A 57,671-nucleotide genomic window follows, 5' to 3' on the forward strand; every position below is an offset into this window, starting at 1 on the left:
GTCACTCTGTCTTCTGGCTGCAAGTGCTCGTATCTCGTTCCCATTTGCGTACATTACCCTCGGTGAGGGTGTTGCACTTCAGATTTGAGACCGCCCGTTTATAAAATGTGCGCAATAGCCCGATTTGATTCAAAAATAGTTCGGGGCATCCAGCGGCCGGAGCCCCCATCAATCCGTCGAAATCACCCGCTGCCCATCGGCTTGGGCGGACTGGCGCCGCACATACTTGAACGTGCCCGTGGCCTGGCTGCAGACACGGCCTTCGGCGTCGAACACCGTGCCTTCGACAAAAGCGATGCTGGCGGTACGGTGGATCAGCCGCCCCTTGGCCACCAGCGGCCCACGCGCGGGTTGCATGAAGCTGGTCTTCATCTCGATGGTGACCACGCCAAAGTCGGGCGTATCACTGCGCGCCGCCGTGGCCAGGGCCACATCCAGCAAGGCCATCGTCGCGCCGCCGTGGGTCACGCCAAATGAGTTCAGGTGCTCGGAGAGCGCTTCGTAATGCAACTCGGATTCGCCCCCCGCCATGCGGTGCAGTCTGAAACCGAGATGGCTGACAAAGGGGATATCGGCACCAAAATTCAACACAGGCAACTCCAGGGTTTAAGAAAAGACACAAAGAATAGCCCTTGTGCCGCAGCGGCAACATGGGCGGCCAGCATGGGCACATGGCCCCTGGGGCCGTCCACCGCAGCACGGCACCGGTCCAGCCAGCAAGGCCGTCTGCACCGAACACGCCACCCTCGAAAAGGCAGCGCCCGCAGGCTCAGCCACCGGTGACCACGCTCACCCCGCCATCCACCGCCAGCCACTGGCCGGTGATGTGCTTGCCCGCGTCCGAGGCATACAGGGCGCACAGGCCCTTGAGGTCTTCGTCGTCCCCCAGGCGGCCCAGCGGTGCATGGGCAGCCAGCGCCTCTTCGCCCATGGCCTTCAGGGTGCCCACCGTCATCCGGCTGGGGAAAAACCCCGGGCAGATGGCGTTGACGCGGATGTTGTACTTGCCCCATTCGGCGGCCAGCGCCCGCGTGAAATTGATGACCGCGCCCTTGGACGTGTTGTAGGCAATGGTGTTCATGCCGCTCGGGTTGCCACCCAGGCCCGCGATGGATGCCACGTTGATGATGCTGCCGCTGCGCCGCGCAATCATGTTGTGCTTGGCAATGTGCTGGCTCAGGATGAAGTAGCCGCGCACGTTGAGGTTCATCACCTTGTCCCAGGCATCGACCGGGTGGTCTTCGGCGGGCGCACCCCAGGCAGCGCCGGCATTGTTGACCAGGATGTCCACATCGCCCATGCGCTGCAGGGTTTCGTCGGCCAGGCGGCGGATGTCGGCCTCTTGCGCGCAGTCTGCGGCGATCCAGCGCGCATCGATGCCGGCGGCCTGCAGTTCAGCCGTGGCCTCTTCCAGGTCCGACGCCTTGCGCGAACTCAGCATGATCCGGGCACCGGCTTCCCCCAGCGCGTGCGCCAGCTGCAGGCCCAGCCCGCGCGACCCCCCGGTGACAAGGGCCGTCTTGCCGGTAAGGTCAAACAATTGTTGGATGGTGCGGGTCATGTCTTGTCTCCTGTTTTGAAAGGGGTCTCTGCCAGCAAGCGGTCCGGCAATGCACAGCGCTGCATTGTGCGTGGGCAAGGCAACAGAATCTGTCGCCTGGGCGATTGGCAACCACCCCACCGAGCCCAACCATGTGCCGGTGCCAGGCTCGCGGGCCCTGCGAGGTGCAGCACTGGCGGGGCTCGCCTCGATTCGTCGCCACAGGCAAGGCTGACCGGTTGAATGGGCCGCCCGGCGCGCCATGCGTTGCCGGGCCATTCATCAGGGCAAAAATAGCGTGCAGGGCGCTACTGCAAAGCGCCTGAAGCCCTTCATTGCGAAGCCCAAAAACCCGGCAAAACCTGCGTTACAGCCAACCACACGGTGTTGTATGGTGTGGGTCGGATTCAGTGACCCGAGGCGCCCATGAACTCTGTCGATGACCACCCGCGCAGCCTTGCGGTTGCCGTGGGCCTGGTGGTATTGCTTGTCGTGTATGGCTCGCTGTACCCCTTCCAATGGAACCTCTCCAGCCCGCAGGCCTTTATCTGGCGTGGCCGCGTCGGCCTGGTGGATCTGGTCGAGAACATCGTCTTGTTTCTGCCGCTGGGTGCGCTGCTGGGTTGGGCCGCGCAGGGCCGCCCGCGCAGGTTGTTCATTTTTGCCACCTGGTGGGTGGTGGCGCTGGTGCTGGCAAGCGTGCTGCAATGGCTGCAGAAATACCTGCCTCGCACCCCGGCCCTGTCAGATGTGATCTTCAACATGGCGGGCTACACGCTGGGCTGGGTCGCCGGGTTTGCCGCGCGATGGCGCGTGGGGCACTTGTTGCGCCGGCACCAGGGCTGGGCCGATGCAGACCGGTACACGCTGGTGCTGATCGCCCTGTGGTGGGTGGCCGAGCTGTATCCGCTGATTCCCACACTGGATGTCTCGTCGGTGGCGCATAACATCAAGTCCCTGTGGCAGCAGGACATGTGGCAGCCACGGCGCATGCTGTTGCATGTGGGCATGGCGGTGATGGGCTTGTCGGCCGTGGCACACCTGGCCCGCAGCGCCCACCTGGCGCACCGCGCGCGGGCATCGGCCCTGGCGGCGGCGATGGCGCTACTGGCCGGCAAGTTCGTGGTCGTGGGCCAGTCACCCGGCCTGGCCGTGGTGCTGGGCATCGGGGGCGGCTGGTTGCTGTGGCGCTGGATAGACACCTGGGCGCCCGGGAGGCGCTGGGCCGCAGCGGCATGGGCATCCCTGGCCACCTATCTGCTCGACGCCCTCTGGCCTTGGGCGTGGCGCACGCCACCGGACGACATGGCCTGGATGCCTTTTGCATCGTCGCTCTCGACCTGGGTGCAATCTGCCATCACGGCGCGCGCGTTGGAATGCCTGTGCTTTGGCGCCATGCTCTGGAGCACGGTGCGCAACGGGGCCTTGCTGACAGGCATGACCCTCTGCACGGCAGTGCTCGCTTTGGCTTGCGAATGGACGCAGCGCTACTTGCCCACCCGCACGGCCGAAATCACGTCGGTGCTGCTGGCCGTGGGCATGGGTTGGCTGCTATCGGCTTGCACCCCGGCGCGCGGTACGCGCAGGGCCGCGGTGTGAGCGTTGCCCTAAAACGCTTCTTCGCTGAGCGCGGCGCAGGTGGCATCGCGGCGGTTCACCACATTGAGCCAGGCACCAATCTTCGGCAGTTCGTAATGGTAGAAATAGCGTGCAGCGCCCATTCTCCCTGCGCTAGAAGCTACTGAAAGCGCAGCATCCGCACGCAGCGTGGCCATTGCCACATCCAGCCAGGTCCAGGCCAGCACCGTATGGCCAAAGGCCTGCATGTAGGGCACGGCGTTGGCCAGGGCCTCCGCCGGGTTGCCGGTGGCCCAGGCGGCCTGCGTGGCAGCCGCCACCTGCTGCAGGGCATCACCCAGCTGCGCCGCATAAGGCGCCAGTGCGGGCACGGCGACGGCCTGCGCCATGGTGGCCTGCATGCGCGCGGCCAGCACCTGCAGGCCCCGGCCGTTTTCCATCAGCACCTTGCGGCCCAGCAGGTCGGCGGCCTGGATGCCGTGCGTGCCCTCGTGGATCATGTTCAGGCGGTTGTCGCGCCAGTACTGCTCCACCGGGAAGTCGCGCGTGTAGCCGTAGCCGCCGTGGATCTGGATGGCCAGCGAGTTGGCCTCCAGGCAGAACTCGCTGGGCCAGCTCTTGGCGATGGGGGTGAGCACTTCCAGCAGCAGGCGCGCCTCGTCGGCGGCCTCGGCAGCGCCGGTGTGCTGCTCGTCCACCAGGCGGGCGCAGAACAGGTTGAGCGCCAGCGCGCCCTCGCCATAGCTCTTTTGCGCCAGCAGCATGCGCTTGACGTCGGCATGCTCGATGATGCGTACCTGGGGCTGGGCGGCGTCCTTGCCGCTGGCACCCATCAGACGGCCCTGCGGGCGGCTCTTGGCGTAGTCCAGGCTGGCGTAGTAGCCCGCCAGGCCCAGCATGGTGGCGGCCATGCCGATGCCAATGCGCGCCTCGTTCATCATGTGGAACATGCACGCCAGGCCCTTTCCAGGCTGGCCCACAAGGTAGCCCACCGCTCCCGCCCTGCCCTGCACCGGGTACTTGCCTTCGCCAAAGTTGAGCAGCGTGTTGGTGGTGCCGCGCCAGCCCAGCTTGTGGTTCAGGCCCGCCAGCGCCACGTCGTTGCGCACGCCGGTCAGCTGGCCTGCGGTATCGACCAGCTTCTTGGGCACGATGAACAGCGAAATGCCGCGCGTGCCCGGCACCAGCTTGCCATCGGGCCCCGGAATCTTGGCCAGCACGAGGTGGACGATGTTCTCCGACAGTTCATGCTCGCCCGACGAGATCCACATCTTGTGGCCCGTGAGGCGGTAGCGTGCGCCGAGCGGGTCGGCCTCGAAGCCCTCACCGTCCGGCACAGCACGTGTAGCCACATCGCTCAAGGATGAGCCCGCCTGCGGCTCGCTCAGGCACATGGTGCCCGAGAAGCGCCCCGAGAATTCATTGAGCGCAAACACCTGCTTCTGCAGCGGCGTACCGTGCACCATGAGCAGGTTGGCATTGCCCACGCTCAGCAGACTGGAGCTGATGCTGATCGAGGCCACGGCAAAGAAGGCATTGGCCGCCGCATCCACCGTGTAGGGCAACTGCATGCCGCCAATGTCGTAATCCTGCGCCGCGCTGAGCATGCCCGAGGCGGCATAGGCGTCGTAGGCATCCTTGGTGGCCTGCGGCAGCGTGACGCGCTCGCCGTCGAAATGCGGCTCCTGCATGTCCACCGTGCGGTTGAATGGTGCGTACTTCTCGCGCGCGATGCGCTCGCAGGTGTCGAGCACGGCATCAAACGTTTCGCGCGAATGGTCGGCAAAGCGCTCGCACGTGTTGAGCGACTCGGCCTGGAGCCAGTCGTAGAGCAGGAAATCGAGGGTGGAGCGCAGGGAGGTCGTCATGCGGGAAATTATGGGAGCCGCATCGGGTTATCGCGTGTCCGGTGGGTGACGCGGACCGGCGGCACCTCGGGTGGAATGACCGGTTGAATCGGCCATCCATGGCAAGCGTTCACTGCTTTGGTGAAGCGGACGTTCCGAATCCAATCGAAGCCGCACGTGGTTGCTTCATGCGAGACGCCTCCTATGTCCTGCGGCACACCATACACGCAGGCGTCACCAGCGATTCGGCTGGGTCGCTGCCTGGTCACTCGTGTTGCCCCAGGACTTTTCTAGGCGACGCGGTCCTTCAATCGCGCCATCGTCAGTTGCTCCAACCCTTGTTGATAGCGCACAGTGCCGCCGCCCAACGCGGATGTGGCATCACGCGCGGTTTCAAGGACCTGGCGGCAGGCGGCCAGCATTGCGTCCGACGGTTCCAGTCGCGCTCGTGGGCCGGACACCGTCAGCGCGCCTTGCAACTCACCGTTGACCCCAAAGACTGGTGCCGCAGCAGAAGCAGTTTCGGGGTCGCGCTCGCCGTACGAAACGGCCCACAACTGCTCGCGAATCTCCTCGTAGCCCCGAGGTGGCGATGCGGAGAACGCGAGCAGGACCTTGCCCGATGCACCTTGGGCAACGGCGTATTCCTGCCCGATCTGCACGGACGCACGAACCGACCTTGCCGGCTCGGCGCGAAACAGCGCAATGCGCTTGTCGTCTTGCCTTACGTAGAAGGAAGCCGTCTCGCCAGTGGCCGCGCTCAACTGCTTGAGCAAGGGCTCAATGACATGCCCCACCTGGAAAGAGCGTTGGTAAATCGAAGCGAGCCGCAGTGGCTGCGGGCCAATGGAGTATTGGCCGTCCGGCAGTTTGCGAATGAAGCCGCCGTGCTCCAAGGCACCGAGTAGACGCAGCACAGTGCTTTTGTAAAGCCCGGTCCTCCTCGACAGCTCGGTCAACGTGAGCCGGCCCTCGTCGGGTCCAAAAGCGGCGAGCAGAGAAAACGCTTTATCCAGGACAGCAATGCCACTTGATTCGGCGGTGTTGGCGGGCGGTGGAGCGGTAGTCGATTCAGTCATGGAGGCATAGGACGGACGAAATGGCGCGCTGTCTTCAGGCAGCCAAGTCGAAGTGTGACACGCCGCCGCGGACGCACCGACACATGTCCAAAAGAAGGGTTAACCCGCATTCAAAAGGTCATTTTTTGTTCGTATAGTTCCATCCAACAGTTCTTTGTTCCATCCAATAGAACATCAACACACACTCCAGAGACGCAAGCATGTCCACCAGCAACTATCTGCCCGTTCGTGACGACTGGCTCGCGATGCGCCAGGAGGCCGTCCTGGAGCCTGAGTTGCCCATCGTCGACGCGCACCACCATTTCTACGACCGGCCGGGTTGGACCTACCTCGATGGCGAGTACCTGGCCGATGCACGCTCCGGCCACAACGTGGTCGCGTCCATCTACATGCAGGCGCTAACGCGGTACAGGCAGGAGGGGCCTTCGGCGCTCAAGCCCGTTGGAGAAACAGAGTGTGTCAATGCCATGGCACAGAAACAGGCCGAGGGCATCCCGCAAATCGCCAAGGGCATCGTGGGCCACGCCGACCTCCGGCTGGGCGCGGAAGTACGGGAAGTGCTGGAGGCGCACGTGCAAGCCGGCGCGGGTCGCTTCAAGGGCGTGAGGCACCTCACGACTTGGGACGCGGATTCGTCGCTGGTCAATCCCCTGTCCGCAGTCCCTCGCGGCCTTCTTCTGGACAAGGCCTACGGCCGCGGGGTTGCCCAGTTGGCTTCGCTACAGCTCTCCTACGACGCATGGCTGTTCTTCCATCAGTTGCCAGAACTCTTCGAATTGGCCAAGTCGGCGCCGGACACCCCCGTCGTCATCAATCACTGCGGCGGCATCGTCCGAGTCGGTGCCTACGAATCACGTCGCCAGCCAGTCTTCGAGACCTGGCTGCATTCCATGCGGCAGCTCGCCCAGTTACCCAACGTCTACGTGAAGCTGGGTGGACTGGGGATGCGCATCAACGGATTCGACTTTGAGAAGGGCGAGCTTCCTCCGAGTTCTGAGCAGTTGGCCGAGGCGTGGAAGCCGTGGATGGAGCCGTGCATCGAGGCCTTCGGGGCAGAGCGCTGCATGTTCGAAAGCAATTTCCCGGTCGACAAGGGTTCGTACAGCTACGTCACGTGCTGGAACGCCTTCAAGCGACTGACTTCCCGCGCCACTGCCCACGAACGCGCAGCACTTTTCCAAGGGACGGCGACTCGGGTCTATCGCCTCGCCCAGTCCTAAGCCACCCCGCCTGCCCCCAGTTCGTCAGGAGACTTCCTTGAACATTTCCAAGTTCGCCACCGCCCGCGTGGCCCTATCTGTCGCTCTTGTCGTCTGCAGCGTTGCAACCGCTGCGCAAAGCGCCTACCCCAACCAGCCCATCAAGCTTGTCGTACCGTTCCCGCCAGCCGGTGGCACCGATGTGCTCACGCGCCTGGTGGCCAACGAGGTGACATTGAAGGACAGCAAGTGGAACTTCATCGTCGACAACAAGCCGGGCGCGGGTGGGAACATCGGCATGGACGCCGTCGCAAAAAGCAAGAAGGACGGCTACACCGTCGGAACGGGGCAGACCGCCAACCTGGCCATCAATCCAACGCTGTACACAAAGATGCCTTTCGATGCTTCGAAGGACTTTGCGCCGGTCGTGCTCCTGGCCTCGCAGCCACTTGTCTTGGTCGTCCGAGCAGACTCTCCCATCAAGAACCTGGAAGACCTGAAAACACAGGGCCAGAGCAGGCAGCTGACGATGGCTTCCGCCGGCACCGGCACCGTGGGCCATGTGGGCGGCGAAATGTTCGCCCGCCGTGCGGGCATCAAGGTCATGCACGTCCCGTACAAGGGCGCCGGCCCCGCCACCACCGACCTGTTGGGCGGTCAAACGGACATCTACTTCGCCACCCCGCCCAGCATCGTCTCCATGGTCAAGGCTGGCAAATTGCGCGCCGTCGCCGTCACTTCGCTCAAGCGGATTGAAGTGCTTCCCGATGTTCCCACCGTCGCCGAGTCCGGCTACCAGGGTTTCGTCGTGGAGGACTGGAAGGCGCTCGTTGCTCCGGCCGGCACGCCGCCTGAAGCCATCACCAAGGTGAATGAGGCCGTGAACGCGGCCCTGAAGCGGCCAGAGATCATGGCCCGCCTGCGCGACGAAGGCAGCGTTGCACGCGGTGGCTCGCCGGCGGAGCTCGGCGCCTTCATGAAGAGCGAACAGACGCGCTGGGGCACCGCTGTCCGTGAATCGGGCGCGAAGCTCGATTGAGTGCCCCTCTCTCAACAACTTCCGGAGACTTTCATGCCATTCAACACCTTGCGCCGAGCCATCGTCCTTGCAAGCGCCGCATCCCTCTTCAGTGCTGGCGCGTTCGCTCAGAAGCCCGTCACCATCATTGTTCCCTATGCGCCTGGCGGCAGCGCCGACTTGGTGACGCGTGTCATCGCGCAGTTCGCCGCACCCGGCGTCGGCGCACCGATGATTGTCGACAACCGCACCGGTGGCGGCGGCGTCGTCGGCTGGGGTGCAGCCGCCCGGTCTGCCCCCGACGGCAATACCTTGCTCACCGTCGAGCTCTCCTACACCATCGCCGCTGGCCTGATTACGACACTTCCATTCGACCCCAAGAAAGCCTTCACACAGGTCGCAACGGCGGTCAAGGTCCCGCATGTTCTGGTCATCAATCCGGCCGTGCCTGCGAAGACAGTGCAGGAGTTCATCGCCCTGGCCAAGGCACAGCCGGGCAAGCTGAACTATGGCTCTGGCGGCAACGGCACCAACACGCATCTGGCGGGCGAACTTTTCAAAAGCACCACGGGTGTCGACATCGTGCACGTCCCCTACAAAGGCGCCGGCGCCGTCCTGACCGACCTCATGGGCAACCAGGTTCAGGCCCTCATCACCTCCGTACCCACCGCGCTTCCGCACATCAAGAGCGGCAAGCTCCGCGCCCTCATGGTGACCGGGGCAGAGCGCAACGCCATGCTGCCCGACGTGCCGTCCGCCAAGGAAGCAGGCATTCCCAGGATGGACATGGACTACTGGATTGGCATCGGCGCCCCGGCCGGCACACCGCAAGTCGTCGTGGACAGGCTGAACAAGGAGTTCAACGCATCCCTTGCCCAACCGGAGGCCAAAAAGAAGATTGCCGAGATGGGCCTGACGGTGGTGGCGAATACACCCGCCCAGGCAACGCAACTGGTCAACAGCGAGATCCAGCGCTGGAGCGCCGTCATCCAGCAGGCCGGCATCAAGGCCGACTGAGGAGAGCGTCATGTCCAATGCGCTTCGCGGCGTCCGCGTCCTTGACCTCACCAACGTGCTGGCAGGGCCCTTCGCCTGCCACCAGCTGGCCCACATGGGCGCCGACGTCATCAAGGTGGAGACCCGCAACGGCGGCGACCTGGCGCGCCAGCTCGGCGCCGACCCCGAGCTGAACAAGCGCTACATGGGCGTCTCGTTTCTGGCGCAGAACCCGGGCAAGCGCTCCATCACCATCGACTTCAAGCACCCGACCGGAAAAGACGTATTCAGGAAACTGGTGCGCACGGCCGACGTCGTGGTAGAGAACTTCCGCCCCGGCGTCATGCAGCGCCTGGGACTTGGCTACGACGAACTCCTGAAGGAGAACCCCAAGCTCATCTACTGCGCCATCTCGGGATTTGGCCAGGATGGGCCGCTTCGCGACCTGCCGGCGTACGACCAAATCATCCAGGGCATGTCAGGCGTCATGAGCATCACCGGTGCGCCAGAGAACGCGCCTTACCGCGTCGGCTATCCGGTCGCCGACACGATTGGGGGCATCACCGCGGCATTCGCGGTCGCGGCAGCCTTGGCGGACCGGGAGCGCAGCGGCGGAACCTTCATCGATGTCTCGATGCTCGAAGCCGTCATGGCGACCATGGGATGGGCGGTCTCGAACCACCTGATTGCAGGTCGCGAGCCCAAGCCCATGGGCAACGAGAACGTGACCGCCAGCCCGTCCGGAACTTTCCGTACCGGTGACGGACTTCTGAACATCGCCGCCAACAAGCAAGAGCAGTTCGAGGCCGTGTGCCAGGTCGTGGGACGCCCCGAACTCATCACCGACGCGCGCTTCAGCGAACGACAGGCTCGCCTGCAGCACCGGTTCGAACTCAAGGCAGCTTTAGAGGAAGCCATGGCCATGAAGTCGACGGACGAGTGGTGGACACTTTTCAATCAGGCTGGCGTGCCTGCAGGCCCTGTCTACTCGGTTCCCCAGGCCCTTGAACACCCCCAGGTGGCTGAACGCGGCATGGTGGGTCGCTTTGACAATGTGCCCGGTGTCGGTCGCGACATTCGCCTGGTACGCACAGGCTTCAAGGTGAATGGCCAAGCACCTCGGGTCGACTCAGCGCCACCCACGCTGGGGCAGCACTCTGATGAAATTCTGGCGGAACTGGGCTATTCGCCTCTGGAAATTGAGGCACTGAAAGAGGAGAAGGCAGTATGACGGACACGACACCCGATGCACGCAAGGCCACCGAGGACTGGTGGCGCACAAGCATCATCGACATGTCGCCTGGCGTCATCCGCTACCGCGGGTACCCCATCGAAGACTTGATTCGCGAGCGAGTCAGCCTGGCGCAGATGATCTGGCTGATGACGCGTGGTGAACTTCCCACCCGCGTCCAGGGCGAACTGCTGGAGTCCGCTCTGATGTCCGCGGTCGACCATGGTCCGCAAGCTCCGAGCATTGCCATTGCACGCATGGCCGCTACGTGTGGCGTTGGCCTCAACAGCGCCATGGCCTCGGCAGTCAATGTCCTGGGCGATGTTCACGGGGGCGCGGGCGAACAAGCCGTGGAGCTTTATGAAGACATCGCTGCGCGGATGGACGCGGGCGCAACCGAGGACGACGCAGTTGCGGCGGGGCTTCGGGCGTTTGTGGAAGTCCATGGCAAGGTCATCTCGGGTTTTGGGCATCGCTTTCACCCTGTAGACCCTAGAAGTGCTCCTTTGCTGGAGCTCGTCGATGAAGCAGCCAAGAAGGGTGAGGTGAGCGGCAGGTTTGCGCGCATCGGGCGAGCCGTTGAAGCAACGCTGAGCGCGAGCAAAGGCAAGCCAATCCCCATGAACATCGATGGGGCCACCGCGGTGATCTACGCTGAGCTTGGTTTTCCAGCGCCATTGGCGCGGGGGCTCTTCTGTCTATCGAGGTCGGTCGGCGTGCTTGCCCACGCGTGGGAACAAACACAGCAAGGCGGCCGCATCAAGGGGCCGATACCCCGCCAGTTCATTCCCACATACCAGGGGCAGCCAAAGAGGAAGGTGCCGGTTCAACGTTAACAGGAGCTGGCCAAGTCGCGTCCCACGCCGCAGAGGTTCACTCAGCAGACGATTTCGCACAGGCGGCCAATGTCTGCTGGGGGCCGACTGCCGTCCGCCCCCCAAGCTGCGCGGCAACGCAACCAAGGCATCTCAAGCCCTCCAGGCACCCAGCACCCATTCATCAATCACCAGCAGCAAATAAATAGCAAACGCCCCACGCAAACCTTGCGGCCTGCGCGGGGCGTTGCGTTCTAACCGGCCGTCAGCGCTTACAGCACTTCAAACACGCCCGCCGCACCCATGCCGCCGCCGATGCACATGGTCACGCACACGCGCTTGGCGCCACGGCGTTTGCCTTCGATAAGGGCGTGGCCCGTGAGGCGCTGGCCGCTCATGCCATAGGGGTGGCCCACAGCGATGGCACCACCGTTGACATTGAGCTTGTCGGCAGGGATGCCCAGCTTGTCGCGGCAGTAGAGCACCTGCACGGCGAAGGCTTCGTTCAGCTCCCACAGGTCGATGTCGTTCATCGACAGGCCCAGGCGCTTGAGCACCTTGGGGATGGCGAACACGGGGCCGATCCCCATTTCGTCGGGTTCGCAACCGGCCACCGCGAAGCCCAGGAAACGGCCCAGGGGCTTGAGGCCTTTCTTCGCGACCAGGTCTTCGTGCATGACGACCACGGCACCGGCCCCATCCGAGAGCTGGCTCGAATTGCCAGCCGACATCAGGCCGCCCGGCAGGGCCGAGCGCAGGCCCTTGATGCCGTCGTAGGAGGTGCCGGCGCGGATGCCTTCGTCCACGCTCACCGTCACCTGCCTGGTGGTCAGGCCCATGGCCTTGTCGGCCACACCCATGGTCACGGTGATGGGTGCGATTTCGTCGGTGAACAGGCCCGCCTCCAACGCAGCGGCAGCCTTCTGCTGGCTGGCGGCGCCGTATTCGTCCATGGCCTGGCGGCTGATGTTGTAGCGCTTGGCGACCTGCTCGGCCGTCTGCAGCATGGGCCAGTAGACCTCGGGCTTGTTCTTCATGAGCCAGGTCTCCTGCAGCATGTGCTGATTCATTTCCTGCGCGGTGCAGGAGATGGTTTCCAGGCCGCCGGCCACATAGATGTCGCCTTCGTTGGCGATGATGCGCTGGGCGGCGGTGGCGATGGTCTGCAGGCCCGACGAGCAGAAGCGGTTGATGGTCATACCCGACACGGTGACGGGGCAGCCGGCGCGCAGGGCGGCCTGGCGGGCAATATTGGCGCCGCTGGCACCTTCGGGGGTGCCGCAGCCCATGATGACGTCGTCCACTTCGGCGGCTTCAATGCCGGCGCGCTGGATGGCGTGCTCGATCACGTGGCCGCCCAGCGTGGCGCCGTGGGTCATGTTGAAGGCGCCCTTCCAGCTCTTCGTCAAGGGGGTGCGTGCGGTCGATACGATTACTGCGGAAGTCATGTTGGTTCCTTGTTCGGTGGTGTAGCTGGGCGCTCAGTTGAAGGCCTTGCCTTCGGCGGCCAGCTTGGCCAGCAGCGGCGCGGGCTTCCAGAACGCGGCGTCGTCCAGCGGGTTCTTGGCAAAGCGGTTCATGGCCTGGACCACGTTGAACAGGCCGACTTCGTTGGCGTAGTTCAGCGGGCCGCCACGGTGCACCGGGAAGCCGTAGCCAAAGATGTAGACCACGTCGATGTCACTGGCCTTGTTGGCAATGCCTTCTTCGAGGATGTGGGCGGCTTCGTTGACCAGGCTGAACACCAGGCGCTGCACGATTTCCTCGTCGGAGATCTTGCGCGGGGTGATGCCGAGCGACGCGCGGTGGTCCTCGATCATCTTCACCACTTCGGCGTTCGGGATCGCGTCGCGCTTGCCAGGCACGTAGTCGTACCAGCCGGCGCCAGTCTTCTGGCCGAAGCGGCCCTTCTCGCACAGCAAGTCGGCGGTCTTGCTGTACTTCATGTCGGGCTTTTCGGTGTAGCGGCGCTTGCGGATGGCCCAGCCGATGTCGTTGCCGGCCAGGTCGCCCATGCGGAACGGCCCCATGGCCATGCCGAATTTTTCCATCGCCTTGTCCACCTGCTCGGGCGTGCAGCCTTCGTCGAGCAGGAAGCCGCCCTGGCGGCCGTATTGCTCGATCATGCGGTTGCCGATGAAACCATCGCACACGCCGGAGACCACGGCGGTCTTCCTGATCTTCTTGGCCATGGCCATCACGGTGGCCAGCACGTCCTTGGCGGTGGCGTCGCCACGCACCACTTCGAGCAGCTTCATCACGTTGGCCGGGCTGAAGAAGTGCAGGCCCACCACGTCCTGCGGCCGCTGGGTGAAATTGGCGATCTTGTTGACGTCGAGCGTGGAGGTGTTGGAGGCCAGGATGGCGCCGGGCTTCATCACGGCGTCGAGCTGCTTGAACACGGCTTCCTTCACGCCCAGTTCCTCAAACACCGCCTCGATCACGAGGTCGGCATCCTTGAGGTCGTCATAGCTCAGCGTGGTGGACAGCAGGGCCATGCGCTGCTCGTACTTGTCCTGCTTGAGCTTGCCCTTCTTGACCTGGGCTTCGTAGTTCTTTCGGATGGTGGCGATGCCACGGTCCAGCGCCTCCTGCTTCATCTCCAGCATCTTCACGGGGATGCCGGCGTTGAGGAAGTTCATGGCAATGCCACCGCCCATGGTGCCGGCACCGATCACGGCCACGGCCTGGATGTCGCGCTTGGGGGTGTCGGAAGGCACGTCGGGAATCTTGCTCGCAGCACGCTCGGCCAGGAACAGGTGGCGCAGCGAGCGCGATTCGGGTGTCCACATCAGGTTGATGAACAGCTCGCGCTCGAACAGCAGGCCATCGGCAAACTTCTTCTTGGTGGCGGCCTCGACGGCGTCCACGCACTTGGCGGGCGCCGGGAAGTTCTTGCTCATGCCCTTGACCATGTTGCGCGCGAACTGGAAGTACGCGTCGCCCTGCGGGTGCTTGCAGGGCAGATTGCGCACCAGGGGCATGGGGCGCACGTCGGCCACGCTCTGCGCGAAAGCCAGGGCCTCGGCGGCCAATGCCTCAGGCGATGCCGCCATCTTGTCGAACAGCTTCTGGCCGGGCATGGAGCCGAGCAGCTCGCTCTTGACGGGCTCGCCGCTCACGATCATGTTCAGGGCTGCCTCCACACCGACCACGCGCGGCAGGCGCTGGGTGCCGCCAGCGCCGGGCAGGATGCCCAGCTTCACTTCGGGCAGGGCCACGCTGCAACCAGGGGCTGCAATACGGTAATGGCAGCCCAGGGCCAGCTCCAGTCCACCGCCCATGCAGACCGAGTGGATCGCGGCCACCACGGGCTTGGGCGAATTCTCCACGGCAGCAATCACGGAGTGCAGGTTGGGCTCTTGCAGTGATTTGTCGGTGCCGAATTCCTTGATGTCGGCGCCGCCGGAAAACGCACCGCCCGCACCGGTGATGACGATGGACGTCACCGCGGCATCGTCATTGGCACGGGTCAGGCCGTCCACAATGCCCTGGCGGGTCGACAGGCCGAGCCCGTTGACGGGAGGATTGGCCAGCGTGATCACGGCAACGGAGCCGTGGACTTTGTATTCAGCGGTCATGCTGTTGTTCCTTGAAAATTATAAAAGAACGATCGTGCGATTTTTATTGTAGAGAGTTCTGCCAGCGTTGACTGTGCCGATTTGTCTCGCCCGGGACAAACGACGAACAGCCACTCAGATGGGAGCAAATGCGGCCCATGGAACAAGGCAGTGAGCACCTCGCCGGCGCCAGCAGGCCTGAGCCCCCTGCATCGCCGGCCCGCGTGGTCAGACCTCCAACCACTCTTTGCGGACATAGCTGTCGGCCCGCAAGGTTTCGGGGGTTCCCTGGAAAACGATGCTGCCATGGCCCATGACCAGCGTCCGGTCGGAGATGGTCATGGCGATGGTGAGCTTTTGCTCGATCAGCAGAACCGAGATGCCGCGCGATTGGATGGTCTGCAAGTATTGCCCCACCAGTTCAACGATCTTGGGAGCCAGGCCCTCGGTGGGTTCGTCGATGATGATGAGGTCGGGGTCGCCCATCAGGGTACGGCACAGGGTGAGCATCTGCTGCTCGCCGCCCGACATCACGCCCGCCTCGATGTTGCGGCGCTCCTTGAGGCGGGGGAACATGTCGTACATGTCATCAAACGACCACCGGCTGCCCTTGCCCTTGCCTTTTTGCCCCAGCAGCAGGTTCTGGTGCACCGTGAGGTTGGGAAAGACATCGCGGCTTTCGGGCACATAACCAATGCCCAGATGGGCAATCTCGTAGGCCTTTTTTCCCTTGAGGGCCTGCCCCTTCCATTGCACCGAGCCTTCCCAGTCCACCAGGCCCATCACGGCCTTGGCCGTGGTGGAGCGGCCCGATCCATTGCGCCCCAGCAAGGCCACGATTTCACCGGGCTGGATATCGAAGGAAACACCATGGAGCACATGGCTTTTGCCGTAGTAGGCGTGGAGGTTGTCGATTTTCAGCATGTCAATGTCCCCCCGCCTGTGCATCGGCCACGGCGGAGCCCAGGTAGGCTTCTTGCACGCGCGCATTGGCGCGCACCTTGTCGGGGGTGTCAAAGGCGATGACCTCGCCATACACCACCACGGCAATCTTGTCGGCCAGGCCGAACACCACGCCCATGTCGTGCTCCACCGTGAGCAGGGTGCGGCCTTCGGTCACCTCCTTGATGAGGTGGATGAAGCGCGTGGTTTCGCTGCGGCTCATGCCGGCGGTGGGCTCGTCGAGCAAGATCACATTGGCGCCGCCGGCAATGGTGACGCCGATCTCCAGGGCGCGCTGCTCGGCGTAGGTCAGGTTCACGGCCAGGGTGTCACGCTTCTTGTCGAGCTTGATCATCTCCATGAGCTGCCTGGCGCGCTCGTTGGCGTCGTCCAGCTTCGAGAGAAATCGCAGGAAGGTGTACTTGTAGCCCATGCTCCAGAGCACGCCGCAGCGCAGGTTTTCAAACACACTCAGCTTGGGAAAGATGTTGGTGATCTGAAAGCTGCGCGACAAGCCCATGCGGTTGATTTCGTAGGGTGCCTTGCCGTCGATGCGCTGGCCATTGAGCAGCACCTCGCCGCTGGTGGGGCCAAAGCGCCCGCTGATCAGGTTGAACAGCGTGGACTTGCCCGCGCCATTCGGGCCGATGATGGCCACCCGCTCGCCGGGCTTCACGGCCAGGTTCACGCCACGGATGATTTCTGTCTTGCCAAAGCTCTTGCGCAGGTCACGCAGTTCGAGCGCACACGGTGCGTTTGTCGCCATGGTCACAGCGCCTCCCCCCGCTTGATTTCGTGTTCGATCTCTTCCTGGATAGTGCCCCACTGGCGCACAAACTGGCGCCGGCACAGCTCAAACAAGCCGAGCCCCGTCAGCAGCACAAACCCTGCGCCAAACCAGCTGCCCACCGAGTTGGCATGCAAGGTGGCACCCAGAAAATCAAGCTCCGGCCCCAAGGCGGCATTGAGCTGCAGGTGATAGGTCATCTCCACCATGGCTGCGGCCCCCAGCACGGCCACCAGTGCGGTGCCGCCCAGCGCCAGGTACGAGGGCCACAGGCCGCGCAGCTTGCCAAACTTGGCCAGGCGCAGATTCATCATGACCAGACTGGCAATGCCGCCGGGCGCATACATCACCATGAACAGGAAGACGAGCCCCAGGTACAGCAGCCAGGCCTTGGACAACTCCGACAGCAGCACCGACGCCAGCACCAGCAAGACCGCACCGATGATGGGCCCGAAGAAGAAAGTGGCCCCCCCCAGGAAGGTGAACAGCAGATACCCGCCCGAGCGCAGCACATTCACGCTGTCGGCCCCCGTGACGATCTCGAAATTGATCGCCGTGAGCCCCCCCCCGATGCCGGCAAAGAAGCCCGCGATGATGAAGGCGAAGTAGCGCACGCGCTGGGTGTTGTAGCCGATGAATTCGACGCGCTCGGGGTTGTCGCGCACGGCATTGAGGATGCGCCCCAGCGGCGTGCCCGTGAAGGCGAACATGGCGGCGGTGCAGACAAAGCAATACGCAGCGATCAGGTAATACACCTGGATGGCGGGGCCGAACGTGATGCCAAAGAACGACTGGCCATACACACGGTCGGTGGTGATACCGCCCTCACCGCCAAAAAACTCGGGAAACATCAGCGCCATCGAGGCCACCAGCTCGCCGATACCCAGCGTGATCATGGCGAACGTGGTGCCCGATTTCTTGGTCGTCACGAACCCGAGCAGGATGGCGAAGAACATGCCGGCCAGGCCGCCCACCAGGGGAATCAGCACCAGCGGCACCGGCATTGCACCCTTGCCCGCGAGGTTCATCACATGGATGGCGATGAACGAGCCCAGGCCGGTGTACACCGCATGCCCGAAGCTCAGCATGCCGCCCTGCCCCAGCAGCATGTTGTAGGACAGGCAGATGATGATGAGGTAGCCGATCTGCGAGAGCATGGTCAGCGCCAGGCTGCTGCGAAACAGCATGGGCGCGACGATGAGCACAAGCGCAAACAGGCTCCAGATGACCAGGCGGCCCACGTTCCATGGCTTGAACCGGTGGTATTGCGTGGCCGGAGAAACAGTTGTAGTGGTGGACTTCATAGCCTCAGTCTTCCCGGGTACCCAGCAGGCCCTTGGGGCGGAAGATCAAAATCAGAACCAGAAAAAGATACGGCAGGATGGGTGCCACCTGTGAGACCGTGAGCTTGAGCAAGGGCCAGCCAAAGGTCGCTTCCGACACTGCCACACCCATGCCCTGCAGCGCCGATGCCAGCGAGTAATCGATGGCCACGGCAAAGGTCTGCACCAGGCCAATCAGCAGCGAGGCCAGAAAGGCCCCGGCCAGCGAGCCCATGCCGCCCACCACCACCACCACAAAGATGATGGAGCCGACCGAGGCCGCCATCGCGGGCTCGGTGACATAGGTATTGCCGCCAATCACACCGGCCAGCCCCGCCAGGGCCGCACCACCGCCAAACACCAGCATGAACACGCGGGGCACGTTGTGGCCCAGGGCCTCCACCATCTCGGGGTGCTTGAGGGCCGCCTGTATCACCAGACCAATGCGGGTGCGGGTGAGCAGCAGCCACACCGACACCAGCATCAGCAATGCCACCAGCATCACGAAGGAACGTGACCTGGGAAACTGCGTTCCATACAGCGTGAACAAGGGCCCCTGCAACTGCGTGGGCAGCCCATAGGGGACCGTGGAACGCCCCCACACCAGCTGCACCAGCTCCAGGATCAGATAAGACAACCCGAACGTCACCAGCAACTCTGGCACATGGCCAAACTTGTGCACGCGGCGCAGGCTGTAGCGTTCAAACAGGGCACCCATGGCCCCCACCAGCAGGGGGGCCAGCACCAGCGCGGGCCAGAAGCCCACCACGCTCGAAATCGTGTAGGCGATGTAGGCCCCCAGCATGTAAAAGCTGGTGTGCGCGAAATTGAGGACCCCCATCATGCTGAAGATGAGGGTGAGGCCGGAGCTGAGCATGAACAGCAGCAGGCCGTAGCTCACGCCATTGAGCGTGGAGATCACGAAAAACTCAGGATTCATTGGAATTTTTCATTGCTGGGTAAAAAAAAGGCCCGAGTAGGTCGGGCCTCGAAGCGATGGAGCCGAATTTACGGACGCTTCATCTGGCACGAGGTGGGCGTGCTGGCCACATAGGGCTCGTAGTACTTCACCGGAACGAACGTGTAGCCGGTGCCCTCGGAGTCGAGCGGGTACTTGCCCCCGGCCTTCTCCCACTTGGAGATGAACAGGCCCTGCTGCAGCTGGTGGTCGGCCTTGCGCATTTCGACCTCGCCATTGAAGCTCTTGAACTTCATGCCTTCGAGCACGGCAGCCACCTTGACGGGATCGGTCGACTTTGCCTTGGCAAAACCTTCGGACAGCATGGAGAAGGCGTGGTACACGGCGCCGGTGTACATGTCGTCATTGAACTTCTTCTTGTAGTCCAGCACGATCTGGTTCAGCGGGCCCGGCAAATTCATGTGGGCGTAAGCCGCCATGTACACACGGCCCGCTGCTGCGGCACCCATGGCAGTGGGGCTGCCGGTCACGGAACCGTAGTAGGTGTAGAAGTTGACATTGTTCAGGCCGGCGTCGTTGGCCGCCTTGATGAGCAGCGCCAGGTCGGAACCCCAGTTGCCGGTGATCACACTGTCGGCGCCCGAAGCCTTGATCTTGGCGATGTAGGGCGAGAAGTCCCGCACCTGGGCCAGCGGGTGCAGGTCGTCACCGACGAACTGCACATCGGGGCGCTTGCGCTTCATCATGTCCTTGGCGAACTTGGAAACCTGGTGGCCGTGCGAGTAGTTCTGGTTGATCAGGTAGACCTTCTTGACTTCTGGAAGATCCTTCATGTAGGTGGTCAGCGCTTCCATCTTCATGGAGGTGTCGGCATCCAGACGGAAGTGCCAGTAGCTGCACTTGCTGTTGGTGAGGTCGGGGTCCACGGCCGCGTAGTTGAGGAACAGGACTTCCTTGCCGGGATTGCGGGCGTTGTGCTTTTCGAGCGCGTCGATGATGGCCAGCGCGGGGCCGGAACCATTGCCCTGCACTACGTAGCGTGCACCCTGGTCCATGGCCGAGCGCAGGGCGCTGGTGGTTTCCTGCGGGCTCAGCTTGTTGTCGATGCCGATGATTTCAAATTTGACGCCGGCTGCATTCTTCTTGTTGAACTCTTCCGCCAGAAACTGGAAGCTCTTGAGCTGGTTCGTACCCACCGCAGCCATGAGACCCGAGAGTGGATCCAGCCAGGCGATCTTGACCGTTTCACCCTTTTGGGCGAACGCGCCGCCAGCGCTTACCAGAATGACGGATGCAGCTACTGCTTTGATAGCAAATTTCATGGTCTTGTCTCCTGTTGAATCAACCGAACGCAGCGTACCGCGTTGCACCAAACCACCCCTCAGGGATTGCCCCTAGCAGCTATCGCGCAGGCGACTGGCCCGCCGAAAGCCAACGACATGCCGCAAGCGACCGGCATGTCAGCGGGCAGCGCGCTCCCCCGAGCGCCACGCCCACTGCGGTTCACAAGCCGGGCAAACGGTAGTCCTTGAGCTGTTCGCGCAGCTTGGCCTTGAGCATCTTTCCGGTGGCACCGATCGGAATGGCGTCCACAAACACCACGTCATCGGGCACCTGCCACTTGGCGGTCTTGCCCTCGAAGAAGGCCAGCAGTTCCTCGCGACTCGCTTCGGCACCGGGCTTCAGGGCCACGGCGATGATCGGGCGCTCATCCCACTTGGGGTGCGGCATACCGATGCACGCCGCCATGGCGATGGCCGGGTGCGCCATGGCGATGTTCTCGATGTCGATGGAGCTGATCCACTCGCCGCCGGACTTGATCACATCCTTGCTGCGGTCGGTGATCTGCATGAAGCCATCGGCGTCGATGGTGGCCACATCGCCTGTGGGGAACCAACCGCGTCCCTGTGCGTCGGGTACCAGCGGGCTGCCGCCTTCGCTGCGGTAATAGTCGGCCACGATCCATGGCCCCTTCACCAGCAGGTCGCCATAGCTCTTGCCGTCCCAGGGCAGTTCATTGCCCGCGCTGTCGACGATCTTCATGTCCACGCCGTAGATGGCGCGCCCCTGCTTTTGCAGGATCTTCATCTGCCCATCGCGCGGCAGTGCGAGGTGCTTGTTCTTGAGCGTGCACAGCGTGCCCAGGGGGCTCATCTCGGTCATGCCCCAGGCATGCAGCACCGACACACCGAATTCATCCTGGAAGGCATGGATCATGGCGGGCGGGCAGGCAGAGCCGCCAATCACCGTGCGGTTGAGCGTGCTGAACTTCAGGCCCCCAGCCTTGACATGGTTCAGCAGCATCTGCCAGACCGTGGGCACGCCGGCGGCGAAGGTCACCCCTTCCGCCTCGATCAGCTCGTACACCGATTTGCCATCCAGTGCCGGCCCGGGAAACACCAGCTTGCAGCCGGTCAGCGGTGCCGAATAGGGGATGCCCCAGGCATTGACGTGGAACATCGGCACTACAGGCAATACAGAGTCACGCGCCGAGAGGCCCATCACATCGGGCAGTGCCGCCGCATAGGCATGCAGCGTGGTGGAGCGATGGCTGTAGAGCGCCGCCTTGGGATTGCCGGTGGTGCCGCTCGTGTAGCACATGCTGGAGGCCGAGTTTTCGTCGAACACCGGCCAGGCGTAATCGCTCGATGCACCGCCTATCCACGCCTCGTAGCTCACCAGGCCCGGAATGCCCGAATCGGCGGGCAGCTTGTCGGCATCGCACAGCGCCACCCACTTCCTCACCGAAGGGCAGCGCGCATGCACGGCCTGCACCAGCGGCAGGAAGGTGGTGTCAAAGCACAGCACCTGGTCTTGCGCATGGTTGACTATCCATGCGATCTGGTCAGGATGCAGGCGTGGGTTGACGGTGTGCAGCACACGGCCGGATCCGCTCACGCCAAAGTACATCTCCATGTGGCGATAGCCGTTCCATGCCAGCGAAGCCACGCGGTCGCTGAACTCCAGGCCCATGCCATCCAGCACGTTGGCCAGTTGCTTGGAGCGCAATGCGAGGTCGCGATAGGTGTAGCGATGGATGTCTCCCTCGACCCGGCGTGAAACGATTTCTGCATCGCCGTGGTGCCGTTCGGCAAACTCGATCAGCGACGAAATCAGCAGTGGTTGGCTCTGCATCAGGCCCAGCATGTGCGCTCCTTGAAAGTCATGTGATTTGGAATCCTTATCCTACCGTGGCAAGGTCGCGCAAACGCTTACGCCGCGCGCCCTGCAGGCCGACGCCGCTGCTGCTCAGCCGCCGTTGCAAACGCACGTGGATGCAAGGCGCCAAGCCGCTCTCGGCCCGTGCGACAGTCTGCAGCGTTTCGCGTCCGGCGCCAACACATGTCGCGCGGCTGACAGGTGGCGCGGGTTTTCCCGCCCCTGCGGCCGGTAGGTTCCCATTCATTTGTTCACTCCCCCCTTTCGTCGGCAGCGCCGACCGCGGCGGAGCCAGCCACCAGCGCCGCGCGGCACAATGCAAGCAATGTTTTCCGCTCCCTCTGCCCAGCGATTCATCGCCACCCAACCGTGGTTCCACAGCCTTTCGCCGGGACGGCAGGAAGAAGTGCGCGATGCCGTGCAGACACTGCAGGGCGGCAAGGGCGAAACCATGCTGGCCGCGGGCACCGCGGTTCAGGGCTGGCATGCCGTGCTCAGCGGCCTGGTGATGCTGCACAGCCCTGAAGCGCGCGGGCGGCACTCCGCGTTTCTGGGCGTGCCTGATGGCGAGTGGTTCGGAGAAGGCTCGGCCATGAAGCCCGAACCCCGCCGCTACCACGTCGTCGCGCTGCGCGAGACACGGCTGCTGTGTCTGCCGCTGCCGCTGTTCTCGGCACTGCGCGACACCAGCCTTGCTTTCAACCAGTACCTGGCCAACCACCTCAACATGCGGCTCGGCCAGGCCATGGCCATCATCGAAGCCGGCCGCATGCGCTCGCCCGAGCACCGCGTGGCGCTGTACCTGAGCCCCCTGTTCTGGCGCAGCACGCGGCGCATCCTGCTCACCCAGGAAGAACTGGGGCACCTGGCAGGACTGTCGCGCCAAACGGTCAACCGCGTGCTGCGCACATTGGAGGCCCTGCGCATCGTCACGCTGGACCTGGGGCGCGTGGCCGTGGTGGACGACGACGCACTGCGCGCCTACCTGGCAGCCACCATCGACAACTGAACAGCCGCGCGCAGCGGGCCAACGCACGCAAGGCCCTGCGGGCGCCGGGGCATCCCGACTACGAGACAATGCCCCCATGAACCCCCATGCCGACTGCCCCCCCGCCCCACCGTTGGACCTGACGGACGACTGCGGCGGTTTTGCGAGCCTGGGACCGGCATTCTTTACCCACCTGAATCCCACGCCTTTGCCCCAGCCATACTGGGTGGGCACCAGCGGCGGCGTGGCGGATCTGCTGGGCCTGGACGCCGCCTGGCTGGCGTCCGACGAAGCCCTGCGGGTGTTCACGGGCAATGCCTGCCCTCCCGGCAGCCGCCCGCTGGCCAGTGTCTACAGCGGCCACCAATTTGGCGTCTGGGCAGGACAACTGGGCGACGGGCGCGCGATCCTGCTGGGCGAAACCACCGGTGGGCTGGAAGTGCAGCTCAAGGGCAGCGGCCGCACCCCATACTCGCGCATGGGCGATGGGCGCGCGGTGCTGCGCTCCAGCATCCGCGAGTTTCTGTGCAGCGAAGCCATGCATGCACTGGGCATACCGAGCTCGCGGGCTCTGTGCGTCACCGGATCACCCGCCCCCGTGCACCGCGAGGAGACAGAGACCGCCGCCGTAGTGACCCGGGTGGCACAGAGCTTCATCCGCTTCGGCCATTTCGAGCATTTCGCCGCGCGCGACATGGAAAAAGAACTGCGCACGCTGGCCGACTATGTGATCGACCGCTATTACCCGGCCTGCCGCACTGCACCGCAGCCGGGTGGCAACGCCTATGCAGCCTTGCTGCAGGCCGTGAGCGAGCGCACGGCAACGATGGTGGCGCAATGGCAGGCCGTGGGTTTTTGCCACGGCGTGATGAACACCGACAACATGAGCATCCTGGGCCTGACGATCGACTACGGCCCCTTCCAGTTCCTGGATGCGTTCGTGCCCGGCCATGTCTGCAACCACAGCGATACCCAGGGCCGATACGCCTACAACCGCCAGCCCAACGTGGCTTACTGGAACCTGTTTTGCCTGGCCCAGGCACTGCTGCCGCTGATCGGCGACCAAGAGCTGGCCCAAGCGGCCCTGGTATCGTACAAAACCGTCTTCTCCACCGAATTCATGGCCCGCATGCGCGCCAAGCTGGGCCTTGTGCAGGAGGGTGCCGGCGATGCCGATCTGATCGACGGCATCTTGCTGCTGCTGGCCAAAAACGGCGTGGACTACACCATCTTCTGGCGCCGCCTGTCGCAGGCGGTGGCGCACAACGACTTCGAGCCCGTGCGTGACCTGTTTGCAGACCCTGCGGGTTGGGACCGGTGGGAGCTATCTTATTCAGCGCTTCTGGCGCTTATGAATAAAGAGCTATCGGCCGATTTGATGCTAAAAACCAACCCCAAGTTCGTGCTGCGCAACCACCTGGGCGAGCAGGCCATCCGCGCGGCGAAACTTGGCGATTTTTCCGAGCTACGCACCTTGCAGCGCCTGCTGGAGCGTCCGTTCGACGAACACCCCGGCCACGATGCCTGGGCCGACTTTCCGCCCGACTGGGCGTCCTCCATCGAGATCAGCTGTTCATCATGAACTTTCCTCTCCAGAAAACCGACGCCGAATGGCAAGCCATCCTGCGCGAAAAAGGCGCCGAACCTGCAGCCCTGCAGGTCACGCGCCATGCGGCCACAGAACGCCCCTTCACTGGCAAATACGAGGCCCACTGGGCCGATGGCAGCTACCACTGCATCTGCTGCGGGGCCAAGTTGTTTGATGCCGCCACCAAGTTCGATGCCGGCTGCGGCTGGCCAAGCTTCTCGCAGGCAGTACCGGGCGCCATTGCCGAAATCGTCGATCACAGCCACGGCATGGTCCGCACCGAAACCGTGTGTGCACAATGCGGTGCGCACCTGGGCCATGTCTTCGAAGACGGCCCGGCGCCAACCGGCCTGCGCTACTGCATGAATTCGGCCTCGCTCGATTTCGAGCCCGACGCCCCCTGAAACACGCCCAGACCATCACCCCTACCCTCAGGCGACATGAAACTACTGATCGATTTCTTTCCCATCTTCCTGTTCTTTGCGGCGTTCAAGATCTGGGGTATCTACATCGCCACGGCGGTGGCCATTGCCGCCACGGCGGTGCAGATCGGCTACCTGCATTACAAGCACGGCAAGGTCGAACCCATGCAATGGCTCAGCCTGGGGGTGATCGTGCTATTCGGCGGCGCCACCCTGCTCTCGCACAGCGACACCTTCATCAAATGGAAGCCCACGGTGCTGTACTGGCTGATGGGTGGCGCGCTGCTGGGCGGCCAGCTGTTCTTCCGCAAGAATTTGCTCAAGTCCCTGATGGGTGCCCAGATGGATCTGCCAGAGTCCGCCTGGCGCACGATGAACTGGAGCTGGACGGGCTTCTTTGCCGTCATGGGCGTGCTCAACCTCTGGGTGGCCTATCACTTTGATACCGACACCTGGGTCACCTTCAAGCTGTTTGGCGGCATGGGCCTGATGTTCGTGTTTGTGCTGGCGCAGGCACTGTATCTGAGCCGCTACATGAAGGACACCGACGACACCAAAGGGCCACAGGCATGACCGCAAACCAACTTCCCATCCTGGCCCAGGCCATGCAGCAGCGCCTGATTGAAAAACTCACCCCCACCCATGTGCAAGTGCTGGACGAAAGTGCCGCCCACGCGGGCCATGCGGGCGCCAACGGCACGGGTTTCGGAACCCATTTCAGGGTGCGCATTGCGTCACCCCTGCTTACAGGAAAAGGCCGCGTGGCGCAGCATCGCCTTGTGTATGATGCGCTGCAAGAATTTATTGACCAGGGCGTTCACGCCATCGCCATTGAAGTTCTCTGAACCGGCACCCATCTATGCAGCTGCCGGCCTTCAGCCTGCAATCACCCTCTCATTTTTTGGATTCCGCATGAAGAAACAGATCCTGTCAGGCCTCGTGGCCGCTGCCGTGCTGGGTACGATGGCCCTGCCCGTTTCCGCCCAGAACATTGCCATCGTGAACGGCAAGGCCGTACCCAAAGAGCGCGCCGAAGTCCTGCGCCAGCAGGTGGAGCGGTCCGGTCGCCCTGTGACCCCTGAAGTGGAAGGCCAGATCAAGGAAGAAGTGATCGCCCGCGAAATCTTCCTGCAGGAAGCGCAAAAGCGTGGCCTGGAGACATCGACAGACTACAAGGCACAGATGGAACTGGCCCGCCAGACCATCCTGATCCGCGAACTGTTCGCCGATTTCCAGAAAAACAACCCCGTCACGGACGCTGAAATCCAGGCCGAGTACGACAAGTTCGCGGCAGCCAACAGTGGCAAGGAATACAAGGCCAGCCACATCCTGGTGGACAAGGAAGCCGATGCCAAGGCCATCATTGCCTCCATCAAGAAAGGCGCCAAGTTTGAAGACATCGCCAAGAAGCAATCCAAGGATCCAGGCTCTGGCGCCAAGGGCGGCGATCTGGACTGGGCCAATCCCGCCAGCTATGTGAGCGAATTCACCGAAGCCCTGATCAAGCTCAGCAAGGGCAAGATGACCGAGACCCCTGTCAAGAGCCAGTTTGGCTGGCACGTGATCCGCCTGGACGATATGCGCCAGGCCCAGTTGCCCAAGCTGGACGAGGTCAAGCCCCAGGTGGCGCAGCAACTGCAGCAGCAAAAGCTGGCTAAGTTCCAGGAAGAACTGCGCGCCAAGGCCAAGGTGGAATAAAAAGGGAAGTCGCCGCGTTCACCCGGAACGCCCACTCACCCACAGGAAACGCGGCCCAGGCCGCGTTTTTTTTATGGTGATGATGTGGTTCTCATCGCGAATGGGCTGGAGCTTGGCAAAGCACCATACTCCCATTAGGCAGAAAGCAAAAAGGACTTGCAGCTTGTGCTGCAAGTCCTTTGAACATTGGTCGGAGCGGCGGGATTCGAACTCGCGACCCTCTGCTCCCAAAGCAGATGCGCTACCAGGCTGCGCTACGCTCCGACAGCTCGTATTCTAACCCGAAAATCCGGCCTGTTTTGGATTTGACGCATTTCATTTTTACGTCTCTCCTGCGGCAGGAGCCGCCATGGAGAAAAATCAACGGCTGGAGGGCCCTGGACCACGACCCGCCAGATGGCGGAAAGTGATGCGTCCCTTGGTCAAATCGTAGGGCGACAATTCCAGCGACACCTTGTCGCCCGCCAAAATGCGGATATGGTGCTTGCGCATCTTTCCACCGGTGTAGGCAATCAGCTGGTGGCCGTTTTCCAAGGTGACGCGAAAACGCGAATCCGGCAAAACTTCCGTCACGGAGCCTTGCATTTCAATGAGTTCTTCTTTGGCCATGGTTATCTCTTAAAAACAAATATTCTGTGGTTGGCACACCAGCACATCGTGCATCCACGACCGCCGTTACCGTGCCTTCAGGGGGCTCGGGGCACGGTGCTTTGCGGGCGGGGGAGTCGCTGCACCCGGGGCGCAGATCAGAAAAGAGGCCGGGGAGACGGCTTCAATGGACAGGCGAGGCGCTGTGCATGAGCCTGCTGATTGTAGCGCGATGTCCCCGGTCTGCCTATGCCGGCGCGCCAAACTACCCAGCAGGGGTGGAGCCCGCCACTTGCGGAATCTGCAAGGCGCCAGCCAGCGTGCGCACCAGATCTGTCTGGGTAATGATGCCCACCAACTGCTGACGGGTGTCCACTACCGGAATGTGATGATGCCCACCCTGCGAAAAAAGAGGCACGAGATCCATGGCGTGCTGCTGTTCTCCAATCACTTGTACAGGGTGCGACATGATCTCGCCCACCGATGCCGGCTGGCCGCTGCGGCCCATCACCAGTGTCCGCAATCGCTGCCCCAGACCTTCGTGCATATCCAGGTTGGCAAGCCGCATGAAGTCCGCCACGGTGACGATACCCACCACAAGGCGATGTGCATCCACCACGGGAAGCGCCTTGACCTGCTGGCTGCGCATCAGTGCCCAGGCGTCCTTGAGCGACACTCCCGCCTCCACGGCCAACGGCGGCTTGGACATGACGTCCGAACAGCGCAGATCGCCCAGCGTGCGCTGAAAGGCCGCCCGACCGGCCAGATGCAACAACCCTTCCAGATCCTCGCGGCTCACATCGAGAAGCTGGTTGTAGTGAGACAACGCGGCATCCACGTCCGATGCGGCAAAGGGTCCCGATTGTGGCGGGCCCGCTGGTTCGCGCCAGCGTTGCGAATGCGGATATTGGCGCCCCGTCAGGGTGTTGTAGGCCACACCCAAAACCACCAGAACCAAGGCGTTGAAGCAAATCGGAAAAGCCGCCAGTTGCAATCCGTTGCCCTGGGCTATCACAACATACAGTGCCATGGCACCACCTGGCGGATGCAGGCAACGCAGGGGCACCATGAGCGCCATGGAAAGCCCCACCGCCAGTGCTCCTGCAACGGCAGGATCGGGCACCAGCGCCGCACAAACACCGCCCACCAGTGCCGACAGAGTACTGCCGCCCAGCACCGGCCAGGGTTGGGCCAATGGGCTGGACGGCATGCCAAAGACCAGAATGGCGCTCGCACCCAGCGAGCCCACCATCCACGGGCCAGCGTGGCCTATCGCCCACCAGCGACTCAGCAGGGCTGCAATCAGGACACCGAGCGAGACCCCTGCAATCACCCGAAGTCTTTCACGGCCATCAATGCCCACCGGCGCGGGCCAGAAACGACGAAGCCAGCGCATCCACCGCGCGCCAGGCGATGTCAGAAGTGTGGCAGGAGGGGTGGGAGGAAGGCCCGAATGTGGAGAGGACATGACGCAATCGCAAACGCCAGGGCACCGTCGCACCTCAGCTTATCGTGTTCGTGGTTCAGACTCATTCACGAAAAAATCGCACTGAACCAGCACCTGGCCCCGTATTTTGCCGAAGTCCGCCGAAGTGCGATGGACGCCCGACCAAAACCCGGCAGCAAAGCATCTGCCAGCATTTCTTGCACCCACCGCCACGCGCGCCGAGCCGCCTCGGCAAAACGGGTTTCGGTTTCCAGGGCTGTCGCACGGTGATTTCGCTGCGCACCGAACACGCAGAACCAACCCCAGTCACTGCAAGAGCTGCGGGGATGCATGGCACCAGTCCCGAGGCATGCGGCCGATAGAATCAGCCGCTTTCGTCCTTGAGAGGCTTGCCCGTGTCTGATCGTCTGGCAGTTCTGCCGCAGTACCTCATGCCCAAGCGGGCACTCACCACGCTGGCCGGCAGATTTGCGTCGGCACGGCTGGGAGGCCTGACCACCGCGGTGATACGCCGCTTTGTGGCCCGCTACAACGTGAACATGGCAGAGGCGGCCAATCCGGACATCGCCAGCTATCCATCATTCAACGACTTTTTCACGCGCGCGCTGAAACCGGGCTTGCGCCCGCTGGCATCGGCCGATCTGATTTGCCCAGTGGACGGAACCATCAGCCAGCTTGGCCGCATAGAAAAAGACCTGATCTTTCAAGCCAAGGGCCACCACTACTCCACAACCGCGCTGGTGGGTGGTGATGCCGCACTGGCAGCGCGCTTTGATCACGGCCATTTCGCCACCTTGTACCTGAGTCCACGTGACTACCACCGCATCCACATGCCCTGCGCGGGCCAACTCACGCGAATGGTGCATGTGCCGGGTGACCTTTTTTCCGTGAACCCCACCACGGCGCGTGGCGTACCGGGCCTTTTTGCACGCAATGAGCGCGTGGTGTGCGTCTTTGAATCAGACCACGGGCCTTTTGTGCTGGTACTGGTGGGAGCCACCATCGTGGGCAGCATGGCCACCGTATGGCATGGTCAGGTGAACCCGCCCCGCACGGGCCAGCTGCGGCAATGGAACTATGCAGCGGGCCAGGTAAGCCTGCAGCAAGGCGAAGAAATGGGACGTTTCCTGCTGGGCTCTACCGTGGTGATGCTTTTCCCGCAGGGGCCGCTGGAGTTCAATCATGACTGGGCGGCTGCGCGGCCAATCCAACTCGGGGAAGCCATGGCCCGGCGCAGTAGCCGCTAATGCAACCAGCAACCATCCCCGGCAAAGCCAGGGGCATGCGGGATGGGAGCCGCCCGAAGCAGCTGCCATGGGTCACTGACACGGCACCGCCCGCGTACAGCCTCGATCAGAATTTCTTGAACAAGCCGAGCAAAGCCACACCGCAGAAAGCGGCACCCGCATAAAAGGTGAACGAGGCTCCGAACTGATCCCACAGCAGCCCAGCGACGACGCTGGCGATCAACATGGCAAGACCGCTGACCAGGTTGAAGAAGCCGAAGGCGGTTCCACGAAGGTCGGCGGGTGCCGCATCTGCAACCATCGTCGCCAACAAGCCCTGCGTCATGCCCATGTGAACACCCCACAGCGCCACGCCTGCGAGCACCGTCGTCCAGTGGTCATCCATCGCCAAGACCAAATCGGCAGCAACCAGGACGACCAAGCCCCAAGCCAAGAGCTTCTTGTGGCTCATCCGGTCCGACAACTTCCCGAACGGATAGGCCGACGCTGCGTAGACGACATTCATGGCCACCATCACCAACGGCACCAACGCAACGGCGATGCCGCTCTGCTGGGCTCGCAACACCAGAAAGGCTTCGCTGAATCGGGCCAGAGTGAATACCGCGCCCACACCGACGACCCACCAATACGCGCCGCTCAAGCGCTTGAGGTTTTCACGACTGATCGGGTTGGTGCGCTTTTCGCCAACGTGGCGCTCGGGCTCGCGCACACCAAACAGTAGCAATACGACCGCGAGCAACCCGGGAATCACGGCCACCCAGAACACCGCCCGAAAATCGTTGGCCCACAGCAGCATCAGGCCGACGGCTAGCAGCGGGCCGAGAAACGCCCCCACGGTGTCGAGGGACTGGCGCAGCCCGAACGCTGCGCCACGCACTTCGGGCGGGGCGATATCCGCCACCAACGCATCACGCGGAGCGCCGCGCACGCCTTTGCCGACCCGATCCAGCAGGCGTGCTGTGAGCACGATGCCGGTGGTGGGTGCGATAGCAAAAAGGGGCTTGGTCAAGGCCCCCAATGCGTAGCCAAAAACGGCCAGGCCTTTGCGCTTGCCCAGATAGTCGCTGATCGCACCCGAGAACACCTTGACGATCAACGCAGTCGATTCGGCCAGGCCTTCGATCAAGCCGACCGCAAATGCGCTTGCACCCAGCGTGCCGACCATGAATAGCGGTAGCAGGCTGTGGATCATCTCGGAAGAGATGTCCATCAGCATGCTCACGAACCCGAGCACCCAGATGCCGGATGGAATCCTGCTGAGCGACGTTGTTGTTGTCGTTGTTGTCATGATCAATGGGTGTTAACGGTTTTCGTCGTGGGCCTCGAACACACGCTGGGCGTAGGCGTCCAGCAGCAATGCACACGCTTGCAGCCGCTGCTGGGCATCAGTTGCCAGGGTCGCCCCATAGAAGTCGAGCTTGCCAAGCTTCTCCAGCCAGGACTGGAGCTTTTTCAGGTCAACATCGTTCTCCTCCAACTCCGCGTAGGTGAACTTTTGGGCTGCAGTTTCCTTGGCGATCTCTGACTCGAAGTCCTTGCATTTGTCGAGGAACTCGGCGTACTCCTCATCACGGTCAGCCTTGAAACGGGCTATCACCTTTTCCGCCTGCGCTTCGTCGAGTGCGGCCGTCTCCAACAGGACAGAATCGCCGGACATCTCGCTGATCTCGTGCCCAATGATCTTGAGGCGCCGCGTGTGATCGTCAGTCTTGGGAAGTAGACAGACCCCGTTCTGGAGGTAGACGGCCCCCATCCCCTTGAGCTTGCGCCAGAGGGCGATGCGCCTCTTGGCCGGCTCGGGCGGCACCTTGTACGTCAGTAGCAGCCAAGCAATCGAGTTCATACTTCTATTTTAATGTAACGACCGTTGCATTTTAATTGTTCGAAGAAATTTTTGCTAGTAAAGCACACGGCGGCCAACCCACTGTCGCGGCTGGGTCGCCACAGCTACAGGGGTTGCTAACTACAACCTGACCTCTCTAAACCCGCGCCAGCAAAGGAAGTGACCTGGAGAACGCTCGCGTGACCACCAGAAAAAACGGAGAACAGAGAGGCGTCGGCAGGGGCGAAAACGCCGACTTCGCAGGGGTGGCGCTCGCGAGACCATGACCGGAATCCGCGCCAGCACTGGGGGAATGGGCAAAAAAAATCCCAACCGATAAGGGTTGGGATTTCACATTATGGTGGAGCTGGCGGGAATTGAACCCGCGTCCGCAAGCCTTTATCGGGCAGATCTACATGTTTAGCGGTCTGTTTTAAGTCTCGCCATCGGCATCGCGCAGTCGCACGCTACACCGGCCGCCAGTACCCTATTTTCTCGCCCCAATCCAAGGTACCCGGATCGAAGCCAGCCCATGTAATTATCCTTGCAGCCGGGAGGAACTGATTGCTCAGAACCCCCTTGCCCAGCCCATCGGCCAACTGTTGCAAGGCTCACTGGCAATTAAGCAGCGAGTGCGAAACGTTCGTCGTTTGCAGTTAGTTTGTTAAATCGAGATTTACGAGCGTGACTCAAGCTCGACATGCACCACACCGATTCCGAACCCACGTCGAAACCAGGACAGCCCCTATGGGAAGCATTTTAGGCCTTCCCGAGCAATTGCAAGAGCTCTGCCGGAGAATTAATTACCGCCTGAGCGCCCCATTGCAAAGGATTTGCCGTCGCTCCCAGATATCCATACGTCGCAGCCACCGTTCCCATGCCAGCTGCACGCCCCGCAACGATATCCCGCTCGTCGTCACCCACATAGATACAAAGGCCAGGATCCAATCCCAGGCGCGACGCGGCTTCCAGGAGTGGCGCAGGGTGCGGTTTGGCATGGGGCGTGGTGTCCCCGCTCACAACGGCGCTGGCGGTACTGAACAACGGCATGGCAAGGGTCAGCGGGCCGGTGAAGCGGGCCGATTTATTGGTAACCACACCCCATGCCATTTGCCGCTGCAGCAGTTGCTCGATCAGTTGAGAGATCCCATCAAAAACAGTGGTCAGATGGGTCATGCGCCTTTCGTAATTGACGAAAAACTCTTCGCGGTACGCTGCATAGTCTGGGTGCTCCGGCGTCAGACCAAAGGCCTCACCCAGCATGCCCCGCGCTCCCGCGCCAGCCATGGGACGATAACGGTCTGAAGGCAAGGAGGGCATACCACGGTCGGTGCGCATCTTGTCGGCCGCCGCACCAAGATCAGGAGCGCTATCGATCAAGGTTCCATCCAGATCGAACAAGACAGCACGAATGTTGTGAAACATGCAGCGCCTCAAGCAGCACGCCGAGTGGCAAACATGTAGTTGACACTGGTATCGCTACTAAGCCAATAGCGGCGCGTGAGCGGATTATGCTCAAGGCCGCAGGTGTCCGTGACGTCAAGGCCTGCTGCGCGGCAACTGGCAGCGAGTTCGCTTGGGCGAAGCAGTTTGGCGTATTCATGCGTACCGCGCGGCAGCATGTTCAAGATATATTCTGCACCCACGATAGCCAGCGCAAACGCCTTGGCATTGCGGTTAATGGTAGAGAAAAAAACCCATCCACCAGGCTTCACGAGTCGAGCACATGCCTGCACGACGGACGCGGGATCCGGAACATGCTCCAGCATTTCCATGCAGGTCACCACATCGAAGCTGGCGGGTTGCTCGGCGGCCAACGCTTCGACACTTATCTCCCGAAAACGCAGATTAGCAGTCTGGGCTTCCAACGCGTGCAGCCTGGCCACGCGCAAGGCCTTGGTGGACAGATCAATGCCGGTGACGTCCGCCCCCTTGCGCGCCATCGAATCCGAAAGAATTCCCCCGCCACACCCCACATCCAGCACCGCCTTAGCAGACAAGGCGGCCCGGCTATCAATCCACTCCAGACGGAGTGGGTTGATTTGATGCAGTGGCCGGAACTCGCTTTCAGGATCCCACCATCGGTGGGCGAGCTCAGAAAATTTGGCCAATTCGGCGGGATCGGCGTTCACAGATTCACTCATGGGAGTCATTGTCCATCAAGCTAAAGACGACCAAAGTACAGGCGTAAAAAAGGCCCCGAATTTGGGGCCTTTTTTTGAGCAATCCGAAGATTACTTGGTAGCGCGGGTGCCGACCACTTCGATTTCGACGCGGCGGTTCTTGGCGCGACCTTCTTTGGTCTTGTTGTCAGCCACAGGCTGCTTCTCACCCTTGCCTTCGGTGTACACCCGGTTCTTTTCGATGCCCTTGGAGACCAGATAGGCCTTCACGGCTTCGGAACGACGCACCGACAGCTTCTGGTTGTAAGCATCAGAACCCACGGAGTCGGTGTGACCCACGGCGATGATGACTTCCAGGTTGATATCCTTGACCTTGGAGACCAAGTCATCGAGCTTCGCCTTGCCTTCAGGCTTCAGAACGGACTTGTCGAAGTCAAAGAAAGCGTCGGCAGCGTAGGTCACCTTGGTGGCCACAGCGGGAGCCGGAGCGGGCGCTGGGGCAGCAGCGGCGGGCGCTGGAGCAGCAGCGGGAGCTGGGGCAGCGGCGGGAACAACCAGAGCACCGTCGCATCCTGGAGCAGCCGTTGCGGGCGTCCAGTTGGCATCGCGCCAGCAGTATTCATTGGTGCCGTTTTTCCAGACCAGCTCGCCGGAGCCATTCTTCCAGTTGTCAACGGTTTGTGCGCCAGCGGCGGTTGCGAGCGCTGCGGAGGCAAACAACATTGCCACTTTGTTCAGTTTCTTCATGGTTCTCCTCTTGGGGAAAAAGCCGCAGCCGCGCTGCGAAACAGGACGTTGTCGGTGACCATCACCAAAAACGTTCAATCGATTGTGCCATACGTAACAGTGCAAGTGATGGGGCCGCGGGCTTGGCGCCGTAGGACAAAAGCGCAATTGCCATGATATGTTGCTAAGTCGCTACACTGCCTTACCCCTAAAATGGCTTCCCTTTGCCGTCACCGCTGCCCCCAATGACCCAGTTTGCCAAAGAAACCCTGCCCATCAGCCTTGAAGAGGAGATGCGGCGCAGCTATCTCGACTACGCGATGAGTGTGATCGTTGGGCGGGCTTTGCCCGATGCACGGGATGGCCTCAAGCCTGTACACCGGCGCGTGCTCTTTGCCATGCACGAGCTCAACAACGACTGGAACCGCCCCTACAAAAAGTCGGCTCGCATCGTGGGGGATGTGATTGGTAAATACCACCCGCATGGCGACTCGGCGGTGTATGACACCATCGTGCGCATGGCGCAGGATTTCTCGCTGCGCCACATGCTGGTGGATGGTCAGGGCAACTTCGGCTCGGTGGACGGCGACAGCGCCGCTGCAATGCGGTACACCGAGATCCGCCTGGCAAAAATAGCGCACGAGATGCTCGGCGATATCGACAAGGAGACCGTCGATTTCGGCCCTAACTACGACGGCAGCGAAAAAGAACCCCTGGTGCTGCCGAGCAAACTGCCCAACCTGCTGGTCAACGGCTCGGCCGGCATCGCCGTGGGCATGGCCACCAACATCCCGCCGCACAACCTCAACGAAGTGGTGGACGCCTGCCTGCACATGCTGCGCAACCCCGAAACCACCATCGACGAATTGATGGAGATCATTCCGGCACCCGATTTCCCAACGGCCGGCATCATCTACGGCATCAATGGCGTGAAGGACGGTTACCGCACCGGTCGCGGCAAGGTGGTGATGCGTGCGCGCTGCCACTTCGAGGACATCGACCGGGGCCAGCGCCAGGCGATCATCGTGGACGAGCTGCCCTACCAGGTCAACAAGAAGACGCTGCAGGAGCGCATGGCCGAGCTGGTGCACGAAAAGAAGATCGAGGGCATCAGCCACATCCAGGACGAGTCCGACAAGTCGGGCATGCGCCTGGTGATCGAGCTCAAGCGCGGCGAAGTGCCTGAAGTGGTACTGAACAACCTGTACAAGCAGACGCAGCTGCAGGACACCTTCGGCATGAACATGGTGGCACTGATCGACGGCCAGCCCCGTCTGTGCACCCTCAAAGACCTGATCAGCGTCTTCCTGCAGCACCGCCGCGAAGTGGTGACGCGCCGCACGGTGTTCGAGTTGCGCAAGGCGCGCGACCGCGGCCACGTACTTGAAGGTCTGGCCGTCGCGCTGGGCAATATCGACGACTTCATCCGCATCATCCGCGAATCGCCCACGCCGCCAGTGGCCAAGGCCGAACTGATGACGCGCTCCTGGGACAGCAAGCTGGTGCGCGAAATGCTCACGCGCACCCGCGCGGATGGCGGCGTGGTCAACGCCGACGACTACCGCCCCGAAGGACTGGAAAAGGAATTCGGCATGGGCCAGGATGGCCTGTACCGCCTGTCGGACACGCAGGCCCAGGAAATCCTGCAGATGCGCCTGCAGCGCCTCACCGGCCTGGAGCAGGACAAGATCGTGGCCGAGTACAAGGAAGTCATGTCGGTCATCGAAGACCTGCTGGACATTCTGGCCAAGCCCGAGCGCGTGTCGGTCATCATTGGCGACGAACTCACCGCCATCAAGCAGGAGTTCGGCCAGCACAAGCTGGGTGCACGCCGCAGCGTGGTCGAATACAGCGCCCAGGACCTCTCCACCGAAGACCTGATCACGCCCACCGACATGGTGGTGACGCTCAGCCACACCGGCTACATCAAGAGCCAGCCCTTGAGCGAATACCGCGCACAAAAGCGCGGCGGGCGCGGCAAGCAGGCCACGGCGACCAAGGAAGACGACTGGATCGACCAGCTCTTCATCGCCAACACGCACGACTACATCCTGTGCTTCTCCAACCGGGGCCGCCTGTACTGGCTCAAGGTCTGGGAAGTGCCCGCGGGCTCGCGCGGCTCGCGTGGCCGTCCCATCGTCAACATGTTCCCGCTGCAGGACGGCGAAAAGATCAACGTGGTGCTGCCGCTCACGGGCGACATGCGCAGCTTCCCGGCCGACCGCTTCGTGTTCATGGCGACCAGCATGGGCACCGTGAAGAAGACCGCGCTGGATGAATTCAGCAACCCGCGCAAGGGCGGCATCATCGCCGTCAACCTCGACGACAGCGACTACCTGATTGGCGCGGCCCTCACCGACGGCCAGCACGACGTGATGCTGTTCAGCGATGGTGGCAAGGCCGTGCGCTTTGATGAAAACGACGTGCGCCCACTTGGCCGCCAGGCCCGCGGCGTGCGCGGCATGATGCTGGAAGACGGCCAGAGCGTGATCGCCATGCTGGTGGCCGAGGACGAAACGCAGAGCGTGCTGACCGCCACCGAAAACGGCTATGGCAAGCGCACCAGCATCGTCGAATACACCCGCCACGGCCGTGGCACCAAGGGCATGATCGCCATCCAGCAAAGCGAGCGCAACGGCAAGGTGGTGGCCGCCACGCTGGTGCATGCCGATGACGAGATCATGCTGATCACCGACAAGGGCGTGCTGGTGCGCACCCGCGTCTCCGAGATCCGCGAACTCGGCCGTGCCACGCAAGGCGTGACGCTGATCGCGCTGGATGAGGGCTCCAAGCTCAGCGGCCTACAGCGCATCGTCGAAAATGACGCCAACGTGACCGACATTGAAGCCGAAGGCGAAGCGAACACGAACAGTGGCGCACCGACTGCGCCCGACACCCCCGATACGCCCGACGCCTGATCCGTGCCGCACGATCCTGTCGTGCCAATAACGCTAATAAAACAGAAGCTGCTAGCGCTTACCCAATAAGCGCTAGCAGAATTTTTGATCAAGATACGATGACACGCCCGTACAACTTCTCGGCCGGCCCGGCCGCCATTCCCCCCGAAGTCCTGGAACAGGCTGCCGCCGAGATGCTGGACTGGCACGGCAGCGGCATGGGCGTGATGGAGATGAGCCACCGCGGCAAGGAATTCATCTCGATCTACGAGGCTGCCGAAGCCGACTTGCGCGAGCTGCTGGGCGTGCCGGCCCATTTCAAGATTCTCTTCATGCAAGGCGGTGGCCTGGCAGAAAACGCCATCGTGCCCCTCAACCTGTCGCGAGCCGGTGCGGTCGATTTCGTGGTGACCGGCAGCTGGAGCCAGAAGTCGCAAAAAGAGGCGCGCAAATACGCCTCGGAAGTCAACGTGATCGCATCCGGTGAAGACAGCGGATTCACCGCCCTGCCCGACCCCGCAGGCTGGACCGTGAGCCGGGGTGCCAGCTATGTGCACATTTGCAGCAATGAAACCATCAACGGCGTCGAATTCCACCAGCTGCCCGACCTCAAGGCACTGGGCAGCGATGCGCCGCTGGTGATCGATTTCTCATCCCATGTGGCCTCGCGCACCGTGGACTGGTCGCGCGTCGGCCTGGCCTTCGGTGGTGCGCAAAAGAACCTGGGGCCCGCCGGCCTCACGCTGGTGGTGGTGCGCGAAGACCTGCTGGGCCAGGCTCTGCCGATATGCCCCAGCGCGTTCGACTATCGCATCGTGGCCGACAACCACTCCATGTACAACACGCCGCCCACCTGGGGTATCTACGTGGCGGGTCTGACCTTCCAGTGGCTCAAACGCCAGCGCGAGGGTGCGCACAGCGGCGTGGCGGCAATCGAGCAGCGCAACATCGCCAAGGCCCGCTTGCTGTACGACGCCATTGACCAGTCGCAGTTCTATGTCAACAAGGTGGCGGCCAACTGCCGCTCGCGCATGAACGTGCCCTTCTTCCTGCGCGACGAAAGCCGCAACGATGCCTTCCTGGCAGGTGCCAAGGAGCGCGGGCTGCTGCAGCTCAAGGGGCACAAGTCGGTGGGCGGCATGCGCGCCAGCATCTACAACGCCATGCCCCTGGCCGGTGTGCAGGCGCTGGTGGACTACCTGCGAGAATTTGAACAAAAAAACGCCTGAACGCCCGTTCAGCCGCACGCTCCGCCAACACCGCCGTCATCCATGAACAATCCGCAAGCCTCACCCGATCTCGCCAGCCTGCGCGTGCAGATCGACAACATCGACCAGCAACTGCTCACGCTGCTCAACCAGCGCGCGCTGGTGGCCGAGCGGGTGGGCGAAGTCAAGAAGCGCGAAGGCACGCCCTTCTTCCGCCCCGACCGCGTGGCGCAGGTGATCGAGAAGATCCAGACCGCCAACCCCGGTCCGCTCAAGGGCGCCCATGTGGCAGCCATCTGGCGCGAGATCATGTCGGCCTGCCTGGCGCTCGAATCACCCCAGCGCGTGGCCGTGCTCGGCCCCGAAGGCACCTTCTGCGAACAGGCGGCCATCGAATACTTTGGCGGTGCTGCCGACCTGATGTATTGCGCCAACTTCGACGAAGTCTTTCATGCCACCGCTGCTGGCAGCGCGCAATACGGGGTGGTGGGCGTGGAGAACTCCACCGAAGGCGTGGTCACCCGCTCGCTCGACATGTTCCTGCACACGCCCGCCCATGTGGTGGGCGAGGTCAGCCTGCTGATCCGGCACAACCTGCTGCGCCAGACCAATGCGCTCGACGGCATCGAGGCCGTGCTGGCCCACCCCCAGGCCCTCGCGCAGTGCCAGGCCTGGCTGACCAAGCACCTGCCCCATGCCGAGCGCCGCCCGGTCTCCAGCAACGCAGAAGGTGCGCGACTGGCAGCCACCAACCCCGCGTGGGCGGCCCTGTCCAGCGAGCGCGCAGCCCAGCAGTTCGGCCTGCACATCGTGGCCCACGCCATCCAGGACGATGCCTACAACCGCACGCGGTTCGCCATCATCTGCCTGCCCCACACGCTGCAGACGCCGCCCCCCTCGGGCAAGGACTGCACCAGCCTCATCGTGTCCGTCCCCAACCGGCCCGGCGCCGTGCATGACCTGCTCGTGCCGCTCAAGACCCATGGCGTCTCGATGACCCGCTTTGAATCACGCCCTGCCCGCACGGGCCAGTGGGAGTACTACTTCTACATCGACCTTGACGGCCATCCCGCCCAGCCCCATGTGGCGCGGGCGCTGGAAGAACTGCGCAGCCTGTGCGCGTTCTACAAGGTGCTGGGCACCTACCCTGTCTCAGCCTGAGGAGCCCGCATGTTTGAACAGCTCGGACTGATTGGCTGTGGCCTCATGGGCGGCTCGTTTGCGCTGGCGATGAAAAAGGCCGGCCTCGTCAAACGGGTGGTCGGCTACAGCAAGTCCCCCTCTACCACCGACCGCGCCCGCCAGCTGGGCGTGATTGATGTCGAGGCCCCTTCGGCCCTGCTGGCCGTGGCGGGGGCCGACATTGTGCTGGTGGCCGTTCCCGTTGCTGCCACAGAGGCCACACTCAAGGCCATCAAGCACCTCGTCACCCCGCAGATGCTGATCATGGACGTGGGCTCCACCAAGGCCGACGTGGTGCAGGCGGCCCGCCGCGCACTGCGTGACCAGCTGGGCTCGTTCGTGCCCGCCCACCCGATTACCGGGCGCGAGGTCTCCGGGGTGGAACACGCCGATGCCGAGCTCTACAGTGGCCGGCAGGTCATCCTCACCCCCATCGAGCGGACGCTCACAGCGCAGCTGCACAAGGCCGAAGAGGTGTGGACGGCGCTGGGGTGCCGGGTGAGCAGCATGTCACCCGAATCGCATGATGCCGCGTTTGCCGCCGTCAGCCACCTGCCGCACCTGCTGGCATTTGCCATGATGAACAGCATCACCGGGCAATCGAGCGGCGATGACTTCCTGTCGCTGGCGGGCCCGGGTTTTCGCGATTTCACCCGCATCGCTGCAAGCGACCCCAAGATGTGGCGCGACATTTTGCTCTCCAACCGTGAAGAACTGCTGGCCCAGTCGCGGCTGTTCCAGCAAGCCCTGCAGACTTTTGAGCAGGCCATGGAAAAGGGCGATGCACAGCGCCTGGAAGACATGCTCACCCTGGCCAGCGAAACCCGTACCCACTGGCGCATGGGCGCGAAGCGGAAGTAACCCCCCTGAGTCGCCTGCGGCACCTTCCCCCCAGGGGGACGCCCCCGGTGGCCTGGCAAAGCCAGTTCCACGGGGGCACTGGTGCGGGGGCACACCAGTTGCACAGGCACCTGGCCTCAGAAACGCTCTTTGAGCTGGAATGGACGAACCACACCGATGTACAGCACCGCATTTCTTGATCTGCCGCCCCTGCAAGCCGCGTCGGGCGACGTCCACCTGCCCGGCTCCAAGAGCATCTCCAACCGCGTGCTGCTGCTGGCGGCACTGAGCGCCGGCACCACCACCGTGCACGACCTGCTCGCGTCCGACGACACCCGCGTGATGCTGGATGCGCTGCGCCAGATCGGCTGCACGGTGGATGAAGCGGGCAGCACCGTGCGCATCACCGGCCTGGGTGGCAGCGCACCCCGATCGCCGGCCCGACTCTTCATGGGCAACGCCGGCACCGCCATGCGCCCTTTGACGGCGGCGCTGGCGCTGCTGGGCGGCGAGTTCGAACTGTCGGGTGTGCCCCGCATGCATGAGCGCCCGATTGGCGACCTCGTTGATGCACTGCGCCAGCTGGGCTGCCAGATCGACTACCTCGGCAACGATGGCTACCCTCCCTTGCGCATCGCGCACGACCAGGGTGTTCCCGCCCTCTCCCTGGCTGCGCCCATCCAGGTGCGTGGCGATGTATCGAGCCAGTTCCTCACGGCGCTGCTCATGGCGCTGCCGCTGGCGGCAACGCACCAGGAGGTGGTCATCGAGGTGGTGGGCGAACTGATCTCCAAGCCCTACATCCACATCACGCAGCAGTTGCTGGCACGCTTTGGCATCGTGGTCGAGCACCAGAACTGGCAGCGGTTCACGATTGCAGCGGGCAGCCGCTACCAATCGCCCGGTGACATTCATGTGGAGGCAGATGCTTCATCCGCTAGCTACTTCATAGCACTTGGCGCAATAGCAACAAGCGCCAGTGATCAAAAAGGTATAAAAATACAAGGCGTCGGCCTCGATTCCATTCAGGGCGACATCCGCTTTGTCGAAGCCGCCCGGGCCATGGGCGCCGTGGTCACTGGTGGCCCCAACTGGCTGCAGATAGCACGCGGAGCATGGCCCCTGAAGGCCATCGATCTGGACTGCAACCACATCCCCGATGCCGCCATGACCCTGGCCGTGATGGCGCTGTACGCCGAGGGAACGACCACGCTGCGCAACATCGCCAGCTGGCGCGTGAAGGAAACCGACCGCATCGCCGCGATGGCCACCGAGCTGCGCAAGCTCGGCGCCACGGTGCAAGAGGGTGCAGACTTCATCTGCGTGACACCGCCCGCCCGCGAGCAGGACTGGAAGCCCGCGAGCATCCATACCTACGACGACCACCGCGTGGCCATGTGCTTTTCGCTGGCAGCCTTCAATCCAGCCAACCTGCCGGTGCGCATCGAAGATCCAAAGTGTGTCGCCAAGACGTTTCCAGACTATTTCGAAGCACTGTTCTCGGTATCCCGGGCAGAGACAGCCCGTATCCCGGTGATCTGCATCGACGGCCCCACCGCCTCGGGCAAGGGCACGGTGGCGGCGGCCGTGGCGCAGCGGCTGGGCTACCAGTTTCTCGACTCGGGCGCCATGTACCGCATCACCGCCCTGGCCGCCGCGCGTGCCGGCCTGACCATCGACGCAGAGCATGAAACGCGCATAGGCGCCCTGGCCCAGACCCTGCCCGTGCACTTTGACGGTGGCCAGGTGCTGCTTGGCGGCGACGACGTGACCGATGCCATCCGCACCGAAGAAGCCGGCATGAACGCATCCCGCGTGTCGGCCCTGCCCGCTGTGCGCACAGCGCTGGTTCAACTCCAGCACAGCTTTCGGCGCCTGCCAGGCCTGGTGGCAGATGGCCGCGACATGGGCACGGTGATCTTCCCGAACGCCCCCTTGAAGGTGTACCTGACAGCCAGTGCCGCCTGCCGCGCCGAGCGTCGTTACAAACAGTTGATTTCAAAGGGTTTTTCAGCTAGTATCGGCGACCTTCGCGCGGATCTGGAGGCACGCGATGCACGGGACAGTTCCCGCAGCGTCGCACCCCTCCAGCCCGCGCAGGACGCTCTGGTCCTGGACAACTCCCACTTGACGATTGATGAAGCCGTCGATCAGGTGTTGGCCTGGTGGCAGGAGCGGCAGCCTTTCGCAGTCTCTGCGCAAGGCTGAACAGTGTGGGGCCCTTCTTGAAAACGGGGCCCCCAGGCAGCGCCGAAAGGCCTTGCCACAGGCCCATGCAGCCCTTCTCGCGCGCCAGCGCCCAGGCTGTTTGGATCGATAACCTAACCCGCGGTTCTACCGCAAAAAACCACCGCAAGCAGCTATAAAAACAATAGCAATGGTGCTATTGGAATCCTGTTTGTGGCAAGGAAACACATGTCCGAATCTTTTGCCGCCCTTTTTGAAGAATCCTTGCAGCGCACGGAAATGCGCCCTGGCGAAGTCATCACCGCTGAAGTCGTGCGCGTCGAGCACAACTTCGTGGTCGTCAACGCTGGCCTCAAGTCCGAAGCCTACGTGCCGCTGGAAGAGTTCAAGAACGACAAGGGCGAAGTCGAAGTCCAAGTGGGTGACTTCGTCTCGGTGGCCATTGGCTCCATCGAAAACGGCTACGGCGACACCATCCTGTCGCGCGACACCGCCAAGCGTCTGGCCTCCTGGATGAGCCTGGAAAAGGCCCTGGAATCCGGCGAATTCGTCACTGGCACGACCAGCGGCAAGGTCAAGGGCGGCCTGACCGTCCTGGTCAACGGCATCCGCGCATTCCTGCCCGGTTCGCTGATCGATACGCGTCCGATCAAGGATCTGACGCCGTACGAAAACAAGACCATGGAATTCAAGGTCATCAAGCTCGACCGCAAGCGCAACAACGTGGTGCTGAGCCGCCGCGCCGTGGTGGAAGCTTCCATGGGTGAAGAGCGCGCCAAGCTGATGGAAACCCTGAAGGAAGGTTCCATCGTCCAAGGCGTGGTCAAGAACATCACCGAATACGGTGCGTTCGTGGATCTGGGCGGCATCGACGGCCTGCTGCACATCACCGACATGGCATGGCGCCGCGTGCGTCACCCTTCCGAAGTGGTGACCGCAGGCCAGGAAATCACGGCCAAGATCCTCAAGTTCGACACCGAAAAGAACCGTGTCTCGCTGGGCCTGAAGCAGATGGGCGACGACCCCTGGATGGGCGTGAACCGCCGCTACCCCCAAGGCACCCGCCTGTTCGGCAAGATCACGAACATTGCCGACTACGGCGCGTTCGTCGAACTCGAACCCGGCATCGAAGGCCTGGTGCACGTCTCCGAAATGGACTGGACCAACAAGAACATCGCTCCGTCCAAGCTGGTCACGCTGGGCGACGAAGTCGAAGTCATGGTTCTGGAAATCGACGAAGACAAGCGCCGTATCAGCCTGGGCATGAAGCAGTGCAAGGCCAACCCATGGCAAGAATTCGCACAGGACACGAAGCGCGGCGACCGCGTCAAGGGTCCCATCAAGTCGATCACCGACTTCGGCGTATTCGTGGGCCTGGCTGCCGGCATCGACGGCCTGGTGCACCTGTCCGACCTTTCGTGGAACGAAACCGGCGAAGCCGCGGTTCGCAACTACAAGAAGGGCCAGGAAGTGGAAGCCATCGTGCTGGCCGTGGACGTGGACCGCGAACGCATCTCGCTGGGCATCAAGCAGCTCGACGGCGACCCGTTCACCACCTTCGTGACCGTGAACGACAAGGGCCAGACGGTGACCGGCAAGGTCAAGACCGTGGATGCCCGTGGCGCTGAAATCGACCTCGGCGAAGACATCGTGGGCTACCTGCGCGCTTCGGAAATTTCCCGCGACCGCGTGGAAGATGCCCGCAACGTGCTCAAGGAAGGCGACGAAGTCACCGCTGTGGTGGTCAACGTGGATCGCAAGACCCGCAACATCCAGCTGTCGATCAAGCAAAAGGACATGGCCGACGAACAAGGCGCCATGGCCAGCCTGAGCCAGCAGTCGAGCCGCGAAAGCGCCGGCACGACCAGCCTGGGCGCCCTGCTGCGCGCCAAGCTGGACAACTCGGAAAAGTAAAGCGCTGACCCGTTAAACGGTCAGACAGCGGGCGCCTTGTGCGCCCGCTTCTCTTTCAGCCACTGATTCCCTGCCATGACCCAAGATTCCATGACCCGCTCAGACCTCGTTGAAGAACTGGCCGAACGCTTTGGTCAGCTCACCCACCGCGATGCCGAATTCGCGGTCAAGACCATTCTGGATGCCGTGGGCGACGCCCTGGTGCGCGGGCACCGCATCGAGATCCGGGGCTTTGGCAGCTTCTCAGTGAACCACCGCCCTCCCCGCATGGGCCGCAATCCGCGCAGCGGTGAAGCAGTGGCCATTCCTGAAAAGCGCGTGCCGCATTTCAAACCGGGAAAGGCACTTCGGGAGGCTGTGGACCAGCGAACAGCCGAGCTCGATCAACCCAACTGACGCAAAAATGCTTCTGATTTGATAGCTTCTGGCGATTTATGGATCGACGTTAGAGGCAATTTTCATGCGTAAGCCATGAACGAACTGCCTCGCCCCGCGCTGCGGTCAGGCCCGATGGCCGAGCTCTTAGAATCCCCCCACCACTGGGGATCTCCATGAAATACCTCCTGTGGCTGCTCAAGGCAGCCATTTTTTTTACGCTGTTTGCGTTTGCACTCAACAACCAGCAAGACGCCACCGTGCATTTTTTCTTTGGCACGCAATGGCGTGCGCCCCTGGTGCTGGTGGTGCTGACCGCGTTTGCCGCAGGACTGGCGGTGGGCGTCCTGGGCATGGTGCCCCGCTGGTGGAAGCACCGCCGGGCCGCGCGCCGCGCCCATGTGCCGCCACCAGCCTCGCCGGCGCCAGCAGCTGTCGCGCCCACCCCGCCACCATCCGCCGAAATACTGCCTCCCCATGGAATTTGATATCAGCTGGATCCTGCTGGGCTTGCCCCTGGCCTTCGTGCTCGGCTGGCTGGCCTCGCGCTTTGACCTGCGCCAGCTGCGCGCGGAAAACCGGCGCGCCCCCAAGGCCTATTTCAAGGGATTGAACTTTCTGCTCAACGAGCAGCAGGACCAGGCCATTGATGCCTTCATCGAGGCGGTGCAGAACGACCCCGACACCTCCGAACTGCACTTTGCCCTGGGCAATCTGTTTCGCCGTCGGGGTGAATACGACCGTGCGGTGCGGGTGCACGAGCACCTGCTGTCGCGCGGCGACCTCTCGCGCTCCGACCGGGAGCGCGCCCAGCACGCCCTGGCGCTTGATTTCCTGAAAGCCGGCCTGCTCGACCGGGCCGAAGCGGCCCTGAACCAGCTGGAGGGCACACCGTTCGAGGGCCAGGCCCGCCTGGCCTTGCTGGCCATCTACGAACGCTCACGCGACTGGCCCCACGCTGCAGGCATTGCCCACAAGATGCACGACGCCCGCCAGGGCGATTTCAGCACCCGCCAGGCGCATTACCTGTGCGAGCAGGCGCAAACCTGCATTGCACGCGACGACAACGCCGGTGCTTTGGCCTTGCTGAACCAGGCCGTGGACACTGCGCCAGAAGCCGCACGCGCCCGCATCGACCTCGCCCGGCTGCAACAGCGCATGGGGGACAGTGGTGCGGCCCTGGGCACCTTGCAGGCGCTGAGCCGGCATTCCCCCGCCGCAGTGCCTCTGGCCACACCCCTGATGGTGGAGACAGCCATCGCTGCGGGCAAGGTGCCCGAAATGCAGGCATTGCTGCAAGCGCATTACGCCCAGGCGCCATCGCTGGATGTGCTGGAAGGCCTCGTGGCCTTGCAGGCCCTGGACGCCACCACTGCGGACACGGCACGGCAGTGGTATGTCCAGCATCTGGACAAGGAGCTATCGCTGGTGGCTGCCGCGAAGTGGCTGGTAGGAGAAAAGCTGGAGCACGAAGAGTTCCATCCGCAGGTGCAGCGGGCGCTCGACCATGCCGCCCTGCCCCTCACCCGCTACCGCTGCGCTGCCTGCGGCTTCGAGGCCCGCCAGCATTTCTGGCAGTGTCCCGGCTGCCAGACCTGGGACAGCTACCCCGCACGCCGGGTGGAAGAACTCTGAGCCTGCCGCGCCAGTGCGCCCCGCTATGATGGCTGGGCGGCTTCATCGCGCCGCCTCATTCCACAGAGGAGTTGATCCATGCTGAAGAAACTGATGGTGATCGTTGCCATGCTGTATGCCGCTGCGTCGTTTGCAGCGGTCGATGTGAACCAAGCCACAGCCGCTGAGCTGGACGGCATCAAGGGCATCGGTCCCGGCCTCTCCGGAAAGATCATCGCAGAGCGCAAACACGGTGCCTTCAAGGACTGGGACGATTTCATCCAGCGTGTGCGCGGAGTGGGCGAGGTCACTGCCGGCAAGTTTTCCACCGAAGGCCTGAGGGTGAACGGCCGGACTTTCAAGGCATCCTCCACGGCACCTGCAGCAACAGCTGTCAGCGCTCCCAAAAAATAAGCACTCCACGAAATTACAAAACCCGCGGCAGCGGGTTTTCTTTTGGAACGGGTACAGCCGAGGCACAGGATGCTCTATGCCCGGGACCGGATGGTCTTTGCCAAGACTGCAGCGAAGCGCCCCGTAAAATCGTCGGCGCATGCCCCTGATCACCCTCATTCTTCTCCCCTTCATCGGCAGCTTCCTTGCAGCGGTATTGCCCGCGAATGCCCGCAATACCGAGTCCACCGTCGCGGGACTGATTGCACTGTTCTGCACGGTCCAGGCCGCGCTCTACTTTCCCCAGATCGCAGACGGCGGCGTGCTGCGCCAGGAGATCGAATGGCTGCCCGCGCTGGGCCTGAACCTGGTCATTCGCATGGATGGCTTTGCCTGGATGTTCTGCATGCTGGTGCTGGGCATCGGCACGCTGGTGGTGCTGTATGCGCGCTACTACATGTCGCCCGCCGATCCGGTGCCGCGCTTCTTCTCGTTTTTTCTGGCCTTCATGGGAGCAATGGCCGGCGTGGTGCTGGCGGGCAACATCATCCAGCTGGCGTTCTTCTGGGAGCTGACCAGCCTGTTTTCGTTCCTGCTGATCGGCTACTGGCACCACCGGCGCGATGCACGGCGCGGGGCACGCATGGCGCTCACCGTGACCGGCACGGGCGGCCTGTGCATGCTGGGTGGCATGCTGGTCATCGGCCACATCGTGGGCAGCTATGACCTCGATCATGTGCTCGCCGCCGGCGCACAGGTGCGCAACCATCCGCTGTACCTCACGGCCCTCGTGCTGGTGCTGCTGGGCGCCTTCACCAAAAGCGCGCAGTTTCCGTTTCACTTCTGGCTGCCAAACGCCATGGCCGCACCCACACCCGTGTCGGCCTATCTGCACTCGGCCACCATGGTCAAGGCAGGCGTTTTTCTGCTGGCCCGCATGTGGCCCGTGATGGGCGGCACCGAGCCCTGGTTCTGGCTGGTGGGCGGCGCCGGCCTGGCCACCCTTCTGGTGGGCGGCTATGCCGCGATGTTCCAGAACGATCTCAAGGGCCTGCTCGCCTATTCGACCATTTCGCACCTGGGACTCATCACCCTGCTGCTGGGCCTGAACAGCCCGCTGGCCGCTGTGGCCGCCGTCTTTCACATCATGAACCACGCCACCTTCAAGGCGTCGCTGTTCATGGCCGCCGGCATCGTGGACCATGAGAGCGGCACGCGCGACATCCGGCGCCTGTCGGGCCTGCGCTCGATGATGCCTGTCACCGCCACGCTGGCCATGGTGGCCAGCGCCGCGATGGCGGGTGTGCCACTGCTCAATGGCTTTCTGTCCAAGGAGATGTTCTTCGCCGAAACGGTGTTCCTGGACACGACACCGGTGGTTGGTGTCGTTCTGCCCATTGCCGCCACCCTGGCAGGCATGTTCAGCGTAGCCTATTCGCTGCGCTTCACGGTGGATGTGTTCTGTGGCCCGCCAGCCACCGATCTGCCCCACACACCGCACGAGCCACCGCACTGGATGCGCGTCCCGGTCGAGCTGCTGGTGCTGATGTGCCTCGTGGTGGGCATGCTGCCCGCATGGTCTATTGGCCGCTTTCTGGATGCGGCGGCCCGGCCGGTGGTGGGTGGAGAGCTTCCCGCCTTCAGCCTGGCGGTGTGGCATGGCTTCAATACCCCGTTCATCATGAGCCTGCTGGCCCTGGTGGGCGGAATGGTGCTGTACCTGGCGCTGCGGGCACTGCGCGCCGCTGGCCAGGTCGATGCACCTCCCCTCATCCACCACATCCCGGGGCGCCGCCTGTTTGACGGTGCACTGGCCCTCATCACACAGATGGGCCGCAGCGGTCGGCGCCTTTTATCCACCCAGCGCCTGCAGTGGCAGATGCTGTGGCTGGTCTGCGCGGCGCTGGCTGCCGGCGCCATGCCACTGTGGAACCAGGGCTTGCAGCTGGGCCAGCGCAGCATGCTGCCGCTGTCGCCCGCGTTCGTGCTGCTCTGGGCCGTGGGCATGGTCTGCGCCGTGGCAGCCGCCTGGCAGGCCAAATACCACCGCCTGGCTGCGCTGACCCTGGCGGGTGGGGCGGGTCTTTGCACCTGCATCACCTTCCTGTGGTTCTCGGCGCCCGACCTGGCACTGACACAGATCGTGGTCGAGATCGTGACCACGGTGCTGATCCTGCTGGGCCTGCGCTGGCTGCCCAAGCGCGACGAGGCCCTGCGCATCGCCACCTCTGCCGAGCAGGCGACCACCCGGTGGCGCCGCCTGCGCGACATGGTGCTGGCACTGGCCGCCGGCGGCGGCATGGCCTGGCTAGCCTTTGCCATGATAAGCCGGCCATTTCCCGACAGCACATCCACCTTCTTCCTGGAAAACGCCCTGACGCAGGGCGGTGGCACCAACGTGGTCAACGTGATGCTGGTGGATTTCCGCGGCTTCGACACCTTTGGCGAAATCGTGGTGCTGGGGGTGGTGGCCCTCACGGTGTATGCCCTGCTGCGGCGCTTTCGCCCCGCGCGCGAAACCATGGACCTGCCCGAACAGCAGCGCAACATGCCGGCCGACCTGCAGACCGACCTGCTCAACCCGCGCCATGCCGCCGACACCGCCGTGGGCTACCTGATGGTGCCTGCCGTGCTGGTGCGCCTCTTGCTGCCCTTTGCCACCGTGGTGGCGTTCTACCTGTTCATGCGCGGGCACAACGAGCCCGGCGGCGGATTCGTGGCGGGGCTGGTGTTCTCGGTCGCGCTGCTGCTGCAGTACATCGTCTCGGGCACCGCGTGGGTCGAAGCCCACCTGCCTCTGTACCCGCGCCGCTGGATCGGCAACGGACTGCTGTTCGCCCTGGGCACGGGGCTCGGGGCGATCGTGGTGGGCTATCCATTCCTCACCAGCCACACCTTTCACCTGAACCTGCCGCTGCTGGGCGACATCCATGTGGCCAGCGCCATGTTCTTTGACATGGGCGTGTTCACGCTCGTGGTGGGGTCCTCCCTGCTGATCCTCACGGCCATTGCCCACCAGTCGGTGCGTGGCCACCGCTACCACGCGCGCCTGGCCGAAGAAGCAGCGCTGCAAGAGGCCGCCCGGGAAACCCCACTGGAGACCACCCGCTGATGGAAATCGTTCTGATCATCGCCATCGGCGTACTCACGGGCTCGGGCGTCTGGCTGCTGCTGCGCCCGCGCACCTTCCAGGTCATCATGGGGCTGTCGCTGCTGTCCTATGCCGTCAACCTGTTCATCTTCAGCATGGGCCGCCTGGGCCTGGCGATCGACAAGGAGCCCGTGCTGCGCGCTGGCGTGCCGCAGGATCTGGCCCACTACGCCGACCCCATGCCGCAGGCGCTGGTGCTGACGGCCATCGTGATCGGCTTTGCCATGACGGCCCTGTTCCTGGTGGTGCTGCTGGCATCGCGCGGCATGTCGGGCACCGACCATGTGGACGGCAGCAGGGCGCGCGACGTGCAGGAGATGCCATGAGCTGCCTGCTGCACCCCCAAGCCATGCCCACGCCGCAGCGCTGCGCACCAGGGGCCATCCCATGAATGCCGGCCTGACCGCGCTGGTCGAGCAGGCGACCTCGGCACTGATGCCGCACCTGATACTCGCCCCCATCGCCCTGCCCCTGCTCACGGCCGCGCTCATGCTGCTGCTGCGCGAGGAGCAGCAGCGCCTGAAACTGGTTCTCAACATGCTGTCCACCGCGCTGGGGCTGCTGGTGGCCCTGGCCCTGCTGCTGTGGTCCAACCAGCCCGGCGCCACCAGCGGCATGGGCGTGTACCTGGCGGCCAACTGGCAGGCACCGTTTGGCATCGTGCTGGCCCTGGACCGCCTCTCGGCCATGATGCTGGTGCTGACCAGCCTGGTCGCGCTGGCCTCCATCGTGTTTGCGGGGGCCCGTTGGCACCGCGCGGGGGTGCATTTTCATCCCTTGTTCCAGTTCCAGCTCATGGGGCTGGCGGGCGCCTTTCTCACGGCCGACCTGTTCAACCTGTTCGTATTCTTCGAGATCATGCTGGCCGCGTCCTACGGTCTGCTGCTGCACGGCTCGGGCCGGCCGCGCGTGCAGGCGGGGCTGCACTACATCGCCATCAACCTGGCGGCGTCCTCGCTGTTCCTGGTGGGCGTGTCGATGCTGTATGGCATCACCGGCACGCTGAACATGGCCGACCTGGCGCAGACCATTCCGCTGGTGGCCGCCGCCGACCGCGGCCTGCTGCATACGGCGGCAGCCATCCTGGCCACGGCCTTTCTCATCAAGGCAGCGGTGTGGCCGCTCAACTTCTGGCTGGTGCCGGCCTACAGCGCCGCCACGGCCCCCGTGGGCGCCTTGTTTGCGCTGATGACCAAGGTGGGCATCTACACCATCCTGCGGCTGTGGACCTTGCTGTTCAGCAGCGAGGCCGGTGCCTCGGCGCTGTTCGGCAGCCTGTGGCTGATCGCCGGCGGCATGCTGACCATGGCCTTTGGCGCGGTGGGCATGCTGGGTTCGCAGCGGTTGTCGCACCTGGCCGGATTTGCCGCCATCCTGTCGTCCGGCACCCTGCTGGCGGCGGCAGGCTTTGGCCAGAACCTGCTCACCGCCGGGCTGCTGTATTACCTGCCCAGTTCCACGCTGGCCGTCGCAGCCCTGTTCCTCACCGCCGACCTCATCGACCGCTGGCGCAACGACGGTGCCAGCTACGCGCCATTCGAGCAGGCCGACAACGCGCCCTTCCTCAACGCCGAGCTCGTTCCCACCGAAGGCCTGAACCTCGACGCGGACGAAGAAGTGCTCATCGGTCGCGTGATCCCTGCTGCCGCCGCCCTGCTGGGCCTGGCGTTTCTGGTCTGCACACTGGTCATTGCCGGCCTGCCGCCGCTGTCGGGGTTTGTCGGCAAGGTCGCCATGCTCAGCGCCCTGCTCAATCCGCTGGGCCTGGGCTCTTCGGCCGGCACCCAGCCAGGCGGGCCGGGGTGGGCGCTGTTTGCCCTGATGGTCGCCACCGGCCTGCTGGCGCTGATTGCCCTCACCCGGGCCGGCATCCGCCATTTCTGGGCCACCCATGACCGCGTTGCACCGCAGCTGCGCGTGCTGGAGGGCCTGCCCATCGCCGCCCTGCTGGCGCTGTGCATTGCCCTGACCGTGCTGGCCGCCCCCGTGATGCGTTTCACCCAGGCCACGGCCGATGCCCTGCATTCACCAGGCACCTACATCCGCGCCGTGATGCAGGCAAAGCCCATTCCCGGCCCCACCACACCAGGCAATGCCGCGGTACCCCAGGAGGCCCCATGAAACGCCTGCTGCCCGCCCCCCTGCTGTCGACCGCGCTGTTCGTGCTGTGGCTGCTGCTCAACCAGTCGCTCAGCCCCGGCAACCTGCTGCTGGCACTGCTGGTGGCGTGGCTGATACCCCTGCTCACGCGCGGACTGCGGCCACTGCCGGTGCGCATTCGCCGCCCCGGCACCGTGCTGCGGCTGGGCCTGACGGTGGTGGCCGACACGGTCGCATCCAACCTGTCCGTGGCGCGGCTGCTGCTTTCTCCCGGGCGACCACGGCATGGTGCCGACTTCGTGCTCATTCCCCTGGAATTGCGCGACCCCAATGCGCTGGCCGTGCTGGCCATGATCGTCTGCATCACGCCCGGTACCGCCTGGGCCGAGCTCTCGCTGGACGGCTCCATGCTCATGCTGCATGCCCTGGAGGTGGATGATCCCCAGACCCTGATCGACCACGTCAAGCAGTGCTACGAGCGGCCGCTGATGGAGATTTTTGAATGACCCACCCTGTTCTTTCGTGGGCCCTGCCCATTGCCCTGTGCATGCTGGTGCTGGCCATGGTGCTCGCCCTGGTGCGGCTGCTCAAGGGTCCGTCGGCGCAAGACCGCGTGCTGGCGCTCGACTGCATGTACCTCAACGGCATGCTGCTGGCGCTGGTGCTGGGCGTTCTCTATGGCAGCAGCACCTATTTCGAGGGGGCGCTGCTGATCGCGCTGTTCAGCTTCGTGGGCACGACGGCCATGGCCAAATTTCTGCTGCGCGGCGAGGTGATCGAATGACCGAAGCCGCGCTGCCGCTGTGGGCAGAAATCATCATCGCGGTGCTGTTGCTGGCGGGCTCGGCGATTGCGCTGCTGGGCTCCTGGGGCTTGCTGCGCCTCAAGACCTATTTCGAGCGCGTGCATGCGCCGTCCATCATTGCCACCATGGGCTGCTGGTGCGTCATGCACGGCACCATCGTGTATTTTTCGCTGCAGGGGCAAGGCCTGGCGCTGCACTCCCTGTTGATCGCGCTGTTCGTGGCCATCACGGTGCCCGTGACCAACATCTTCCTCATGCGCGCGGCCTTGTTCCGTGCACGGCGCGCGGGCAACGATGCGCCTCCCAGCCTGAGCCGCAGCACGGGTTCGCAGGAACGCGATTCGTGAAGGGCCCATATCGCCCGAAGTGCCGCCAATTACGCCTTGATCGATAGCTGCCAGCGCTTTACCCATATGCCCTGGCAGCCTATTTCACCTTAATCCTGCTCACGCAGTACCAAACCCGCCGCCTCCGGGGGTGTGGATCTCGAACACATCGCCCGGCTGCATCTCGGCCTGGCCGATGTGGTCGAGCAGTTCGACCCGTCCACTGGCGCGCACCACCTTGTTGATGCCGGGCGCGCCGACCTTGCCACCGGCCATGCCAAACGCCCCGTGGTGGCGCCCGTTCGACAGGATACTGGCCGTCATCGGCTCCAGAAAACGGATGCGCCGCACCCCACCGTTGCCCCCCGCCCAGCGGCCGCCGCCACCCGAGTTGGCACGGATGGCATAGCTTTCCAGTCGTACCGGAAAGCGGAATTCGAGGATTTCCGGATCGGTCAGGCGCGAATTGGTCATGTGCGTCTGCACCACGCTCGTGCCACCAAAGCCGCCCACCAGGGCACCCGCGTCATCGAACACGCCGCCTGCACCACTGCCGCCGGAAATGGTCTCGTAGTACTGGTAGCGCGCGTTGCCGAAGGTGAAGTTGTTCATGGTGCACTGGCTGCCCGCCATCACACCCAGCGCCCCCAGCAAGGCATTGGTGATGCAGGTGGAGGTCTCCACATTGCCCGCCACCACCGAGGCCGGCGGGTGGGGGTTGAGCATGCTGCCGGGCGGAATGACGACGTTGAGCGGCTTCAGGCAGCCCGCGTTCAGCGGGATGTCGTCGTCCACCAGCATGCGAAACACATACAGCACCGCAGCCATGCACACCGCCGTGGGCGCGTTGAAGTTGTTGGTCTGCTGCGGGCTGGTGCCGGTGAAGTCGATGGTGGCGCTGCGGTTGTGTGCGTCCACCTTCACGGCCACGCTGATCTGCGCGCCGTTGTCGAGCGGCAAGGTGAACGCGCCATCCTTCAACCGCGTGATCACGCGGCGCACGGATTCTTCGGCGTTGTCCTGCACATGGCGCATGTAGGCCTGCACCACGTCCAGGCCGAACTCGCCCACCATGCGGCGCAGCTCCTGCTGGCCTTTTTCGTTGGCCGCGATCTGCGCACGCAAATCGGCCATGTTCTGCTGCGGGTTGCGGCTCGGGTACTCACCGCTTTGCAGCAGCGCAATCATTTCCGCCTCGCGCAGCACGCCGCGCTCCACCAGCTTCACGTTGTTGATCTGCACGCCCTCTTCCTCGATGCGCGTGGAAAACGGCGGCATGGAACCAGGGGTGGTGCCGCCCACATCGGCATGGTGCCCACGGCTGCCCACATAGAACCTGGGCGTGGCTTCATCGGCGATGTAGACCGGCGTGATGACCGTGATATCCGGCAGGTGCGTGCCGCCGTGGTAGGGATCGTTGAGCACGAACACGTCGCCGGGCTGCATCTTGCCCGCGCCGGATTGCAAGTCCGTTCCGGCCTGGCGGATCACCGTCTGGATGCTCTCGCCCATGGACCCGAGGTGCACCGGCATGTGCGGCGCATTGGCGATCAGGTGGCCCGCTGCGTCGAACAGCGCACAGCTGAAATCGAGACGCTCTTTGATGTTGACCGAGTAGGCCGTGTTCTGCAACTGCAGCCCCATCTGCTCGGCGATGTTCATGAACAGGTTGTTGAAGACTTCGAGCAGCACCGGGTCCACCGTGGTGCCCACGGCATGATGCGCGGCACGGGCCACGCGGCGCTTGAGCAGCAGGTGATCCAGCTCGGTCAGCTCGGCCTCCCAGCCGGGCTCGACGATGGTTGTCGCGTTCTTCTCGGCAATGATGGCCGGGCCGGGGACCACATCACCGGGGCGCAAATCCTCGCGTACCACCAGCGCGGCGTCGTGCCACGCGGCCACGCCGTCGATGCCACCGGTGTACATGCGCACGGTGCTGCGGCGCGGCACCGTGCGCGCGGGTTGCAGCGCGTGGCGCGGCTCCACAGGCGCATCGCCGGGCACCACGGCCTCGACCGAGACAGCCTCCACCACCAGGCCCTTGCCCTGCATGAGGAAGGCAAAGCGCTGGCGGTAGGCGGCCTCGAACGTGGCGGTGATCTCGGCCATGGGGCCAAACGGCACGATGAGCGCGGAATCGCTGCCCTCGTAGCGCACATGCACGCGCCGGTGCACCACGGCTGTGCCGCTGCCCGACTGCTGGCGCTCCAGCTCGGTGCACGCGATGGTGGCCAGTTGCTCCAGCGTGGCGGCAATGCCCGCCAGCGCCTCGGGCCCCAGCTTGGTTTCCACCGCCTGCTCGCGGATCACATTCTGGTCAGCCAGGCCCATGCCGTAGGCGCTGAGCACGCCCGCCAGCGGGTGCACCAGCACGCGCGCCATGCCCAGCGCATCGGCCACCAGGCAGGCATGCTGGCCGCCCGCGCCGCCAAAGCACTGCAGGGTGTAGCGCGTCACGTCGTAGCCGCGCGCCACGCTGATCTTCTTGATGGCATTGGCCATCTGCTGCACGGCGATCTGGATGAAGCCGTGGGCCACATCCTCGGCACTGCGGCCTGTCTGCTGCGCCAGCGCGCCAAACTTCTGCACCACGGTATCGCCATCCAGCGCCTCGTTGGCCGAGTGGCCAAAAACTTTCGGAAAATGCGCGGGCTGGATCTTGCCGACCATCACGTTCGCATCGGTCACGGCCAGCGGCCCGCCCCGGCGGTAGCTGGCGGGGCCGGGGTTGGCGCCCGCACTCTCGGGGCCGACGCGAAAACGGGCGCCGTCAAAACCCAGGATGGAGCCCCCACCCGCTGCCACGGTATGGATGCTCATCATGGGCGCGCGCATGCGCACGCCGGCGACCTGCGTTTCGAACTCGTGCTCGAACGCGCCCGCATAGTGGCTCACATCGGTGCTGGTACCGCCCATGTCAAAGCCGATGACCTTGTCGTGGCCCGCCAAGCCTGCGGTGCGTGCCATGCCGACGATGCCACCCGCGGGGCCCGACAGGATCGCGTCCTTGCCCTGAAAACGGTGCGCATCCGTCAGCCCCCCCGACGACTGCATGAAAAACAGCGGCACACCCGGCATTTCTCCCGCCACCTGGTCCACATAGCGGCGCAGGATGGGCGAAAGGTAGGCATCGACCACGGTGGTGTCGCCCCGGCTCACGAACTTCATCATGGGGCTGGTGGCGTGCGATGTGCTGATCTGCGTGAACCCCGCCTGCTCGGCCAGGCGGGCGGCTGCCTGCTCGTGGGCGGTGTAGCGCCAGCCGTGCATGAACACGATGGCTACGCTGCGCAGGCCCGCGTCGTAGGCGGCCCACAGGCGCTCTTTCAGATGCGCCTCGTCCAGCGGCTCGATCATCTCGCCGTGTGCGCCCACACGCTCCTGCGCCTCGATCACGCGGCTGTACAGCAGTTCGGGCAGCACGATGCGGCGATCAAACAGGCGTGGTCGATTCTGGTAGGCAATGCGCAGCGCATCCTTGAAGCCCTTGGTGGTGATGAGCAGCGTGGGCTCGCCCTTGCGCTCCAGCAGTGCGTTGGTGGCCACCGTGGTGCCCATCTTCACGCACTCCACCAGTTCGGGCGTCACCGCCTCGCCGGACTTCAAACCCAGCAGGTGGCGAATGCCCGCCACGGCGGCGTCCTTGTACTGCTCGGGGCTCTCGGACAGCAGCTTGTGCGTGACCAGGCTGCCATCGGGGCGCTTGCCCACCACGTCGGTGAAGGTGCCACCCCGGTCAATCCAGAACTGCCAGCGGGGTGCGAAAGAGGGTTGAAGGGACATTTTTTTCTACTCAATTTACAGCCACCAGCGATTTACAGGTGATGGCCAGAGCTGTTTTTTATCTGAAATTGACTACCGCAACGCCGCAGAGCGCGCAGTCTGGTCATGCATGCCCGAGGGCACACGCCGCAAACGGACCCACTCGCCGATGTCACGGTTGAGCGCATCGCCGGCATTCAGCGCACCAATCAGGCCATTTTCGTGAATCTCGCGGTAGCGCTGTACTGGAGGCGATCCGCATCGACAGCGGCGAAG

The 57,671-nt window shown here is 63.5% G+C and carries 50 protein-coding genes, 1 tRNA gene and 1 other RNA gene (1 of these 52 running past the window's edge); 29 read left to right on the forward strand and 23 right to left on the reverse strand.

The genetic code is table 11. The features are described 5' to 3' along the window. Positions 1–168: 168 nt before the first annotated feature. Both BLW02_RS08350 and BLW02_RS08355 read right to left on the reverse strand, forming a co-directional pair. Positions 169–591: a PaaI family thioesterase gene (locus BLW02_RS08350; protein WP_092697984.1), complete on the reverse strand. Its 423-nt coding sequence runs from the start codon at positions 589–591 to the stop codon at positions 169–171. A 178-nt stretch (positions 592–769) separates the two neighbouring features. Continuing rightward, a complete protein-coding gene (locus BLW02_RS08355) occupies positions 770–1,561 on the reverse strand; it encodes an SDR family oxidoreductase (RefSeq protein WP_092697891.1) in 792 nt (263 codons plus the stop codon). A gap of 405 nt (positions 1,562–1,966) precedes the next feature. On the opposite strand from BLW02_RS08355, the gene BLW02_RS08360 reads away from it, so the two are divergent. Further along, positions 1,967–3,139 carry a VanZ family protein gene (locus BLW02_RS08360; RefSeq protein ID WP_092697892.1) on the forward strand — a complete coding sequence of 391 codons (1,173 nt, stop codon included), beginning with the start codon at positions 1,967–1,969 and terminating at the stop codon, positions 3,137–3,139. A gap of 8 nt (positions 3,140–3,147) precedes the next feature. On the opposite strand, the gene BLW02_RS08365 is transcribed toward BLW02_RS08360, so the two are convergent. Beyond that, entirely contained in the window at positions 3,148–4,986 is a 1,839-nt protein-coding gene (locus BLW02_RS08365) for an acyl-CoA dehydrogenase family protein (RefSeq protein WP_092697893.1), read from the reverse strand. Positions 4,987–5,255: 269 nt separating this feature from the next. Continuing rightward, positions 5,256–6,044, reverse strand: a complete 789-nt coding sequence (locus BLW02_RS08370; RefSeq protein WP_092697894.1) for an IclR family transcriptional regulator — start codon at positions 6,042–6,044, stop codon at positions 5,256–5,258. Between the two features lie 200 nt (positions 6,045–6,244). Between BLW02_RS08370 and BLW02_RS08375 the strand changes: the two genes are divergently transcribed. The 5 genes from BLW02_RS08375 to BLW02_RS08395 are packed head-to-tail and all read left to right on the forward strand — an operon-like array spanning position 6,245 to position 11,324. Next, complete coding sequence (locus BLW02_RS08375) at positions 6,245–7,264, forward strand: amidohydrolase family protein (protein WP_092697895.1); 1,020 nt, start codon at positions 6,245–6,247, stop codon at positions 7,262–7,264. A gap of 43 nt (positions 7,265–7,307) precedes the next feature. Then, positions 7,308–8,282, forward strand: a complete 975-nt coding sequence (locus tag BLW02_RS08380; protein ID WP_208859710.1) for a Bug family tripartite tricarboxylate transporter substrate binding protein — start codon at positions 7,308–7,310, stop codon at positions 8,280–8,282. Positions 8,283–8,315: 33 nt separating this feature from the next. Continuing rightward, positions 8,316–9,278, forward strand: coding sequence for a Bug family tripartite tricarboxylate transporter substrate binding protein (locus tag BLW02_RS08385; RefSeq protein WP_092697896.1), 963 nt, complete (start codon positions 8,316–8,318; stop codon positions 9,276–9,278). Between the two features lie 10 nt (positions 9,279–9,288). Then, on the forward strand, positions 9,289–10,488 hold the full coding sequence (locus BLW02_RS08390) for a CaiB/BaiF CoA transferase family protein (protein ID WP_092697897.1): 1,200 nt from the start codon (positions 9,289–9,291) through the stop codon (positions 10,486–10,488). Next, complete coding sequence (locus BLW02_RS08395) at positions 10,485–11,324, forward strand: citryl-CoA lyase (protein ID WP_092697898.1); 840 nt, start codon at positions 10,485–10,487, stop codon at positions 11,322–11,324. The genes BLW02_RS08390 and BLW02_RS08395 overlap by 4 nt, the downstream gene beginning before the upstream one ends. A 251-nt stretch (positions 11,325–11,575) precedes the next feature. On the opposite strand, the gene BLW02_RS08400 is transcribed toward BLW02_RS08395, so the two are convergent. The 8 genes from BLW02_RS08400 to BLW02_RS08435 all read right to left on the reverse strand — a co-directional run bounded on the left by BLW02_RS08400 (position 11,576) and on the right by BLW02_RS08435 (position 21,980). Then, a complete protein-coding gene (locus tag BLW02_RS08400; protein WP_092697899.1) occupies positions 11,576–12,751 on the reverse strand; it encodes an acetyl-CoA C-acyltransferase in 1,176 nt (391 codons plus the stop codon). A gap of 33 nt (positions 12,752–12,784) precedes the next feature. Further along, entirely contained in the window at positions 12,785–14,884 is a 2,100-nt protein-coding gene (locus BLW02_RS08405; protein WP_092697900.1) for a 3-hydroxyacyl-CoA dehydrogenase NAD-binding domain-containing protein, read from the reverse strand. 207 nt (positions 14,885–15,091) lie between these two features. Beyond that, on the reverse strand, positions 15,092–15,787 hold the full coding sequence (locus BLW02_RS08410) for an ABC transporter ATP-binding protein (protein ID WP_092697901.1): 696 nt from the start codon (positions 15,785–15,787) through the stop codon (positions 15,092–15,094). A 1-nt stretch (position 15,788) separates the two neighbouring features. Further along, a complete protein-coding gene (locus tag BLW02_RS08415; protein ID WP_092697902.1) occupies positions 15,789–16,571 on the reverse strand; it encodes an ABC transporter ATP-binding protein in 783 nt (260 codons plus the stop codon). A gap of 2 nt (positions 16,572–16,573) precedes the next feature. Next, a complete protein-coding gene (locus BLW02_RS08420; RefSeq protein WP_092697903.1) occupies positions 16,574–17,896 on the reverse strand; it encodes a branched-chain amino acid ABC transporter permease in 1,323 nt (440 codons plus the stop codon). A gap of 4 nt (positions 17,897–17,900) precedes the next feature. Then, positions 17,901–18,854 (reverse strand): branched-chain amino acid ABC transporter permease, encoded by a 954-nt coding sequence (locus BLW02_RS08425; RefSeq protein ID WP_026437649.1) that lies wholly within the window; start codon positions 18,852–18,854, stop codon positions 17,901–17,903. Positions 18,855–18,922: 68 nt separating this feature from the next. Then, entirely contained in the window at positions 18,923–20,155 is a 1,233-nt protein-coding gene (locus BLW02_RS08430; RefSeq protein WP_092697904.1) for a branched-chain amino acid ABC transporter substrate-binding protein, read from the reverse strand. A 181-nt stretch (positions 20,156–20,336) separates the two neighbouring features. Next, positions 20,337–21,980, reverse strand: a complete 1,644-nt coding sequence (locus tag BLW02_RS08435) for a 3-(methylthio)propionyl-CoA ligase (RefSeq protein ID WP_092697905.1) — start codon at positions 21,978–21,980, stop codon at positions 20,337–20,339. A gap of 328 nt (positions 21,981–22,308) precedes the next feature. Here BLW02_RS08435 and BLW02_RS08440 point away from each other — a divergent pair, with 328 nt between their 5' ends. The 6 genes from BLW02_RS08440 (at position 22,309) to BLW02_RS08465 (ending at position 26,688) form a co-directional block, all read left to right on the forward strand. Then, positions 22,309–23,001 carry a Crp/Fnr family transcriptional regulator gene (locus BLW02_RS08440; protein WP_092697906.1) on the forward strand — a complete coding sequence of 231 codons (693 nt, stop codon included), beginning with the start codon at positions 22,309–22,311 and terminating at the stop codon, positions 22,999–23,001. A 76-nt stretch (positions 23,002–23,077) separates the two neighbouring features. Further along, positions 23,078–24,562 (forward strand): protein adenylyltransferase SelO, encoded by a 1,485-nt coding sequence (locus BLW02_RS08445; RefSeq protein WP_026437653.1) that lies wholly within the window; start codon positions 23,078–23,080, stop codon positions 24,560–24,562. Further along, positions 24,559–24,972, forward strand: a complete 414-nt coding sequence (msrB, locus tag BLW02_RS08450) for a peptide-methionine (R)-S-oxide reductase MsrB (RefSeq protein WP_026437654.1) — start codon at positions 24,559–24,561, stop codon at positions 24,970–24,972. The genes BLW02_RS08445 and msrB overlap by 4 nt, the downstream gene beginning before the upstream one ends. Before the next feature lie 36 nt (positions 24,973–25,008). Continuing rightward, complete coding sequence (locus tag BLW02_RS08455; RefSeq protein ID WP_026437655.1) at positions 25,009–25,563, forward strand: septation protein A; 555 nt, start codon at positions 25,009–25,011, stop codon at positions 25,561–25,563. Then, complete coding sequence (locus BLW02_RS08460) at positions 25,560–25,835, forward strand: BolA family protein (RefSeq protein ID WP_026437656.1); 276 nt, start codon at positions 25,560–25,562, stop codon at positions 25,833–25,835. Before BLW02_RS08455 ends, BLW02_RS08460 begins: the two co-directional genes overlap by 4 nt. Before the next feature lie 67 nt (positions 25,836–25,902). Beyond that, complete coding sequence (locus BLW02_RS08465; protein ID WP_026437657.1) at positions 25,903–26,688, forward strand: foldase protein PrsA; 786 nt, start codon at positions 25,903–25,905, stop codon at positions 26,686–26,688. A 187-nt stretch (positions 26,689–26,875) separates the two neighbouring features. Here BLW02_RS08465 and BLW02_RS08470 read toward each other — a convergent pair. The 3 genes from BLW02_RS08470 to BLW02_RS08480 all read right to left on the reverse strand — a co-directional run bounded on the left by BLW02_RS08470 (position 26,876) and on the right by BLW02_RS08480 (position 28,744). Next, a tRNA-Pro gene (locus tag BLW02_RS08470) sits at positions 26,876–26,952 on the reverse strand. A 96-nt stretch (positions 26,953–27,048) separates the two neighbouring features. Beyond that, positions 27,049–27,297, reverse strand: coding sequence for a translation initiation factor IF-1 (infA, locus tag BLW02_RS08475; protein ID WP_024815327.1), 249 nt, complete (start codon positions 27,295–27,297; stop codon positions 27,049–27,051). A gap of 244 nt (positions 27,298–27,541) precedes the next feature. Beyond that, on the reverse strand, positions 27,542–28,744 hold the full coding sequence (locus BLW02_RS08480) for an HPP family protein (RefSeq protein ID WP_092697907.1): 1,203 nt from the start codon (positions 28,742–28,744) through the stop codon (positions 27,542–27,544). A 374-nt stretch (positions 28,745–29,118) separates the two neighbouring features. Here BLW02_RS08480 and asd point away from each other — a divergent pair, with 374 nt between their 5' ends. Further along, complete coding sequence (asd, locus tag BLW02_RS08485; protein WP_092697986.1) at positions 29,119–29,970, forward strand: archaetidylserine decarboxylase; 852 nt, start codon at positions 29,119–29,121, stop codon at positions 29,968–29,970. Between the two features lie 106 nt (positions 29,971–30,076). Here the strand turns inward: asd and BLW02_RS08490 are convergent, their stop codons facing one another. From BLW02_RS08490 to ompA, 6 genes are all read right to left on the reverse strand, one after another. Further along, on the reverse strand, positions 30,077–31,258 hold the full coding sequence (locus BLW02_RS08490) for an MFS transporter (protein ID WP_092697908.1): 1,182 nt from the start codon (positions 31,256–31,258) through the stop codon (positions 30,077–30,079). Positions 31,259–31,270: 12 nt separating this feature from the next. Further along, on the reverse strand, positions 31,271–31,813 hold the full coding sequence (locus BLW02_RS08495) for a Chromate resistance protein ChrB (protein WP_092697909.1): 543 nt from the start codon (positions 31,811–31,813) through the stop codon (positions 31,271–31,273). Between the two features lie 338 nt (positions 31,814–32,151). Then, positions 32,152–32,538: a transfer-messenger RNA gene (gene ssrA / locus BLW02_RS08500) on the reverse strand. Between the two features lie 13 nt (positions 32,539–32,551). Further along, complete coding sequence (locus BLW02_RS08505; RefSeq protein ID WP_092697910.1) at positions 32,552–33,217, reverse strand: HAD-IA family hydrolase; 666 nt, start codon at positions 33,215–33,217, stop codon at positions 32,552–32,554. An 8-nt stretch (positions 33,218–33,225) separates the two neighbouring features. Continuing rightward, on the reverse strand, positions 33,226–33,936 hold the full coding sequence (ubiG, locus tag BLW02_RS08510) for a bifunctional 2-polyprenyl-6-hydroxyphenol methylase/3-demethylubiquinol 3-O-methyltransferase UbiG (protein ID WP_092697987.1): 711 nt from the start codon (positions 33,934–33,936) through the stop codon (positions 33,226–33,228). Positions 33,937–34,026: 90 nt separating this feature from the next. After that, the gene (ompA, locus tag BLW02_RS08515) at positions 34,027–34,662 is read right to left on the reverse strand and encodes an outer membrane protein OmpA (protein WP_092697911.1); all 636 of its coding nucleotides are present in this window, start codon (positions 34,660–34,662) and stop codon (positions 34,027–34,029) included. Positions 34,663–34,886: 224 nt separating this feature from the next. On the opposite strand from ompA, the gene gyrA reads away from it, so the two are divergent. From gyrA to BLW02_RS08595, 16 genes are all read left to right on the forward strand, one after another. Then, entirely contained in the window at positions 34,887–37,559 is a 2,673-nt protein-coding gene (gyrA, locus tag BLW02_RS08520; RefSeq protein WP_092697912.1) for a DNA gyrase subunit A, read from the forward strand. A gap of 98 nt (positions 37,560–37,657) precedes the next feature. Then, complete coding sequence (serC, locus tag BLW02_RS08525) at positions 37,658–38,767, forward strand: 3-phosphoserine/phosphohydroxythreonine transaminase (protein WP_092697913.1); 1,110 nt, start codon at positions 37,658–37,660, stop codon at positions 38,765–38,767. Positions 38,768–38,809: 42 nt separating this feature from the next. Further along, the gene (gene pheA / locus BLW02_RS08530) at positions 38,810–39,907 is read left to right on the forward strand and encodes a prephenate dehydratase (RefSeq protein ID WP_092697914.1); all 1,098 of its coding nucleotides are present in this window, start codon (positions 38,810–38,812) and stop codon (positions 39,905–39,907) included. A gap of 9 nt (positions 39,908–39,916) precedes the next feature. Beyond that, on the forward strand, positions 39,917–40,789 hold the full coding sequence (locus BLW02_RS08535) for a prephenate dehydrogenase (RefSeq protein ID WP_092697915.1): 873 nt from the start codon (positions 39,917–39,919) through the stop codon (positions 40,787–40,789). A 156-nt stretch (positions 40,790–40,945) separates the two neighbouring features. Then, positions 40,946–42,976 (forward strand): bifunctional 3-phosphoshikimate 1-carboxyvinyltransferase/cytidylate kinase, encoded by a 2,031-nt coding sequence (locus BLW02_RS08540; protein WP_092697916.1) that lies wholly within the window; start codon positions 40,946–40,948, stop codon positions 42,974–42,976. 192 nt (positions 42,977–43,168) lie between these two features. Then, on the forward strand, positions 43,169–44,869 hold the full coding sequence (rpsA, locus tag BLW02_RS08545; protein WP_255346467.1) for a 30S ribosomal protein S1: 1,701 nt from the start codon (positions 43,169–43,171) through the stop codon (positions 44,867–44,869). 90 nt (positions 44,870–44,959) lie between these two features. Beyond that, on the forward strand, positions 44,960–45,265 hold the full coding sequence (locus tag BLW02_RS08550) for an integration host factor subunit beta (RefSeq protein ID WP_026436927.1): 306 nt from the start codon (positions 44,960–44,962) through the stop codon (positions 45,263–45,265). 155 nt (positions 45,266–45,420) lie between these two features. Beyond that, complete coding sequence (locus BLW02_RS08555) at positions 45,421–45,732, forward strand: LapA family protein (RefSeq protein ID WP_092697917.1); 312 nt, start codon at positions 45,421–45,423, stop codon at positions 45,730–45,732. Then, entirely contained in the window at positions 45,722–46,879 is a 1,158-nt protein-coding gene (gene lapB, locus BLW02_RS08560; RefSeq protein WP_092697918.1) for a lipopolysaccharide assembly protein LapB, read from the forward strand. Before BLW02_RS08555 ends, lapB begins: the two co-directional genes overlap by 11 nt. Before the next feature lie 78 nt (positions 46,880–46,957). Then, positions 46,958–47,272 (forward strand): ComEA family DNA-binding protein, encoded by a 315-nt coding sequence (locus tag BLW02_RS08565; protein ID WP_092697919.1) that lies wholly within the window; start codon positions 46,958–46,960, stop codon positions 47,270–47,272. A 139-nt stretch (positions 47,273–47,411) separates the two neighbouring features. Further along, positions 47,412–50,363 carry a monovalent cation/H+ antiporter subunit A gene (locus BLW02_RS08570; protein WP_092697920.1) on the forward strand — a complete coding sequence of 984 codons (2,952 nt, stop codon included), beginning with the start codon at positions 47,412–47,414 and terminating at the stop codon, positions 50,361–50,363. Further along, positions 50,363–50,728, forward strand: coding sequence for a Na+/H+ antiporter subunit C (locus BLW02_RS08575; RefSeq protein WP_092697921.1), 366 nt, complete (start codon positions 50,363–50,365; stop codon positions 50,726–50,728). Before BLW02_RS08570 ends, BLW02_RS08575 begins: the two co-directional genes overlap by 1 nt. Before the next feature lie 61 nt (positions 50,729–50,789). Then, entirely contained in the window at positions 50,790–52,523 is a 1,734-nt protein-coding gene (locus BLW02_RS08580; protein ID WP_092697922.1) for a monovalent cation/H+ antiporter subunit D, read from the forward strand. Then, complete coding sequence (locus BLW02_RS08585; protein ID WP_092697923.1) at positions 52,520–53,008, forward strand: Na+/H+ antiporter subunit E; 489 nt, start codon at positions 52,520–52,522, stop codon at positions 53,006–53,008. The genes BLW02_RS08580 and BLW02_RS08585 overlap by 4 nt, the downstream gene beginning before the upstream one ends. Further along, complete coding sequence (locus tag BLW02_RS08590; protein ID WP_092697924.1) at positions 53,005–53,286, forward strand: K+/H+ antiporter subunit F; 282 nt, start codon at positions 53,005–53,007, stop codon at positions 53,284–53,286. The genes BLW02_RS08585 and BLW02_RS08590 overlap by 4 nt, the downstream gene beginning before the upstream one ends. Further along, positions 53,283–53,654, forward strand: a complete 372-nt coding sequence (locus BLW02_RS08595) for a monovalent cation/H(+) antiporter subunit G (RefSeq protein ID WP_092697925.1) — start codon at positions 53,283–53,285, stop codon at positions 53,652–53,654. Before BLW02_RS08590 ends, BLW02_RS08595 begins: the two co-directional genes overlap by 4 nt. A 99-nt stretch (positions 53,655–53,753) precedes the next feature. Here the strand turns inward: BLW02_RS08595 and BLW02_RS08600 are convergent, their stop codons facing one another. Together BLW02_RS08600 and BLW02_RS20370 are read right to left on the reverse strand one after the other, a co-directional pair. Continuing rightward, complete coding sequence (locus tag BLW02_RS08600) at positions 53,754–57,416, reverse strand: hydantoinase B/oxoprolinase family protein (RefSeq protein WP_092697926.1); 3,663 nt, start codon at positions 57,414–57,416, stop codon at positions 53,754–53,756. Between the two features lie 188 nt (positions 57,417–57,604). Then, positions 57,605–57,671, reverse strand: the final stretch of a protein-coding gene (locus BLW02_RS20370; protein WP_139285341.1) for a hypothetical protein. The gene runs 245 nt beyond the window's last position; 67 of the gene's 312 nt are visible here — the last part of the coding sequence; its start codon lies off the right edge, out of view — the gene reads right to left on this strand; the stop codon is at positions 57,605–57,607.

Source organism: Acidovorax soli (genome assembly GCF_900107605.1).
GTDB lineage: Bacteria > Pseudomonadota > Gammaproteobacteria > Burkholderiales > Burkholderiaceae_C > Acidovorax > Acidovorax soli.

Bases quoted from the DNA above. Each gene is read 5' to 3' on its own strand.
- BLW02_RS08555 (WP_092697917.1), top strand. From the start codon at position 45,421: ATGAAATACCTCCTGTGGCTGCTCAAGGCAGCCATTTTTTTTACGCTG.
- BLW02_RS08585 (WP_092697923.1), top strand. From the start codon at position 52,520: ATGAAACGCCTGCTGCCCGCCCCCCTGCTGTCGACCGCGCTGTTCGTG.
- BLW02_RS08535 (WP_092697915.1), top strand. From the start codon at position 39,917: ATGTTTGAACAGCTCGGACTGATTGGCTGTGGCCTCATGGGCGGCTCG.
- BLW02_RS08465 (WP_026437657.1), top strand. From the start codon at position 25,903: ATGAAGAAACAGATCCTGTCAGGCCTCGTGGCCGCTGCCGTGCTGGGT.
- BLW02_RS08355 (WP_092697891.1), bottom strand. From the start codon at position 1,561: ATGACCCGCACCATCCAACAATTGTTTGACCTTACCGGCAAGACGGCC.
- BLW02_RS08400 (WP_092697899.1), bottom strand. From the start codon at position 12,751: ATGACTTCCGCAGTAATCGTATCGACCGCACGCACCCCCTTGACGAAG.
- BLW02_RS08440 (WP_092697906.1), top strand. From the start codon at position 22,309: ATGCAAGCAATGTTTTCCGCTCCCTCTGCCCAGCGATTCATCGCCACC.
- pheA (WP_092697914.1), top strand. From the start codon at position 38,810: ATGAACAATCCGCAAGCCTCACCCGATCTCGCCAGCCTGCGCGTGCAG.
- BLW02_RS08455 (WP_026437655.1), top strand. From the start codon at position 25,009: ATGAAACTACTGATCGATTTCTTTCCCATCTTCCTGTTCTTTGCGGCG.
- BLW02_RS08570 (WP_092697920.1), top strand. From the start codon at position 47,412: ATGCCCCTGATCACCCTCATTCTTCTCCCCTTCATCGGCAGCTTCCTT.
- BLW02_RS08590 (WP_092697924.1), top strand. From the start codon at position 53,005: ATGACCCACCCTGTTCTTTCGTGGGCCCTGCCCATTGCCCTGTGCATG.
- infA (WP_024815327.1), bottom strand. From the start codon at position 27,297: ATGGCCAAAGAAGAACTCATTGAAATGCAAGGCTCCGTGACGGAAGTT.
- BLW02_RS08600 (WP_092697926.1), bottom strand. From the start codon at position 57,416: ATGTCCCTTCAACCCTCTTTCGCACCCCGCTGGCAGTTCTGGATTGAC.
- BLW02_RS08425 (WP_026437649.1), bottom strand. From the start codon at position 18,854: ATGAATCCTGAGTTTTTCGTGATCTCCACGCTCAATGGCGTGAGCTAC.
- BLW02_RS08565 (WP_092697919.1), top strand. From the start codon at position 46,958: ATGCTGAAGAAACTGATGGTGATCGTTGCCATGCTGTATGCCGCTGCG.
- BLW02_RS08460 (WP_026437656.1), top strand. From the start codon at position 25,560: ATGACCGCAAACCAACTTCCCATCCTGGCCCAGGCCATGCAGCAGCGC.
- BLW02_RS08375 (WP_092697895.1), top strand. From the start codon at position 6,245: ATGTCCACCAGCAACTATCTGCCCGTTCGTGACGACTGGCTCGCGATG.
- BLW02_RS08435 (WP_092697905.1), bottom strand. From the start codon at position 21,980: ATGCTGGGCCTGATGCAGAGCCAACCACTGCTGATTTCGTCGCTGATC.
- BLW02_RS08595 (WP_092697925.1), top strand. From the start codon at position 53,283: ATGACCGAAGCCGCGCTGCCGCTGTGGGCAGAAATCATCATCGCGGTG.
- BLW02_RS08480 (WP_092697907.1), bottom strand. From the start codon at position 28,744: ATGTCCTCTCCACATTCGGGCCTTCCTCCCACCCCTCCTGCCACACTT.
- BLW02_RS08395 (WP_092697898.1), top strand. From the start codon at position 10,485: ATGACGGACACGACACCCGATGCACGCAAGGCCACCGAGGACTGGTGG.
- BLW02_RS08540 (WP_092697916.1), top strand. From the start codon at position 40,946: ATGTACAGCACCGCATTTCTTGATCTGCCGCCCCTGCAAGCCGCGTCG.
- BLW02_RS08495 (WP_092697909.1), bottom strand. From the start codon at position 31,813: ATGAACTCGATTGCTTGGCTGCTACTGACGTACAAGGTGCCGCCCGAG.
- gyrA (WP_092697912.1), top strand. From the start codon at position 34,887: ATGACCCAGTTTGCCAAAGAAACCCTGCCCATCAGCCTTGAAGAGGAG.
- ompA (WP_092697911.1), bottom strand. From the start codon at position 34,662: ATGAAGAAACTGAACAAAGTGGCAATGTTGTTTGCCTCCGCAGCGCTC.
- BLW02_RS08405 (WP_092697900.1), bottom strand. From the start codon at position 14,884: ATGACCGCTGAATACAAAGTCCACGGCTCCGTTGCCGTGATCACGCTG.
- msrB (WP_026437654.1), top strand. From the start codon at position 24,559: ATGAACTTTCCTCTCCAGAAAACCGACGCCGAATGGCAAGCCATCCTG.
- serC (WP_092697913.1), top strand. From the start codon at position 37,658: ATGACACGCCCGTACAACTTCTCGGCCGGCCCGGCCGCCATTCCCCCC.
- BLW02_RS08490 (WP_092697908.1), bottom strand. From the start codon at position 31,258: ATGACAACAACGACAACAACAACGTCGCTCAGCAGGATTCCATCCGGC.
- BLW02_RS08430 (WP_092697904.1), bottom strand. From the start codon at position 20,155: ATGAAATTTGCTATCAAAGCAGTAGCTGCATCCGTCATTCTGGTAAGC.
- BLW02_RS08580 (WP_092697922.1), top strand. From the start codon at position 50,790: ATGAATGCCGGCCTGACCGCGCTGGTCGAGCAGGCGACCTCGGCACTG.
- BLW02_RS08575 (WP_092697921.1), top strand. From the start codon at position 50,363: ATGGAAATCGTTCTGATCATCGCCATCGGCGTACTCACGGGCTCGGGC.
- ubiG (WP_092697987.1), bottom strand. From the start codon at position 33,936: ATGAGTGAATCTGTGAACGCCGATCCCGCCGAATTGGCCAAATTTTCT.
- lapB (WP_092697918.1), top strand. From the start codon at position 45,722: ATGGAATTTGATATCAGCTGGATCCTGCTGGGCTTGCCCCTGGCCTTC.
- BLW02_RS08360 (WP_092697892.1), top strand. From the start codon at position 1,967: ATGAACTCTGTCGATGACCACCCGCGCAGCCTTGCGGTTGCCGTGGGC.
- BLW02_RS08370 (WP_092697894.1), bottom strand. From the start codon at position 6,044: ATGACTGAATCGACTACCGCTCCACCGCCCGCCAACACCGCCGAATCA.
- BLW02_RS08410 (WP_092697901.1), bottom strand. From the start codon at position 15,787: ATGCTGAAAATCGACAACCTCCACGCCTACTACGGCAAAAGCCATGTG.
- BLW02_RS08385 (WP_092697896.1), top strand. From the start codon at position 8,316: ATGCCATTCAACACCTTGCGCCGAGCCATCGTCCTTGCAAGCGCCGCA.
- BLW02_RS08445 (WP_026437653.1), top strand. From the start codon at position 23,078: ATGAACCCCCATGCCGACTGCCCCCCCGCCCCACCGTTGGACCTGACG.
- BLW02_RS08415 (WP_092697902.1), bottom strand. From the start codon at position 16,571: ATGGCGACAAACGCACCGTGTGCGCTCGAACTGCGTGACCTGCGCAAG.
- BLW02_RS08390 (WP_092697897.1), top strand. From the start codon at position 9,289: ATGTCCAATGCGCTTCGCGGCGTCCGCGTCCTTGACCTCACCAACGTG.
- BLW02_RS08505 (WP_092697910.1), bottom strand. From the start codon at position 33,217: ATGTTTCACAACATTCGTGCTGTCTTGTTCGATCTGGATGGAACCTTG.
- BLW02_RS08420 (WP_092697903.1), bottom strand. From the start codon at position 17,896: ATGAAGTCCACCACTACAACTGTTTCTCCGGCCACGCAATACCACCGG.
- BLW02_RS08550 (WP_026436927.1), top strand. From the start codon at position 44,960: ATGACCCGCTCAGACCTCGTTGAAGAACTGGCCGAACGCTTTGGTCAG.
- BLW02_RS08365 (WP_092697893.1), bottom strand. From the start codon at position 4,986: ATGACGACCTCCCTGCGCTCCACCCTCGATTTCCTGCTCTACGACTGG.